50 protein-coding genes, 1 tRNA gene and 1 pseudogene (2 of these 52 only partly in view) are annotated in these 57239 nt (G+C 68.2%); 27 read left to right on the top strand and 25 right to left on the bottom strand.

What is annotated here, in order from left to right; all coding sequences use genetic code 11:
- The 9 genes from J7I98_RS16660 to J7I98_RS16700 form a co-directional block, all read right to left on the bottom strand.
- Positions 1-344: the start of a ketoacyl-ACP synthase III family protein gene (locus tag J7I98_RS16660; protein ID WP_214921494.1), read on the bottom strand. The gene continues 703 nt to the left of window position 1, outside the view; 344 of the gene's 1047 nt are visible here — the first part of the coding sequence; the start codon lies at positions 342-344; the stop codon falls past the left edge of the window.
- Between the two features lie 64 nt (positions 345-408).
- Positions 409-2100 carry a D-alanine--poly(phosphoribitol) ligase gene (locus J7I98_RS16665; RefSeq protein WP_214921495.1) on the bottom strand — a complete coding sequence of 564 codons (1692 nt, stop codon included), beginning with the start codon at positions 2098-2100 and terminating at the stop codon, positions 409-411.
- The gene (phzG, locus tag J7I98_RS16670; protein WP_214921496.1) at positions 2097-2741 is read right to left on the bottom strand and encodes a phenazine biosynthesis FMN-dependent oxidase PhzG; all 645 of its coding nucleotides are present in this window, start codon (positions 2739-2741) and stop codon (positions 2097-2099) included. Before phzG ends, J7I98_RS16665 begins: the two co-directional genes overlap by 4 nt.
- Positions 2742-2790: 49 nt before the next feature.
- Positions 2791-3654, bottom strand: coding sequence for a PhzF family phenazine biosynthesis protein (locus J7I98_RS16675; protein ID WP_285438040.1), 864 nt, complete (start codon positions 3652-3654; stop codon positions 2791-2793).
- Positions 3651-5570, bottom strand: coding sequence for an anthranilate synthase family protein (locus J7I98_RS16680; RefSeq protein ID WP_308377827.1), 1920 nt, complete (start codon positions 5568-5570; stop codon positions 3651-3653). The genes J7I98_RS16675 and J7I98_RS16680 overlap by 4 nt, the downstream gene beginning before the upstream one ends.
- Positions 5567-6190 carry an isochorismatase family protein gene (locus tag J7I98_RS16685; RefSeq protein WP_214921497.1) on the bottom strand — a complete coding sequence of 208 codons (624 nt, stop codon included), beginning with the start codon at positions 6188-6190 and terminating at the stop codon, positions 5567-5569. The genes J7I98_RS16680 and J7I98_RS16685 overlap by 4 nt, the downstream gene beginning before the upstream one ends.
- A gap of 46 nt (positions 6191-6236) precedes the next feature.
- Entirely contained in the window at positions 6237-7412 is a 1176-nt protein-coding gene (locus tag J7I98_RS16690) for a 3-deoxy-7-phosphoheptulonate synthase (protein WP_214921498.1), read from the bottom strand.
- A gap of 32 nt (positions 7413-7444) precedes the next feature.
- Positions 7445-7933, bottom strand: coding sequence for a PhzA/PhzB family protein (locus J7I98_RS16695; RefSeq protein ID WP_214921499.1), 489 nt, complete (start codon positions 7931-7933; stop codon positions 7445-7447).
- Between the two features lie 368 nt (positions 7934-8301).
- Positions 8302-8982 (bottom strand): response regulator transcription factor, encoded by a 681-nt coding sequence (locus J7I98_RS16700; protein ID WP_308377828.1) that lies wholly within the window; start codon positions 8980-8982, stop codon positions 8302-8304.
- Positions 8983-9351: 369 nt separating this feature from the next.
- Here J7I98_RS16700 and J7I98_RS16705 point away from each other — a divergent pair, with 369 nt between their 5' ends.
- Positions 9352-9930 carry a TetR/AcrR family transcriptional regulator gene (locus J7I98_RS16705; protein ID WP_214921501.1) on the top strand — a complete coding sequence of 193 codons (579 nt, stop codon included), beginning with the start codon at positions 9352-9354 and terminating at the stop codon, positions 9928-9930.
- Positions 9931-10077: 147 nt separating this feature from the next.
- On the opposite strand, the gene J7I98_RS16710 is transcribed toward J7I98_RS16705, so the two are convergent.
- The 4 genes from J7I98_RS16710 to J7I98_RS16725 all read right to left on the bottom strand — a co-directional run bounded on the left by J7I98_RS16710 (position 10078) and on the right by J7I98_RS16725 (position 14522).
- On the bottom strand, positions 10078-11694 hold the full coding sequence (locus tag J7I98_RS16710; protein ID WP_308377829.1) for a tryptophan 7-halogenase: 1617 nt from the start codon (positions 11692-11694) through the stop codon (positions 10078-10080).
- Positions 11695-11747: 53 nt separating this feature from the next.
- Positions 11748-13100, bottom strand: coding sequence for a cation:proton antiporter (locus J7I98_RS16715; protein ID WP_214921502.1), 1353 nt, complete (start codon positions 13098-13100; stop codon positions 11748-11750).
- Positions 13101-13197: 97 nt separating this feature from the next.
- The gene (locus J7I98_RS16720; RefSeq protein WP_214921503.1) at positions 13198-13716 is read right to left on the bottom strand and encodes a flavin reductase family protein; all 519 of its coding nucleotides are present in this window, start codon (positions 13714-13716) and stop codon (positions 13198-13200) included.
- A 329-nt stretch (positions 13717-14045) separates the two neighbouring features.
- Positions 14046-14522, bottom strand: a complete 477-nt coding sequence (locus J7I98_RS16725) for a hypothetical protein (RefSeq protein ID WP_214921504.1) — start codon at positions 14520-14522, stop codon at positions 14046-14048.
- A 41-nt stretch (positions 14523-14563) separates the two neighbouring features.
- On the opposite strand from J7I98_RS16725, the gene J7I98_RS16730 reads away from it, so the two are divergent.
- From J7I98_RS16730 to J7I98_RS16750, 6 genes and pseudogenes are all read left to right on the top strand, one after another.
- Positions 14564-21790: a non-ribosomal peptide synthetase gene (locus J7I98_RS16730; RefSeq protein ID WP_214921505.1), complete on the top strand. Its 7227-nt coding sequence runs from the start codon at positions 14564-14566 to the stop codon at positions 21788-21790.
- Position 21791: 1 nt separating this feature from the next.
- Complete coding sequence (locus tag J7I98_RS16735) at positions 21792-23003, top strand: FAD-dependent monooxygenase (protein ID WP_251020738.1); 1212 nt, start codon at positions 21792-21794, stop codon at positions 23001-23003.
- Between the two features lie 660 nt (positions 23004-23663).
- Positions 23664-24752: pseudogene (locus tag J7I98_RS16740) on the top strand (transposase); the annotation flags it as partial.
- A gap of 370 nt (positions 24753-25122) precedes the next feature.
- Positions 25123-26304 carry a hypothetical protein gene (locus J7I98_RS16745; RefSeq protein ID WP_214921507.1) on the top strand — a complete coding sequence of 394 codons (1182 nt, stop codon included), beginning with the start codon at positions 25123-25125 and terminating at the stop codon, positions 26302-26304.
- A gap of 303 nt (positions 26305-26607) precedes the next feature.
- Positions 26608-26739, top strand: a complete 132-nt coding sequence (locus J7I98_RS42235; RefSeq protein WP_285438042.1) for a hypothetical protein — start codon at positions 26608-26610, stop codon at positions 26737-26739.
- 290 nt (positions 26740-27029) lie between these two features.
- Positions 27030-27710, top strand: coding sequence for an HAD family hydrolase (locus J7I98_RS16750; RefSeq protein WP_214921508.1), 681 nt, complete (start codon positions 27030-27032; stop codon positions 27708-27710).
- Here the strand turns inward: J7I98_RS16750 and J7I98_RS16755 are convergent.
- The 4 genes from J7I98_RS16755 to J7I98_RS16770 form a co-directional block, all read right to left on the bottom strand.
- On the bottom strand, positions 27689-28531 hold the full coding sequence (locus tag J7I98_RS16755) for an NAD(P)-dependent oxidoreductase (RefSeq protein ID WP_214921509.1): 843 nt from the start codon (positions 28529-28531) through the stop codon (positions 27689-27691). The two genes, J7I98_RS16750 and J7I98_RS16755, sit on opposite strands and share 22 nt — an antisense overlap.
- Complete coding sequence (locus J7I98_RS16760; RefSeq protein ID WP_251020739.1) at positions 28528-28974, bottom strand: guanylate kinase; 447 nt, start codon at positions 28972-28974, stop codon at positions 28528-28530. The genes J7I98_RS16755 and J7I98_RS16760 overlap by 4 nt, the downstream gene beginning before the upstream one ends.
- 137 nt (positions 28975-29111) lie before the next feature.
- A complete protein-coding gene (locus tag J7I98_RS16765) occupies positions 29112-30122 on the bottom strand; it encodes an AAA family ATPase (RefSeq protein ID WP_214921511.1) in 1011 nt (336 codons plus the stop codon).
- A gap of 249 nt (positions 30123-30371) precedes the next feature.
- A complete protein-coding gene (locus J7I98_RS16770) occupies positions 30372-30722 on the bottom strand; it encodes a winged helix-turn-helix domain-containing protein (RefSeq protein ID WP_214921512.1) in 351 nt (116 codons plus the stop codon).
- Positions 30723-30974: 252 nt separating this feature from the next.
- Here J7I98_RS16770 and J7I98_RS16775 point away from each other — a divergent pair, with 252 nt between their 5' ends.
- From J7I98_RS16775 to J7I98_RS16840, 14 genes are all read left to right on the top strand, one after another.
- Complete coding sequence (locus J7I98_RS16775; RefSeq protein WP_214921513.1) at positions 30975-31268, top strand: hypothetical protein; 294 nt, start codon at positions 30975-30977, stop codon at positions 31266-31268.
- 23 nt (positions 31269-31291) lie between these two features.
- The gene (locus J7I98_RS16780; protein ID WP_251020740.1) at positions 31292-31594 is read left to right on the top strand and encodes a DUF6303 family protein; all 303 of its coding nucleotides are present in this window, start codon (positions 31292-31294) and stop codon (positions 31592-31594) included.
- A complete protein-coding gene (locus tag J7I98_RS16785; RefSeq protein WP_214921515.1) occupies positions 31591-32604 on the top strand; it encodes a DUF2637 domain-containing protein in 1014 nt (337 codons plus the stop codon). The genes J7I98_RS16780 and J7I98_RS16785 overlap by 4 nt, the downstream gene beginning before the upstream one ends.
- The gene (locus J7I98_RS16790; RefSeq protein ID WP_214921516.1) at positions 32601-33254 is read left to right on the top strand and encodes a GGDEF domain-containing protein; all 654 of its coding nucleotides are present in this window, start codon (positions 32601-32603) and stop codon (positions 33252-33254) included. Before J7I98_RS16785 ends, J7I98_RS16790 begins: the two co-directional genes overlap by 4 nt.
- A complete protein-coding gene (locus J7I98_RS16795) occupies positions 33254-33640 on the top strand; it encodes an RRQRL motif-containing zinc-binding protein (protein WP_214921517.1) in 387 nt (128 codons plus the stop codon). Before J7I98_RS16790 ends, J7I98_RS16795 begins: the two co-directional genes overlap by 1 nt.
- A gap of 95 nt (positions 33641-33735) precedes the next feature.
- Positions 33736-36000: a cell division protein FtsK gene (locus J7I98_RS16800; protein ID WP_214921518.1), complete on the top strand. Its 2265-nt coding sequence runs from the start codon at positions 33736-33738 to the stop codon at positions 35998-36000.
- A gap of 141 nt (positions 36001-36141) precedes the next feature.
- Positions 36142-36393 (top strand): hypothetical protein, encoded by a 252-nt coding sequence (locus tag J7I98_RS16805; RefSeq protein WP_214921519.1) that lies wholly within the window; start codon positions 36142-36144, stop codon positions 36391-36393.
- A 164-nt stretch (positions 36394-36557) separates the two neighbouring features.
- Positions 36558-36746: a hypothetical protein gene (locus tag J7I98_RS16810; protein WP_214921520.1), complete on the top strand. Its 189-nt coding sequence runs from the start codon at positions 36558-36560 to the stop codon at positions 36744-36746.
- Between the two features lie 10 nt (positions 36747-36756).
- Complete coding sequence (locus J7I98_RS16815; RefSeq protein WP_214921521.1) at positions 36757-37365, top strand: hypothetical protein; 609 nt, start codon at positions 36757-36759, stop codon at positions 37363-37365.
- Positions 37366-37368: 3 nt separating this feature from the next.
- Complete coding sequence (locus J7I98_RS16820) at positions 37369-37833, top strand: hypothetical protein (protein ID WP_214921522.1); 465 nt, start codon at positions 37369-37371, stop codon at positions 37831-37833.
- A gap of 91 nt (positions 37834-37924) precedes the next feature.
- Positions 37925-38809, top strand: a complete 885-nt coding sequence (locus tag J7I98_RS16825) for a bifunctional DNA primase/polymerase (protein ID WP_214921523.1) — start codon at positions 37925-37927, stop codon at positions 38807-38809.
- Entirely contained in the window at positions 38806-39969 is a 1164-nt protein-coding gene (locus J7I98_RS16830; protein WP_214921524.1) for an AAA family ATPase, read from the top strand. The genes J7I98_RS16825 and J7I98_RS16830 overlap by 4 nt, the downstream gene beginning before the upstream one ends.
- Positions 39962-40165, top strand: a complete 204-nt coding sequence (locus J7I98_RS16835) for an excisionase family DNA-binding protein (RefSeq protein ID WP_214921525.1) — start codon at positions 39962-39964, stop codon at positions 40163-40165. Before J7I98_RS16830 ends, J7I98_RS16835 begins: the two co-directional genes overlap by 8 nt.
- 32 nt (positions 40166-40197) lie before the next feature.
- A complete protein-coding gene (locus tag J7I98_RS16840; protein WP_214921526.1) occupies positions 40198-41346 on the top strand; it encodes a site-specific integrase in 1149 nt (382 codons plus the stop codon).
- Positions 41347-41409: 63 nt separating this feature from the next.
- On the opposite strand, the gene J7I98_RS16845 is transcribed toward J7I98_RS16840, so the two are convergent.
- Positions 41410-41483 (bottom strand) — tRNA-Gly (locus J7I98_RS16845).
- Between the two features lie 444 nt (positions 41484-41927).
- On the opposite strand from J7I98_RS16845, the gene dcd reads away from it, so the two are divergent.
- Together dcd and J7I98_RS16855 are read left to right on the top strand one after the other, a co-directional pair.
- Positions 41928-42503, top strand: a complete 576-nt coding sequence (dcd, locus tag J7I98_RS16850; RefSeq protein WP_214921527.1) for a dCTP deaminase — start codon at positions 41928-41930, stop codon at positions 42501-42503.
- A gap of 7 nt (positions 42504-42510) precedes the next feature.
- Positions 42511-43008, top strand: a complete 498-nt coding sequence (locus J7I98_RS16855; RefSeq protein ID WP_214921528.1) for a phosphoribosyltransferase — start codon at positions 42511-42513, stop codon at positions 43006-43008.
- Positions 43009-43106: 98 nt separating this feature from the next.
- Here J7I98_RS16855 and J7I98_RS16860 read toward each other — a convergent pair whose 3' ends face one another.
- From J7I98_RS16860 to J7I98_RS16885, 6 genes are all read right to left on the bottom strand, one after another.
- A complete protein-coding gene (locus J7I98_RS16860; RefSeq protein ID WP_308377830.1) occupies positions 43107-44021 on the bottom strand; it encodes a Yip1 family protein in 915 nt (304 codons plus the stop codon).
- 140 nt (positions 44022-44161) lie between these two features.
- Positions 44162-45577 carry an FG-GAP and VCBS repeat-containing protein gene (locus J7I98_RS16865; RefSeq protein ID WP_214921530.1) on the bottom strand — a complete coding sequence of 472 codons (1416 nt, stop codon included), beginning with the start codon at positions 45575-45577 and terminating at the stop codon, positions 44162-44164.
- 313 nt (positions 45578-45890) lie between these two features.
- The gene (locus tag J7I98_RS16870) at positions 45891-47354 is read right to left on the bottom strand and encodes an FG-GAP-like repeat-containing protein (protein ID WP_214921531.1); all 1464 of its coding nucleotides are present in this window, start codon (positions 47352-47354) and stop codon (positions 45891-45893) included.
- 165 nt (positions 47355-47519) lie between these two features.
- A complete protein-coding gene (locus tag J7I98_RS16875; RefSeq protein WP_308377831.1) occupies positions 47520-48629 on the bottom strand; it encodes a VCBS repeat-containing protein in 1110 nt (369 codons plus the stop codon).
- A gap of 168 nt (positions 48630-48797) precedes the next feature.
- The gene (locus tag J7I98_RS16880; protein WP_214921532.1) at positions 48798-51065 is read right to left on the bottom strand and encodes a (Fe-S)-binding protein; all 2268 of its coding nucleotides are present in this window, start codon (positions 51063-51065) and stop codon (positions 48798-48800) included.
- A 140-nt stretch (positions 51066-51205) separates the two neighbouring features.
- Positions 51206-51697 (bottom strand): sugar transferase, encoded by a 492-nt coding sequence (locus tag J7I98_RS16885; RefSeq protein ID WP_214921533.1) that lies wholly within the window; start codon positions 51695-51697, stop codon positions 51206-51208.
- A 215-nt stretch (positions 51698-51912) separates the two neighbouring features.
- Here J7I98_RS16885 and dnaK point away from each other — a divergent pair, with 215 nt between their 5' ends.
- Genes dnaK through J7I98_RS16905 form a run of 4 tightly spaced genes read left to right on the top strand, consistent with a single transcriptional unit; the run spans position 51913 to position 56157 of the window.
- A complete protein-coding gene (gene dnaK / locus J7I98_RS16890) occupies positions 51913-53766 on the top strand; it encodes a molecular chaperone DnaK (protein WP_214921534.1) in 1854 nt (617 codons plus the stop codon).
- Positions 53763-54449 carry a nucleotide exchange factor GrpE gene (gene grpE, locus J7I98_RS16895; RefSeq protein WP_214921535.1) on the top strand — a complete coding sequence of 229 codons (687 nt, stop codon included), beginning with the start codon at positions 53763-53765 and terminating at the stop codon, positions 54447-54449. Before dnaK ends, grpE begins: the two co-directional genes overlap by 4 nt.
- A gap of 54 nt (positions 54450-54503) precedes the next feature.
- Positions 54504-55709, top strand: coding sequence for a molecular chaperone DnaJ (gene dnaJ, locus J7I98_RS16900; protein WP_214921536.1), 1206 nt, complete (start codon positions 54504-54506; stop codon positions 55707-55709).
- A gap of 1 nt (position 55710) precedes the next feature.
- Entirely contained in the window at positions 55711-56157 is a 447-nt protein-coding gene (locus tag J7I98_RS16905) for a heat shock protein transcriptional repressor HspR (protein ID WP_214921537.1), read from the top strand.
- An 84-nt stretch (positions 56158-56241) separates the two neighbouring features.
- Here the strand turns inward: J7I98_RS16905 and J7I98_RS16910 are convergent, their stop codons facing one another.
- Positions 56242-57239 carry the 3' end of a fibronectin type III domain-containing protein gene (locus tag J7I98_RS16910; protein ID WP_214921538.1) on the bottom strand. The gene runs 1027 nt beyond the window's last position, so 998 of the gene's 2025 nt are visible here — the last part of the coding sequence; the start codon falls outside the window, past its right edge; its stop codon occupies positions 56242-56244.

The following is a 57239-nucleotide window of genomic DNA, read 5'->3' on the forward strand; positions in this document are numbered from 1 at the left end:
GACAGGCAGCCGTGCCGGATCTCGGTGGCGACGACGGGCTGGTTCAGCGTCCGGTGCAGCACGTAGTGCGGCGCCGACCAGCCTTCGGGGCCCTGGTAGTAGGCGCCGCTGTGCAGCAGGGCCGCGAAGTCCTCGGGCCGGTGGCCGGACCGTTCGACGGCCTTCGTGGCCGCGTCCACCGCCATGTCCACGGCGGCCAGTTCGGTTTCCACCGCGACGGCTGTGATGCCCGACTCCTTGGCAGCGGTGCTGTCGATCCAGCCCTGGCGCGCCGCTTCCCGCACGGGCACGGTCCTCGGCACGTACGTGCCGATTCCCGCGAGATAAATGTTGTCGACCTTCACCGGTGTCCCTTTCGACGGTGGCTGTTCCTGTTGCTCGTCCGCGAGCTGTCCGAGGCGGTGCCGGTCACAGCGGGAACGGCTCCAGCTCGCCGGAGATCACCTGATCGCGCAGTGTCTTGCGGTCGACCTTCCCGTTGGCGTTCAGCGGGAAGGTGTCCAGGGCGTGGAAGGTCAGCGGGATCATGTACGGGGGCAGGGACTCGCCCAGTCCCTTGTCCACCGCGTGCATGTCGATGTCGTCGCCGGAGACAATGGCGGCCAGCACCGCGGAGCCGTCCTCCTCGCCGGGCACGGCCAGCACCACGGCCTGCGCCACCCCTTCCTGCTGGAGGAGGTGCGCCTCCACCTCGCCCGTCTCGATGCGGTGGCCGAGGATCTTCACCTGGGTGTCGAGGCGGCCGATGTAGATGTACTCCCCGTCGGCGGTCCTGCGGCCGAGGTCGCCCGTGCGGTACCACCTGCGGGGCTCGCCGTCGTGCTTCGTGGTGTGGAAGGCGCGCGCGGTCTGCTCCGGTGCGTTCCAGTAGCCCGCGAACACCTGCGGTCCGTACAGGCAGAGTTCACCCGTCTCGCCGTCGGGCACCGGGGTGCCGTCCTCGGCCAGTACGGCGACCTCCATGCCCGGGTACGGTGCGCCGATCGGCACGATCCCGTTCACCGAACGCTCCGGCGAGGTCCGCGGGTCCCAGCGGTGCACCAGGCACGCGACGGTCGCCTCGGTCGGCCCGTAGAGGTTCTCCAGCACCGACCCGGAGGCCGCCTCCTGCCAGGCCCGGGCGGTCGGCGCGGGCAGCGCCTCGCCGCAGAACAGACTCCAGCGCAGGGACGGCAGACTGCCTGGTTCGAGCAGTCCCTTGCGCGCCTGGAGTGCGGCGACGGAGGGCACCGAGAGCCAGACCGTGATGCCGTGTTCGCGAATGAAGCCGAGCGGCGACAGAAGCTGGTGGGAGTCCATGGGCACCAGGCACGCCCCGCTGCGCCAGGCCATGAACGGGTCGAATATGGACAGGTCGAAGGTCTGGTCGGCCGTGTGCGTGAAGCGGTCGTCCTCCGTGAACCCGTACCGCTCGGCGTTGACGCGCAGGAACCAGGCCACGTTGGCGTGCGAGACCGGAACGCCCTTGGGGCGGCCGGTCGAGCCCGAGGTGAACAGCAGGTAGGCGGCGTCGTCGGGGTCCGGGAACACCGGCCCGGCCAGGGGGGTGCAGCCCTCGACGCCGCCACGGGTCATTACCGGTACGGCGGCGGGGATGCCCGGGGGCGCCTCGGCCGTCTCCGGCAGCAGGGCCGCAGGGGCGTCCGTCATCTCGCGCAGCAGCTCGGCGAGCTGTCCGGCCGAGCCGTGTTCGGCCAGGATCACGTCCAGACCCGCGCGCTCGGCGATGTCCTTGTTGCGGGCAACCGGGTACTTCTTGTTCAGCGGCACCGCTGTGGCGCCGGCGTAGAGGGCCGCCAGGAAACCGGCGTACGTGACGAGGCTGCGGTGGCCGAGGATCCCCACCCGCCTCGGCCGCTTACCGGCCTTGATGAGCGCGGCGGCCCAGACACGGGCCACCCCGTCCAGCTCCGCGTACGTCCAGGAGCGCCCGTCGAGGAGCAGGGCCGGGCGACCCGGGTGGCACTGCGCGGAGGAGTGGAAGCCGGCGTGGAGGAAGTGAGAGGCAGTGTCCTGCATGGTGTGCTCGCGTTCCGCTTCGATGGGGTTCTCGAAAGCCCCGTAGGGCTTCGAAAGGTCAGGTCCGGCGGCGGGTGTCACGGCTGGAGCCGGCTGATGTTCCAGCCGCCCTCGCAGCGGTCGTAGCGCAGCCGCTCGTGCAGGCGCTCGGTGCCGTTGGCCCAGAACTCCACGCTCTCGGGCCTGAGTCGGTAGGCAGTGAACGAGCCGGGACGCGGCAGCGGCCCGCTCCCGGCCAGCTGCCCGGCCCGCTCGCGGAGTTCCGCCACCTCGTCGAGGCCGTCCAGCGGCTCGCTCTGCCGGGACGCCGTCGTCATGGCGTGGGTGAACACCGCGCGGGCGGCCCACAGGGCATCGGCCTCGGTGTCGGGCAGCCGCTCGACCGGCCCGGCGACAGTGATCTGCTGACTGCTCTCCCGCCAGTACAGAACGCCGGATGCCCACGGGTTGGCAGCCAGCTCACGGCCCTTGCGGCTGCCTTGGTGGGTGACGAAGACGAGTCCCGCCCCGGTCACCCGGCTCACCACCAGGATCCGGGACGAGGAGCGGCCCCGGACGTCGGCTGTGGCGAGCGCCAACGCCCTTGGTTCGCGGACCTGTTGGCGCTCCGCTTCGTCGAGCCAGGCGCTCAGCAGCCCCATCGGCTCCGGGGGCGGGGCCGCGAACTCGGGAAAGGCGATCTCCACGGTCCCGGTGAGGGTTTCCGACCTGGTGCTGCTCATGATTTTCTCCGTGTGGCGGACGTGGGGCGGCGGCCGGGCGCTGCGGTGATCACAGATGCAGCGTCCCCTCGATCACGACGACGCCGTCACCGCCCACCTCGACCGAAGTGACCTGGTCCCCGACGCCCTCGACGAGCGCGCGCATCGGCGACGGCCGGCCCATCTCGACGCCCTGGGTGATCTCGATGCGCTGCCCGTAGTCGACGAGCCCGCGCCGGGCGAGGTGGATGGCGATGGGTCCGGCCGCCGAACCGGTGGCCGCGTCCTCGACGACGCCGTACGCGGGCGAGAACATCCGGTTGCGCCACCGCGTCCCCGACCCGGCGAAACAGTTGGCCGCCATGTCGGGGAACTGCGCGAGGGCACGGTGGTCGGGCGTGAGGGCGGAAAGCTCCTCGACGCTGCCCAGGCAGACGAGGACGTGGCGCGGGCCGTTGCGGTAGACCTCCACCGGCAGCGCGGGGTCCGGCACGCCCAGCGCGGCCAGCAGCTCGTCGGCCTGCTCGAACGGCTCCCAGTCCGGTACCGGCTGTCGCATCCAGGCAGCGGTCACCACGCCGTCCTTGCGCACCAGCTCGAAGGGAATGACGCCCATGGCGGTCTCCAGCTTCAGTTGGTCCGCCGGGGTGCGGTTGCCGAGCGCGATGGCGGTGCCCAGCAGCGGATGCCCCGCAAACGGGAGCTCGTTGACGGGCGTGAAGATCCTGATGTGCGCGTCGCTGCCCTGCTCGGGGCGCAGCACGAAGGTGGTCTCCGAGAGGTGCAGCTCGGCCGCGATGCGCTGCATCTGCTCGGCGGAGAGGTCGTCGCCCTCCAGGAATACGGCCACCGGGTTGCCGTGCAGCGGCCGGGTGGCGAAGGCGTCGACGACGACGTAGGAATGCATCTGCTTCTCCCGCTGGTCTCTGGTCATGGGCCGAGCAGGTCCGTCACGGCGGCGGCGACGATGCGCGGACCGTCCTGGGTGAGCACCGATTCGGCGTGGAACTGCATGGACGCGAAGCGCGGGCCGCGCAGTGCGTGCACCTCACCGGTGAGGGCGTCCCGGCTCACCTCCACGACGCCGATGCCCTCGACGTCGGCCTTGTCCTCGGCGCTCCGGGCGGCGAACGTGTTGTAGAAGCCGACCCGTTCACGGCGGCCGAAGAGGTCGATCTCCTTCTGGACGCCCTGGTTGGGGGCGTCCAGCCGGCGTACTGCGAAGCCCAGTCCCAGGCTGAGCACCTGATGGCTGAGGCAGACGGCGATGAACGGGCTGTCCCGGTCCAGCAGGGTGCGAACCGCCGCGTGCAGGTGCCGGATCTTGGGGTGGCTGCGGTCGCCCGGGTCGCCGGGGCCCGGCCCCATGACGACGAGGTCGTAGCCGTCGAAGGCGTACTCCTCGTCGAAGCGCCGTACCGTCACGTCCAGACCCATGGCCCGGAGCTGGTGGGCGATCATGGATGTGAAGGTGTCCTCGGCGTCGACGACCAGCACCTCGCGGCCGGCCAGACCTGGCAGCGGCTGCGTGCGGTCGCCGGTGTCCCGGAGCCAGAAGTCCGAGAGTGATTCGTTGCGCCGCTCCAGTGCGGCTCGTACGCCCGGGTGGCCGGCGAAGCGTTCGCTGCCGCCGGACTCGAGGGCGGCGACCAGCCCGGACACCTTGGCGTGGGTCTCGGCGGCCTCCGCGGCCGGGTCCGAGTGGCGTACCAGGGTGGCCCCGACGCCGATGCTCAGCCGGCCCGTGCTGTCGATGTCCGCGGTGCGGATGAGGATCGCGGAGTCCAGGGCGCGGCCGCCGTGCTCGTCGCGCCCGATGAGCGCGGCGATCCCGCTGTAGTAGCCGCGCCCGTTCGGCTCGTACGCGTCGATGACACGGCAGGCGCTCTCCAGCGGCGAGCCGGTCACTGTCGGCGCGAACATGGTCTCGCGCAGGATCTCGCGCACGTCGCGGGTGGTGTGCCCCTCGATGAAGTACTCGGTGTGCGCCAGGCGTGCCATCTCCTTGAGGTACGGGCCGATCACCCGCCCGCCCGACTCGCAGATCCGGGCCATCATCTTCAGTTCCTCGTCGACGACCATGTACAGCTCGTCGGTCTCCTTGGGGTCGGCGAGGAAGGCCATGACGTCCGGCAGGTTGGGGCCGGCCTGCGGGTAGCGGTACGTACCGCTGATGGGGTTCATCACGGCCCTGCCTTCGGCGAGGCTGATGTGCCGCTCGGGCGAGGCGCCGACGAAGGTGCGCTCGCCGGTGTGGATGAGGAACGTCCAGTACGCGCCCACCTCCCGCTCCAGCAGCCGCGCGAAGAAGGACAGCGCGCTGTCCGGTCCGTAGTCGGTGATGTCCGCGACGAAGGAGCGTTTGATGACGAAGTTCGCGCCCTCGCCGGTGCCGATCACGTCGTCGACGACCGTGCGGACGGTCTCCTGGTAGGCGTCGTCGGCGACGTCGAAGTGCTCGCCGCTCAGCACCGTCGGCACTTGCGGCAGGCGGGGCAGCACCTCGGCGAGGGGCAGCCGCTGCTGGCCGGTGACGCTCAGCGCGATCAGTGGGGCGCCGTCGTCGGGTACCGCGTACCCGCGCTCCCTGACCTGCCGGTACGGGACGACGACGAGAACTTCGTGGTGCGCGCCCGTGGGCCGCCCCGGCCCGTCGGGCAGGGGGATGCCGGCGAGCGTCTCGAGCGTCGACACGTCGCCGACGAGTACGTCGACGGTGTCCGCGCCCGCGGCCTCGGGCCGGTGCAGCAGGGCGAAGGGGCCCGGACGGTCCGCCAGTACGCGTCCGAGCAGGTCGCGGCCGAGCAGGTCGCCGGCCGCCGGCGGTGGAGTGGTCCGGCGCCCGGTCACGCGAACACCTCTTTCGCCGTGACGACGGCGGCGCAGCGTTCGGCCGCGTAGCTGATGGCCAGCCGGTGGTAGTGCTCGTTGAAGTCGGCGACGGCGTCGGCGACGAAGAACGGCTGGATGTCGTTGGTGAACGCCTCGACGGCGGTCATCAGGACTCCGACGTGCGCATAGACGCCGCACAGGATCAGCTGGTCGCGGCCCGCCTCGCGCATCCGTTCGAGGAGCGGGGAGTTGAAGAAGGCGCTGTAGCGCCACTTGGTCAGCGTCCAGTCGCCGTCGATGGGCGCCAGTTCGTCGACCACCGCGCGGTCGGCCGGCTCCGGGCGCATGCCGGGCCCCCAGAAGTCCTTCAGCAGACCGCGCTGTTCCGCGGTCATGCCGCCGGGCTGGGCGGTGTAGGCCACCGGGACCCCGGCGGCGGCGCAACGGTCGCGCAGCGCGGCGGCGTTGCTCACCAGTTGCTTGCGTACGTCCGCCGGGAAGGGGGTGAGGAAATAGCGCTGCATGTCGTGGACGAGCAGGACCGCGCGGTCCGGGTCCGGGGTCCACCGGGCGGTGTTGGGGGGCAGGTCGCCCGCGGTCGGAAGTGCGTAGGACTCGATGGGGGGTATGCCGGACATGGCTTCGCCTTCCTGTGCCTGCATCAGGGCTCGGACGCGCCCGGAATCACGCGGTCCAGGCGGAGACCACCGAAACGGCCTGCCGCGGGTTGAGCCTCGGGTCGCAGAACGTCGTGTACTTGTCGCCGACGTGGTCCAGATCGGCCTCGCAGGAGACGCACTCGGTGACGTCGTTGGGGGTGGTCTCCAGGTGCAGGCCGCCGCATACGCCGCCGGCGGCCCGCACGGCCTGCTGGAAGGCCACGACTTCGCGCGAGACGGTCTCCACGTGCCGGGTCTTGTTCCCGTCCGGTGCCGGGACGGTGTTGCCGTGCATCGGGTCGGTCAGCCAGATGACCGGGTGGCCCGCCGCGCGTACGGCTTCCACCAGCATGGGCAGCCGCTCCGCGACGCGGTCGGCGCCCATCCGGGCGATGAGGGTGAGCCGTCCCGGCTCCCGGTCGGGGTCGAGCCGCTCACACAGGGCCAGCAGCTCCGCGGGCTCCATCGAGGGGCCCACCTTGCAGGCCACCGGGTTGTCCACCTGGGCGAGCAGCGCCACATGGGCGCCGTCCAGTTGGCGGGTGCGCTCGCCGATCCAGGGCCAGTGCGTGGAGCCGAGGAACAGCTTGCCCCGCTCGTCGGTGCGCAGCATGGGGATCTCGTAGGCGAGCAGCAGTGCCTCGTGGCTGGTCCACACCAGCGGTCCGATGGGGTCCTGGCCCGCCGCCCGGCGGCGCCAGCCCAGATACTCCATGATGTCGCCGGCGGCCATGTAGCCGGTCAGGATGCGCAGCGGGTCGGGGCGCCTGGCCTCCGGATCCGGTTCGATCCCGTTCACCATGTGCCCGCGGAACGTGGGGATTTCGACGCCGCCCACGGTCTCCGTGGGGCTGGAGCGGGGCTTGGCGAACTGGCCCGCGATGCGCCCCACCCGGATGACGGGCTTGTGCGCCTTCATGCGCAGCGTACCGGCGAGCACGTCGAGGAGTGCCGCCTTGCGCGAGACGTCGTGGGGCGTGCACTCGCCCGGGTCCTCGGCGCAGTCACCGGCCTGCATCACCATGGCTTCGCCCGCGGCCACGCGGGCCAGGGAATCGTGCAGCACGCGCAGATCGGCCGCCTGAACGAGTGTGGGCCTGCCCGCAAGCGCCTCTCCCACGCGGTCCACCTGCGGCAAGTCGGTCCATTCGGGCTGCTGCAAAGCGTCGCAGCTGCGGATATCACGCAAGACTTCGTCCACAGGAGTCTCCAATGTGGCGGCGGGGCCGACGGTCAGGTGGGTATGCCTTCGCGCTTGATCTCCGGAACGGGAATGCTGAGCGCACGGAGCTGCTCGAAGGGATTCATGAACTCCCGGTTCTGCTTTACTTTCCCGTTCTCCAGCTCGAACGAGTGCAGGAAGTGGTTCTGGTAGTAGCCCTCGGGGTAACCGGCGAAGCGGATCTTGCCGCGGCCGTCGCACTCCACCCAGAAACGGTTCGGGTCCTGGGTCTCGAAGACCTGGATGTTGTACCACTCCCAGTCGGGAAAGCATTTCAGGGACCACACGGCATGCTCCGCGAGCCGGTCGCGGCCGTTGATGACGATCGGGGAGCCGGTGTCGGTGGTCCACAGGCCACCGCTGCCGTCCTCGGTGAACAGGGTGTGACGCTGGAGCCGGTCCTGGCCCTTGGTGGCCATGTACCGCTCCACCGTTGCCCGGTTGATCCGGCGCAGTTCGACTTCGTCGGTAAAACCCCGGGATTCCGCGGATTCCGGCATGCCTGGCCTCCAGAACGGTGAGATACGAAAGGGAATTGAGGCCCCGTGGAACGCGCCGGCCGGACGGATCCGGCGCGTGATCACACTGCGCCATGGCCACAAGTCTTGCCGGTCGGCACGGTTCGTACAAGAAATCGATCATCAGATCAAGGTCAGGATCTGTCATGCCGGGCGAAGTCTTTGCAGGGAACCCGATGTACGTTAAATCGAGGTCAATTGCCCGGTAAATCGGCCACAGATGCCGTGCGCGTACCCGGCGGGAATGCAAGCTTTGTCCGGCGGGCGGCCGGAGATGTCCACAGCGGTCGGTCGGCGCTCCTGCTCCGGGCGGGTCTCCTCGCCCGGATGCGAACCGGATCGGCGGAGGTTCAGGCACGCCCGAGCTGGAATCCGACTCCGCGCACCGTGATGATCCAGTCGCTGGCGCCGAGCTTGTTGCGCAGGCTGCTGACATGGGTGTCGATGGTCCGCCGCGACCAGACGTCCCCCCAGACCTGCTGCATGATCCGCTTGCGCGGGACGACAGTGTCGGGGTGCGACGCGAGGAGGTGGAGCAGGTCGAATTCCTTGCGGGTCACCTCGATCCGCCTGCCGTCGAGGCTGACCCGGCGCGCGGCCGCGTCGATGCTCAGCGCGCCGTGCGAGATGACCGGGGCGGCCGGAGACTGCACCTGGACGCGGCGCATGACAGCGTCCATCCGGGCCAGCAACTCCCGGAATCCGTAAGGCTTCACGAGATAGTCGTCCGCGCCGGCCTGGAGTCCGAGCACCCGGTCCAGCTCGGTTCCCCTGGAGGTGACGGCGATGACCGGGACGGATCCGGCGGAGCGCACCCGGCGGCAGACCTCGAGGCCGTCGAGGTCCGGCAGTTCGAGATCCAGCAGCACCAGGTCGACGCCTTCCAGGGCGCGCAGCGCGGCCATCCCCGAGTCCACCCGCTGGACGTCGTGACTGTGCCGCTGCAGACCCCGCACCAGGAGCTCCGCGTCCTCGGCGTCACTCTCCACCACGAGCACCCGCCAGGCGGCGGACGGCCGGTGTCCCCCCACGTCTCCCCCTTCGAACAGTCCACTCAGCAAGCTCAGGACCTGCGGGGAGCACACACGCATGAAGCCCCCGCATTACGCTCAGGTAGCGTAACAAACCGAGTCCGCTGTTTTCTAAGCCCGCTGTGACGGCAGTGGGCCCCCGGGCCGAAGTGGCCCGGGGTTGACTATCCGTCAAAAGTTCCACCAATGCATCCAATTGACGATTGAATCAGTCGACGCACCGGGCAACCCTGCCTCGAAGGCCTCTACATAAACAGACCGTAGTGCTGGTTTTAACGGCCTCCGTCGCAGTAGACTCACGGAAAGTGACCGTCAAGCAACGACTGGCTCACAGATCTCTGTCAGATGAGAAGAGACAGGTGCCGCCACATGCAGCTACGCGCCGAACAGACCCGCAAGGCCATCATCGCCGCGGCAGCCGGGATGATCGACATCAAAGGGCTCAAGGACTCAGGACTTGTCGAGATCAGCAATGCCGCAGGCGTGAGCAAGGGCGCCCTGTACTTCCACTTCTCCTGCAAGGAGGCCCTGGCCTCTGCGGTGCGCGTCGAGACCCATAAGCAGGTGCGGCGGGTGGCAGAGCGCCACCTGTGCGGCCCCGACCCCGACCTCGCCACGCTGGCCCGGTTCCTCACCGAGCTCTTTGCCGCACTGCGCGAGGACACGGCGCTGCGCGCGGGACTGCGTATGGAGTCCGAGGAGCGGCCCGCCAACTGCGACGGGCCGCTCCCCCTGCGCCAGGAGTGGCTGCACTACCTCCACCGCCACTTCGCCTTTCCGGGTGACGGTGTCGCACTGCCGAACCTCCTCGCCACTGTCACGGTGGGCCTGGAGGCACTCGGCCGCGAGAACCACTATTGGTGGACGGAGGAGACGGTGAACGGCATCTGGGAGCTGCTGCTGCGCCTCGTCCCGGAGACGCCGGAGGCGGGCTCCGCCGACAGTTGAGGGCACGGCGATGTGACCGGGCCTGTGCTGCCGGGTGCGGACCGGGGGTCAGACGTGGGAGCGACAAGCGCGGCTACGTCTTCCTCGGCACCGCACCGGCAGCAGCCCTCGCCATCTGCCTCCGAACGTGATCGGCCGGACCAGGTCCTAGCGGAAGAGGCCCTTGATGTGCTCGGGCGCCTCGGTCCTTCCCCATTCCAGGGTCCGCTGCATGAGCTCGGGCGTGGCCTCGAAGCAGCGGTTGTCCGGAGCGCCGAGCTCGAACGGCGCGGGCAGGGCACTGGTCTCCCGGACCCGGGCGAGGATCTCCTGAGCGGCCTGCCCGGACGACACCGTTCCTGCCTCGACCTGTTGGCAGAGTTCCCGGGTGAAGGTCAGGAGTTGGCTGATGTCCCGGCCGGCGGGGGCCGCGAGTCCCGGGGTCTCGGTCTTCTCCAGGTCGCGCAGCACCTGGTCGTCGCGGTTCTCCAGGAAGGCGCGGTAGGCCCGTTCCAGGGTCATCGTGGGCATGATGCTGGTCGCTTTCCACACCCGGGAGACCGCGTTCCACAGTTCGTAGTCGCGGAAGCCGACGAAGGAGCTGTAGACCAGGTCGTCATGGACGTCGTACAGACCCTGCTGGAGGCTGTCGATGTAGGCGAACCGCTCGGTCGACCAGTCACCGTCCCGGGACGCCTCGATCAGGCGCCAGGCCAGCGAGTTGACGACCTCGAACGTGTTGGTCAGGCCGCGTGAGTAGAGCGCATCGATGAATCCCGCCGCGTGCGCGGTCAGGCAGTAGCGCTCGCCGACCGTCCGCGTCGCGGAGTACTGCAACCGCCCGGTACCGACCCAGGGGCGGACCGCCCTGGCGCCGGTGAACTGCTCCGCAATCTGCGGGAACCGTGCCAGGAACGCGTCGAACTCCTCCTGCGGGGAGTGGTCGGGCTTGGGGAAGACCCGTTCGTCCAGCGTCAGCCCCACACTGCACAGCGTGCTGAGCGCGCCCTCGTGGTTGTCGAACGGGATCACCCAGAGCCAGCCGCCGTCGAACACGTGGTGCAGGGTGCCGTTGTGCCAGGGGCTGGGCTGCTTGTGCGCGGCGGCCGCCTCGGCGTCGTCGAAGGGCGTGACGCCGACCATGTGCGTGAACAGCGTGCGCGAGTGGTGCCGCGCCCGCGTCGGCTCCTCGCGCAGGCCGAACTTCTCCGCCACCGGCGAGCGGAAGCCGCTGCCGTCCACCAGGTACTCGGCGTGGAACTCCTCCCCCCGGTCCGACCGGAGCACGACCCCGTCCGCGCCGGTGTCGATGTCCTGGATCCGGGTGGCCAGACGCGCCTCCGCGCCATAGCTGACGGCGAGGTTGAACAGGTAGGCGTCGGTGTCCTGGCGGAACAGGTGGCTCTCGGTGCGCTGCCACTCGGGAATCACCAACTGGTTGACCTGCTCCGGGTCCTGGGGCTTGCCTTCCTGGTGGTACACGAAGCCGAAGTTCTGCTTGCGGCCGCTCATCGGGGAGATCTTGTCCTGGATGCCACGGAAGCTGGCGAGCGGGGTGATCTCGGGAACCTGGTAGCGCTCAGCGATGACCTTGGTCATGGTCGAGGTGTACGGGATGGTCGACTCGCCCACTGCGAAGCGCGGGTGGACGCCCGCGTCGATCACCAGGACTTTCACGCCGTTGCGGGCGAGCACCGCCGCCAGCGTCCCGCCTGCCATGCCCGCGCCGAGGATGGCGACGTCGTAGCGCTTGTCGTCCCGCAGTTCGTTGTCCGTCGTGTTCACAGTTCACCTTTCAGAGATGTACAGCCGGGAGGCGGAGCCCCGGGGTCGGTGTCCTACTGGTGGGCGACGGGGTCCTTGCCGCCGCTGGTGGTGGTGTCCTGCGGCAACAGGACCCGGAGTTTGCGCATCTCTTCCTCTGCGGTGTGCTCGACCCGGTTCATGGAGATACGCAGCAGGGGCGGCGCCATCAGAGAAGTGAGCACCGCGACGAGCACGACGATGGAGTACATCTCCGCGGTCAGCAGCCCGAGCCGGACCCCGATCATGGCGATGATCACTTCGATCACGCCCCGGGCGTTCATGCCGGCGCCCAGGGCCAGCGACTCCCACCGGCTCATCCGGGTGAACAGCCCTCCGACGAAGGCGCCGAGGAACTTCCCGAAGACCGCGATGCCGAACACCGCGAGGCCCCACAGTGCGATACGCGGGTCGGCGAGGGCGCTGAGATCCATCCGCAGTCCCGCGGTGGCGAAGAACAGCGGTGCGAGGACCGCCATCACCGTGGTGTTCAGCGGTGACAGCGCCGTCCTGTCGATGTCCTTGGACGACCCGATGAGGACGCCGCACAGGAAGGCCCCGAACACCGCCTCCAGTCCCAGCGCGTGCGTGCCGGCCGCCGACAGGACCATCAGGACGACCGCGGTCATGACGGGCAGGCCGGGGACGCTGGAGCGGGTGGCCGCGCGCATGGCCGTACGCACGACATACCGGCCGACGGTCAGCGTGCAGATCAGGAGCACCGCCATGTGGCCGAGCGCGAGTGTCACCTCGCCGGTGTGCAGACCGGTGGTGGCCATGGCCGCGATTAGTGAGACCAGCAGCCACCCGACCGCGTCGTCAATCGTGCCCGCCACCAGGATCATCTGACCCACGTTCCGGTGGATCAGCTTCATGTCCAGCAGCGTTCTGGCGATCACCGGGATCGCGCTGACACACATCGCGACCCCGACGAAAAGCGCGAAGACCGTGGCGTCGGCGCCCTCGGCGCGCAGTTCCCCGGGAAGCATGAAGCCCAGCCAGACGCCGAGCATCAGCGGCAGGATCAGACCCGCGGCGCTCACCACCGCGGCCCGCGAGCCCTGGCGGCGTACCAGCTTGAGGTCCAGGTGCATGCCGGTGAAACCGACCAGCAGGATGACGCCGAACTGGCCCAGCGAGTCCAGCAGATGCATCTGAGCCGCGTCCTGCGGGAACAGCCAGTGACTCAGGCCCGGGGCCACCTGGGTCAGCAGCGACGGCCCCAGGACCACCCCTGCCGCCAGCTCTCCCACGATGGACGGCATGCCGAGGCGCCGGGCCAGCTGCCCCAGCAGCATCGCCGCCGCCAGCAGCACGCCGACCTGCAGCAGCAGGATCATCAACGCGTGGTTCGGGATCGGAGCAACCGCAGCGGCCGCCGATGTCATGAGTAACTCCTCTGCCGCGTGCACCTCGCGGGTCGTCGATGGAAGCAAGGCGTCCGGCGGGTGCCGGCTCGCGGTTCCGGGTCCGGCACGGGCGCCGTCACACCGCTGCCTGGAGGGAGCCCATCTCGCCACGGAAGAAGACGAGTGGCTGCTGACTCTGCTCCGGCACACCCAGGTCGACCACCTCGCCGACGAAGACGGTGTGGTCACCGACCTCGGAGGTGTCGACCAGGCGGCAGGAGAGGAAGGCCAGGGCGTCATTGAGCACAGGGACCCCCGTCACCGAGGGGCGGTGCGCCACGTCCTGCACCGCGGCCGTGGCTCTACCGGCGAACGCCCAGGCCAGCGGCTCCTGTTGGGCGGCCAGGAAGTTCACCGCATACGCGCGTGAGTCCTCCACCACCGCGCGCAGCCGCGATTCGCTGTGCAGGCAGAACAGCACCAGCGGCGGATCGAGGGAGACCGAGGTGAAAGAGTTGACCGTGGTCCCGGCCGCCTGCTCGCCGCGTCCGCTGGTGATCACCGTCACGCCGGTCACGAAGTGGCCGCACGCGCGGCGGAGCAGTTTCGCGTCGACCGGCCCGGCCTGGTTCAGTTCCTGACTGTCTGACGGCATCGGAGTCACATGCACCTCTTGGGTCGGAGAAGGCGAATCACGCTTCGCTCGGCGGGAGTTACGCACAAGTCGATACGGGGAGTACGCGGGCTCGGCCACGGCCACGGCCGGCGCTCGGCGCGGCGTGACCGGTTTCACTCGGTTTCCGTTGCCGGGGAGGTACTGGGTTCAGCCGCGTGGTGGGCGCGCCTCGGGCCTGCTCGGCCGGGCCGGAGGGCGGGCGGAAGCGACATGCCGTGCGCCGGAGGCCGGTGACAGCACGCCGAACCCTGGGCTAAAGCTTCTTCGGTACCGGCGTCCGGTTCAACCCGCCCTATTTCAGGACCTGGTCAGATCTTCGCAGGCACTTTCAGACACACGTCAAATGAGCGATCACGTTCTGTGCGGTGTTCGCCCAGGGCCTCGCGGGCGCAGTCGGCGGAGCGCTTCGCAGCCCAGGTCGCCGGGCCGCGCTCCGAGACGATGTGCCGCGGCGAGTGACAGATAAGCAGCGAGAGTTCCGGGGTGGATTCGAAGCCTGTGAGTGCGGCGCTTTCCGCGGTGTAATCGGCGATGCCGTCCAGTGTCAGAGGGTGGTCCCACAGTGGGGAGTTTCCCGACCCTGGGCAGAAAAGGCGCTCGAGCGTCGGCGCGTAACTGTCCTGGATATCGTCATGGGTCAGCCCCAAGGGGCGTATTGACGATTCTCTCGCATCTTCATGACATTTATATGGCGCCTTCGTGACACTGCTCGAACAAGGATCGTTGTTGACTGGATCCATCGGTGGGGTCTTGGTTGAAGCAGTGATGAGGCCGAGTGCGTCCATCGATCGGACGGGCTCGCAGGCTTTCAGCAGGGAAGGTAATTGTGTCCGCTTTTCGCCGTTTTCCGCTCACTTCCTACCAGCGGGACATATGGATTTCGGAATCTAGCGGAGCGCCGGACCCGCAGTTCAATGTGGTAATGCGCGAGACGCTACGCAAGGACGTTCATGTTGACCTCCTGAAGGACTGCCTGGAACGCGTACTCAAACGCAATGATGCCTTTTCCTTGCGCTTCGACGAGCAGGACGGAATACCCCACCAGTGGGTCGAGGGCAGCGGTGACGACAGCACCGCGTGGGTGGCGGACATTGACTTGTCCGGCGCGCCCGATCCGGCTGCGGCCTGCGCCGAATGGCAGGAGCGCTCGTTGGCCCGCCCGTTCGAGCTACGCCGTTCAAGGATGTTTGTGGCAGTGATCCTTCGGGAGAGTGCCACCGTTGCCCACCTGCAACTGAAAGCCCATCACCTCATAGCCGACGCCTGGGCCCTGAACCTGGTCAGCCTCCAGGTGTGGGCAGAGTACGACCGCGCTCGGACCACTGGTGCGGACGTCGCCGACGCGTCCGACGACGTGGTCACTCTCTCCGCGCTCTCCCTTGTCGACGCGGACGCCGCCTACCGCGGATCCGCCTCGTACGAACGGGACCGTGCCTTCCACCGCTCAGCGCTGGAAGGCGTCGTGCCAGTCCTGTTCGCGCGGAACACCGTGCGCCTGGGTGACGGCACGCCGCGCCGTGCCTGCCACTCCTTCACCGTGGAAGCGGAGCTGGTCCGCCGGATCCGGCAGCAGGGCGGCTCCCCCTTCGCCTATCTGTCAGCAGCCGTCGTCACGTACTTCACCCGGGTCCACCGGACGGACGAGATGGTCCTCGGCGTCCCCTTCCTCAACCGGCAGGAGGGCGCCGAGCGAGAGATCGTCGGGCAGCGCGCGAACAGCCTCCCGTTACGAGTGGCGATGGAGCCGGGGGCGACACTGCACGAGCTGGCCGCAGGCGTCCGCGCGGGAACCGATGCCCTGCGCCCCCACGAGCGGCTCGCACTCGGTGATGTACTGAGCGATCTGCCGGTGAACGCCGGCGGCTCCCGCCAGCTCTTCGACATCACGCTCTCCTACATGCGCCACCCCCGCCCGGACGCCGGACGCAGCGCCCTCATGCTGGCCCCGGTGCACCTTCAGGACGCGCTGTCGGTCGTGGTCAACGCGTTCGGCGACGACGCGGACCTGCGCGTCGACCTCGACGGCGCCCGTGACGTCTTCGACGAGGACTTCCCGGTCGAGTCGGTCGCCGGGCACCTTCTCACACTGCTCAGGAACGGTGTCGACGAGCCGGACATCCCGGCGGCCGACCTGCCGGTGCTCACCGCGGGCGAGTACGAGGAGCTCGTTCGGCGCAGCCGCGGGCCCGTTGTCCCGTACGCCGACGCCAGGACCCTGCACGACCTCATCTCGGAGCAGGCGGCGCGCACCCCGGACCGCATCGCGATCAGACCTGCCGACGGCGCCGATCCCGTCACCTACGGAGAACTCGACGCCCTCTCGAACCAGGTCGCGCGAGGGCTTCGGGCCCAAGGCGTCGGCGCCGAGGACCGGGTCGCCGTGATGATGGAGCGAAGCCCGCTGATGCCGGCCGCGCTGCTCGGCGTGCTCAAGTCCGGCGGAGCGTACGTGCCGGTGGACCCGGGTTACCCGGCCGAGCGCATCGCCTTCCTCCTTGAGGACAGCCGTGCCAAGGTCGTGCTCGTCGACGCGGACACTCCGGAGCCGGCAGTCGAGAGCGGCGTGCGCGTCCTGCGCGTCGACGAGCTGGCGCACGGCTCGCCCGCGCCGCTCGTCCCGGTCGCCGACGCCCGCAGTCTGGCCTACGTCATCTACACCTCGGGCTCTACCGGCAGGCCCAAGGGCGCCATGATCGAGCATCACTCCGTGATCAACCGGCTCGCCTGGATGCAGAACCGCTACGCCGTCGGTGCGGACGACGTGCTGCTGCAGAAGACGCCGATCTCGTTCGACGTCTCCGTGTGGGAGCTGTTCTGGTGGGCAGTCGAGGGCGCGAGCCTGGCGCTCCTGCCCGTGGGCGGCCAGAAGGACCCCCGCTCGATTCTGCGCACCATCGCGGAAGAGCACGTCACCACCATGCACTTCGTCCCCTCGATGCTCGGCCCGTTCCTGGATCTGCTGGAGGACAGGCCCGAGCTGCGCACCGATGCGACATCGCTGCGCCAGGTCTTCTGCAGCGGCGAGGCACTGCCTGCCGCGCGCGTCGAACAGTTCAACCGGATTTTCGGGGGCGGCGAGAGGCCGCCGAAGCTCGTGAACCTGTACGGACCCACCGAGGCGACCGTCGACGTGTCGTACTACGACTGCCCGTCCGACCCGGAGCAGGCGGTCGGCCGGGTGCCGATCGGCCGCCCGATCGACAACATCCAGCTGTACGTGGTGGACACGCACGGCGGTCTCCAGCCGGTCGGCGTACCGGGCGAGCTGTGCATCGGCGGCGTCGGGGTCGCCCGGGGTTACCTGGAGCACCCGGAGCTGACCCGGGAGAAGTTCGTCGAGGACCCGTTCACGGACGGGGGCCGACTGTACCGAACGGGCGACCTGGCACGGTGGCTGGCAGACGGCACCATCGAGTATCTCGGCCGGATCGACGGGCAGGTGAAGATCCGCGGCAACCGCGTGGAGCTGGGCGAGGTGCAGAACCGGCTCGCCTCGGTGTCCGGGGTGCGCGACGCGGTGGTCGTCGATCACCACTCCGCGGCCCGTGGCACCTATCTCGTGGCGTACTACGTCGCCGACACGGAGCTCGACTCTTCGTGGCTGTTCGCCGAACTGGCGGCGGTACTGCCCGAGTTCATGATCCCGGCACACCTCGTGCGGATCGACCGCGTCCCTCTCACGCCGAACGGCAAGGCGGACCGCCGGGCCCTGCCCGCACCGGTGCCCGTGAGCGGAACGGCCCCGGCCGGAGCCCTTCCGCGCAATGGCACGGAGGAGGGACTCGCCGGCATCTGGGCCCGTGTCCTCGAACTCGATCATGTAGGCATCCACGACGACTACTTCGCCCTGGGCGGCGACTCCATCACGATGTTGCGCGTCCGGGCGCTGGCCGAGAAGCAGGGCATCCACTTCGCGCTCAACGACCTGATGCGCCATCCCACGGTGGCGGAGCTGGCCGAGCGCGCGAAGACCGGCGTGGCCGGCGGTACGCGGCAGCTGGAGCCCTTCGAGCTGGTCTCCGGCGTGGACCGGGCCCGGCTGGAGGGCCGTGAAGACGCCTATCCGCTCACCCGCCTCCAGCTCGGCCTGATCTACCACAGCCGCGCCCAGGAGGACTCAGCGGTCTACCACGACGTCTTCCAGTACACCTTCACCCTCGACTGGGATGAAGAAAGGTTTCGGCAGGCTTTCACGCGGCTCGTGGCTCGCCACCCCGTGCTGCGCTCCTCCTTCGACCTCGGCAGCTACTCCGAGCCGTTGCAGATCGTGGACCGTAAGACGGAGGGCGGGCTCGACATCGTCGATCTGCGTGATCGCGACGAGGAGCCCGTACGCGACGAGATCCGCGGCCACATCGACGCATGCCGCTACAAGCGTTACGACTTCGAACAGGCGCCGCTCTACCTCTTCCGCGTACATGTCTGCGCGGAGACCGTCGAGCTGGTGCTCAGCTTCCACCACGCGATCCTGGACGGCGGCAGCGTCGCCAACCTCGTACGGGAGCTGCTCCAGGACTATCTGCACAGCCTGGGGATGGATATCGAGGCGGTACCGGTGCAGGCGCTTCCCTCGCCCGCCCACCACGTGCTCACCGAGCGGCACGCGCTGGAGTCCGCCGGGAGCAAGGAGTTCTGGTCCGAGTACCTCAAGGACAGCCCGCTGCTGCGGCTGGAGGCATTCCGGCAGCTCGAGGCACCGGGTACCGACGAAATGATCAGCCGCATCGTGGACCTGCCCGACGAGCTCACCGCCGAGGCACGGGGCTTCGCACGTGAGCGCGGGCTACCGATGAAATCCGTGCTGTTCGCGGCGCACGCCCTCGCCCTGAGCCTGTACTCCGGGACGCGGGACGTCGTCACGGGCCTGGTCACCCACGGCCGTCCCGAGCACGAGGGCGCCGAGCGGATCGCCGGCCTGTTCCTCAACACCATGCCGGTACGGCTCGACATTGCCCGGGGCACCTGGGCCGACGTGATCGAGGAGGTGTTCCGGCAGGAGCAGACGACGTACGCCCACCGGCGTTATCCGCTCAGCTCGATCCAGGAGGACCTCGGCGTCACCGTCCTCGAAACCGCCTTCAATTACGTTCACTTCCGTCAGCTGACCGCTGTGTTCGAGCTGCCGGGTGTGAAGATGCGGGACTTCCGGACCTGGGAGGAGACCAACTTCCAGCTGCTGGTCAACGCCATGACCAGCCCGACGGACGACCGCATCCGGCTGCGGATGGACTGCCACGGCCGCACGTTCACCACGGCTCAGGCGGACCTGTACGCGGACGGCTTCACCACGATCCTGCGGCACATGATCCAGCATCCCGACGAGACGGCCGACTTCGGCCTGCTGCACCGGGGCGCTCCCCGGTCGGCCGCCATTCCGGCCGTCGCCGGGACCGCCGACCCCATCGAGCCCCTGGACGTCGTACGCGCCGTGGAGGCGCAGACGCGCCGCACCCCGGACGCCACCGCCGTGGTCTGCGGCGGTGCGAGCCGGACGTACGCGCAACTCGGCGAGGCTTCCGACCGGGTGGCCCAGACGCTGCTCTCCCTCGGCTCGCGGCCCGGCGACCGCATCGGCATCGCCATGGAGCGGTCGTTGGACGCGATCACGGTGGTCCTGGGAGTGATGAAGGCGGGAGCCGCGACCGTACCGCTGGACACCAGCTATCCGGTCGAGCGGCTCATCGACATGGTGGAACAGGCCCGGCCCTTCAAGATCATCAGCAGTTCCGGCGGGATGGGCCGGCTGGGCGACGCGTCCCTTCTGATCACCGCCGAGGAGGTCCTCACCGGCAATGCGCCGGGTGCCGGCAGTGGCGACCATGTCGCCCGGCTGCCGAGGATCGAGCCCGAGGACGCCGCCTACATCCTCTTCACCTCCGGCTCCACCGGGCGGCCCAAGGGCGTCGCGCAGCCACACCGGACCCTGAGCCGGCTGATTGCCTGGCAGAACAGCATCCCCAGTGGTGTGACGGGTGGCATCACCGCGCAGTACGCGCCGATGAGCTTCGACGTCTCGTTCCAGGAGATTTTCTCCACGCTCTGCGGCGGCGGCACGCTGCGCGTCCTGTCCGAGGAGGAGCGCCGCGACATGCCCGTGCTGCTTCGCCTGCTGGAGGGCGAGGGCATCGAGCGCCTGTGCCTCCCCTACGTCGCGCTTCAGCAGCTGGCCGAAGCCGCGGACGCGCTGGATCTGGTACCCAGCCATCTCAAGGCGCTGCTCTCCTCCGGTGAGCAACTTCGCGTCACGGACGAGATTCGCCGACTGTGCGAGCGGGTGCCCGGCATCATTCTGGAGAACCAGTACGGGCCGACCGAATCGCACGTCGTCACCAGCTTCACCATGGAGGGCGACCCGGCCGCGTTCCCCTCGCTGCCGCCGATCGGCACCGCGATCGACGGTTCACAGGCTTACGTTCTGGATTCCCGGATGCGACCGGTTGCTGCCGGCGTGAAGGGAGAGATCTGTCTGGCGGGTTCCTGTCTCGCCGACGGGTACATCGGCCGGCCGGAGCTCACCGACGAGCGCTTCGTCCCGCATCCCTTCGGGGCCCCGGGCGAGCGGCTCTACCGTACCGGCGACCTCGGCTTCACTCTTCCCGGCGGCGACATCGTCTGCCTGGGGCGGGCCGACTCGCAGGTCAAGGTCCGCGGCCACCGCGTTGAGCCGTCCGAGGTGGAGCTGGCCATCACTCGCTTCATCGCCGGTCACTCCGACCTGTCCGAGGCGGCGGTGGTCGCCCGTACGCGCAAGGGCAACGACTCCTTCCTCGCCGCTTTCCTGGTGGGGGACCCGGACCTGTCAGGCGTCGACCTGCTCGACAAACAGTTGCGCACCGTACTGCCCGACTACATGGTGCCGTCGCACTACGAGGTGGTCGCCGCCCTGCCCCTGACCCCGAGTGGCAAGCGGGACGACGCGGTGCTGCGGCGGATTCAGCTCACCGTGAGGGAGACGTACGACAGTACGGCCCCGCGCGACGAGTACGAGCAGACACTGGCCGAGATCATCAGCGAACAGCTCCAGTTGCCCGCCCTGGGAGTTCACGAGAACTTCTTCGACCTGGGTGGCACCTCGCTCACTGCGATGCGTCTGGTCGTCGTCATCGAGCAGCGTTACGGCATCAACGTGCCGCTGTCGGAGTTCGTCGCCGCGCCGACGGTCGCCGCCCTCGCCGACAGGCTGCGCTCCGGCGGTGCGACTGCGGACTTCGACCCGCTCGTCCCCATCCGGCCCAACGGGGCCAAGCGGCCGATGTTCTTCGTGCATCCCATGGGTGGGAACGTCCTCTGCTACGTGCGCTTCGCCAAGTACCTGCCGGACGACCAGCCGTTCTACGCGCTCCAGGCGGCCGGGGTCGATTCGGGCACGGAACCGCTGCGCAGCGTCGAGGAGATCGCCGCCGGCTACATCGAGTCCATCCGGCGGGTGCAGTCGACCGGACCGTATGTGATCGGTGGGTGGTCCTTCGGCGGGTTCGTGGCCTTCGAGATCGCCCGGCAGTTGCGGGCGGCCGGCGAGGAGCTCCAGCGCCTCGTATTGCTCGACACGACGGCCCTCAACCCGGGGCGCCGTCGGACCACCGACGACGACGCGCTGCTGGGCTGGTTCTTCTGGGAGCTGCTGTGGCTGCAGCGTGGCGGTGACTCACCGCTGGAGTTGATTCCCTCCGAACTCACGAGGCTGGAGGACAAGTTCGACTTCATCGCCCAGCTCGCCATCGACGAGGGGGTGCTGCCGATGGGCAGCACGGGTGCCGTCGTACAGCGTCTGTTCCACGTGTACGAGGCCAACTGGCGCGCGGCATTCGACTACCGGCCGGAGACCGTCGAGCAGGACATGGTCCTCATACGCGCCGCGGAACCGCTGCCGGATGTCCTCAACTCGATGCACACGGCGATCGAGAGCATGCACGAGGACCCCTCCAACGGATGGCGTGAGCGGACGAGTGGCGGGTTGGACGTCGTCGTGGTCCCCGGCGACCACTTGACGATCATGGAGGAGCCGTATGTCGGCCACATGGTCAAGACCATTACCGAACTGATCGGGCAGTGAGATGACGCAGCAGACAAAGAACGCAGCGCACATGGGCCGCACACAGCCGGCGACGAAGAAGGCGATCGTGATCGGCGCGGGGATCGGCGGGCTGACCGCCGCCGTCGCCCTGCGCAAGGCCGGCCTCGACGTGGAGGTCTACGAGCGGGCGACTGAGCTTCGGGCCGCGGGTTCGGGGCTGTCCGTGATGAGCAACGCCGTCAAGGCACTTCAGTCGCTGTACCTCGGAATCGACTTGGAGAAGCGCGGAAGCGTGCTGGAGTCGTACCACGTCAGAACCACCACTGGACGCCTCATACGGGAGTTCCCGTTCCCCGAGATCACCGCGAAGCTGGGCGTGCCAAGCGTGCTGATCACCCGGTCCGATCTCCAGCAGGCGCTGCTCGACGCCGCGTCGGGCATTCCGATCACCCTCGGCGCCCAGGCCAAGAGCTATGAGAGCGAGGACACCTCCGACGGGGTACGGGTCCGCTTCGCGGACGGAAGGGAGGCGCAAGGGGACGTGCTCATCGGCGCGGACGGATTCAACTCGGTGGTCCGCCGACAACTGGTCGGGCCCGAGGAGTCGATGGACAGCGGATACATCTGCTGGCTTGCCGTACTCCCCTTCTCCCACCCACAGTTCGCGCCGGGATCCGTCACGCACTACTGGGGCAGCGGACAGCGCTTCGGCATGGTGGACATGGGGGACGACCGCCTCTACTGGTGGGGTACCAAGAACATGCCCACCGAGGAGTCCCACAACTGGAAGGGCGGCAAGGCAGACGTCCAACGGGCCTACGCCGGGTGGGCCGATGTCGTTCAGGAGGCCATTCGGGCCACTCCCGAAAAGGACATTCTTGCCGTGCCCTCCCGGGACCGGGTTTTCCTGGAGCACTGGGGTTCAGGCCCTGTGACGCTGCTCGGTGACGCCGCGCACCCCATGCTCACCAGTCTCGGGCAGGGGTCGTGCATGGCCATCGAGGACGCCGTCGTGCTGGGCCGTCATCTGGCCGGGGCCGGCAACGTGGTGGCGGGCCTGCGCCGTTACGAGGACGAGCGCCGGGAGCGCACCCGCGCCCTGGTCGCGGGTTCGCGCGCCATCAGCTCCGTCGAGCAGTCGGAGGACCCCATCCGGCGCCCGCTCCGTGACGCCTACTTCAGGTTCCTGCCCCGGCACAGGCTGGTCCGCATGCTGGAGGATGCGCTCACCTTTCCCCATGCGACCGTCTGAGCCCGCACGTCAGGCGAGCCATGCCGCCGCCAGGGCATGTTCCCGAAGTCCCTGCTTTGTGGGTGCGGCTCAGCCCGACTTCAGTGGGTGGTGACACAGCTCACGCGAATTCCGTCTCGCGATTCGAGCCGCCTCGTCGCGCGCCACCACCGGACTGACGCATCGCGTCTCCTGAGCAGGCTGTTTTCGCGAGATGGGCCCGCGGAGGGCGCGTCGACCATTAACAGGTCTAGACAACACAATGGCCCAGGTCGGGGATCATGTCCCTGGCCTGGGCCTTTTCTTTGGAGCGGGTGACGAGAATCGAACTCGCGCTCTGAGCTTGGGAATCCTGAGAAGGATGTTGCGGCATTGTGCCCTGACCTGCACCGACGATGACCAGCGTGCGTCAGGAACGCTGCGGGTTCTCACCGCTGTTGACCGCAGGTATCCGCCTTAGGTGGTGCGGAGGTGGTGCGGAGTGGTGCGGTGCCTGCAATGAGGAAGGCGCCGGAGGCGCCTGCGACTACCGAGGGTCGGCAAGCCGACCGGCTGTGACGCGCGGGGATCGGTCTCGGGCCAGCAGTTAGCCTCGCCGTTTCATTTTGGTGTGGGGCTGGGTTCTGTGCGGTAACGCGAAAGTGCCTTCTGAGCTGGGACGATGAACCTTATCGAGGGGTTCTGTCGGTCCAAGCGGAAGACACTTTCTGCGTGCAGGGTATCGGTTCGCGTCCCAGGGTCTATGTCTCCGCTGACGGCGCGGGGGTGGTTGGTCACGCCGGGGCACGGCTGCTGGCTGATCTCGCCGATGCCACTGGGCTGACCAGCGCGTACTCCATCGCGTTGGGACCACTTCGGCCACGCGGTACTGGCCACGACCCGGGCCGGCTCGCCACCGACCTCGCGGTGATGCTCGCTGACGGCGGCGAGGCCATCACGGATCTGGCCGTGCTGCGGGACCAGGGCGAGGTGTTCGGTCAGGTCGCCTCGACACCGACGGCCTGGCGGCTGCTGGCCGACGTCGACGAAGGCGTACTGGACCGTCTTCGGTCGGCCCGCGCTCAGGCACGGGAAGTGGCATGGCTGCAGGCCGCCGAAACCCGCTCCGGCATACCGGCGGTCAAGGCCGGCGGACGGGAACTGCCCGGCCTGGTCCTGGACATCGACGCGACCCTGATCACCTGCCATTCCGAGAAGGACCAGGCCGCACCCACCTACAAGGGTGGCTTCGGCTTCCACCCTCTGGTGTGTTTCCTGGCCAACACCGGCGAGGGCATGTCCGGGCGGCTCCGGCCCGGGCACGCCGGCGCCAACACCGCCGCGGATCACATCTCGGTACTGGACAACGCTCTCGCGCAGATCCCCGACGCCCATCGGCACGGCACGGACATCCTGGTCCGCGCCGACAGCGCCGGATCCGCGAAAGCCTTCCTCGCCCACGTCCGAGACGTTCGGACACGAGGAATCCACACCTTCTTCTGGGTCGGATACGCGGTCATCGAGCCGGTCCGCCGCGCGATCCGGGCCCTGCCCGAACAGGTCTGGCATCACGCCCTGGACCAGGACGGGACGCTGCGTGTCGGCGCCGCGGTCGCCGAGCTGACCGGCACGGTCGACCTTGCCGACTATCCGGAAGGCACCCGCATCATCGTGCGCCGCGAGCGACCGCACCCCGGCGCCCAACTGTCCCTGTTCGACCAGGACGAGGGCCTGCGACACCAGGTCTTCCTCACCGACACACCGTTCACCGACGGAGGCTCCGCTCAGTTCCGCCGATTGGGTGCTGAAATCACCCTTCACGAAGTTCACCCGAAGAGGCTCCGACTGCGATTTTCAAAGAAAGGATTCCTCGCTCGCCCCACGCGTGATGAAAGAATTCTGCAATCCTGCCCCGACGCAACATGCGTCGTGGGCGTCTCATCCTTGTCCGCTAGCCCACACGGGGCACATCCATTTGATGTCCCAGGTTTCTTCGTTAACGTCTGTCGTGCATCCGGCCGATCCGGCTGTGCTGAGCCTCCAGGGGTGACGCGCCCACCGATTTCGCGCAGCGAATTATTTTCAGCCTGCCGGTGAAATATTCCTCGCGCGCCTGCGTACGAAAACCGTAAGAGTTCTCGTAGGACCGGAGAGTGGTACGATGTCTGATTTCCAGGTTCGCCCCGGAAAGACCTACCGGATCAAGAATTATCACACTGGTCAGTACATCACCCCGCAGCAATGGGAGATCGGCAAGCGGGAGCGAGCACAGGCGGCTATGTGGAGCAAGTCCGACAATCCGCGGCAGGCGTGGCATATTTTCGGGCTCGACGCCAACAAGAAGATGATCGTCAATGCCACCGGAGGGGAGATCCTCTCTCCGTACACCCGCGCCGTTGACCATAAAGTGGTCGGCACGCCGGTGTGGTACTACAACGCCACGTACATGAACCAGCAAAGCTGGTTCATGCGCCCAGTGGGTGACGGGTGCTTCCACATCGCGAATGTCCTGTCCGGGGGGCTGATGGCTCCTGATTCATACGATCCGGGCAATACGGAGGGAAACAAGGGATGGGCGGGGCTCGGTCAGTATTTTCAGGCAGCGCCTGAAGACAAGCTCTACTGGTGGTATCTGGAGGAAGCGCATGACGTCCCGTACGTGCAGCCGTATCGACGCGACAACGACGTACTGACTCCGACCCCCAAGATGACGAGCCGAAACGATCCAGGAGATACTAAGAAGGAGCTGATCTCCCGGACGCTGGTTCCGTTCCTGATGATCGACGAGTTCCATGACGGTTCGAGGGACTATGAACAGACGGCCTTCTACCGTCGGGCCGGCGCCACGCCTTACTACGCGATTGAGCGATTCGGCTACTGGAAGCGCTTCAACTATGAGGCGTATGACAGTCCGAAACAGTTCGAGAAGAACGTGGACCTCAAGTACGGAGTAGTGTCGGAGAACACCAAGAAGGTCGAGTCCACCACTGGAATCGAGGTCAAGCTCGACCTCGGATGTGCGTTCAAGGGTGTCTCCGCCTCAATCAGCACAACACTGAAGTACGAGTTGCATGTCAGCGAGTCCTCCTCCACCAAGACGGAATCGTCCAAGACCGAGACAACCAAGGTGATTTATCCTGCCGGCAAGGGATTCGCGGGAACCACATGGGTCCGCGCCGACGAGTACGTACTCAGTCGCGTCGAGCCCTCCGGCCAGACGGCGGAGATCACCCGTTGGGAGACGGTGAACAAGGCCATCCAGGCAGTGTCCTCCTGGCCTCCCTCCAAGGAGTCCGCCCCGCCCGCCCCCGCCGGAGCGAAGGACCGAGCACTGGGCGAGTAGTCCTCGAACCCCTGCAGGTCAGCGCCCGCACCACGCGCCCTGACCTGCGGGTCTGGACCGCCGTCACCACCCAGGCCGGAGGCTGCCGGGTGACGACACCGGTTACCTTCTGCAGGTAATGCGTGGAATGCAGGAATCCGCCATTCCTGCAATCGTTGAGCACATCGAGGGGCAGCCTGACATCCACAGCTGACGTCAACCACGGCGCACGGCGGCAGCACTGGCGTGGCCTGTGGCCCGGTCCGGGGCGAGCAGAGTGGAAGGCGGCTCTGCGCGTCCCGGACCGGCCCTAACACACTCGGGGTGAAGGTCGACGACATCGTGGCCGTCCTGGACCAGCTCGACAAGGCGCTCGCCGACGATCATGTGACCGGCTGCCCGGAAGGGCATGCCGCGCCTGCGACCTTCAAGGGTCGGCAAGCCGACCGGCTGTAACACTCATGTATGAGTGTTACAGCCGCTTGTACCGGACAGCCCGGACAGCTTCGCTTTGACCTGTCCGGGACGTTTACGCAGGTCACGGGCCTAACCGGACAGTCGGACAGGTGGGACACATCTCGTGGCAGTCGTCATCCGAGGTCACCAGCCGTCCGGGCCCGTGCCTTCAGGCAGCAACTGGTCGACCCTCGTAGCCGACACAACTCAAGGCACCCCCCCCACGAACCCAAGCTGTGGCCAGGACACGTCTCGTAGGCGTCCTGCTGCCTTCGCGTATCGTGCGCCGGGTGCAGCTGCTCGCTCTCTTCGACCTCGACAACACCCTGATTGACCGGCAATGCGGCTTGGAGGAATGGGCCCGCGACTTCAGCGTGACTCGCGCGCTGCTTCCTCACGCGGAACGCCTAATTGGTGACGCACTCCGTGAGAGGGCGTATCCCGCGGACTTCGAGCGGCTCAGGGACTGTCTGGGTCTCGCTGACTCGGTTGACTCCCTATGGAGCGAGTACGTTGCGGGCATGGCGGCCCGGGCGCGCTGTCGCGCGGGGCTGCACAGCGACCTCCGCAGGATGCGGGCGGCAGGCTGGACGCTCGGGGTCATCACGAACGGGGCCACGGACATCCAACGGGCGAAGGTGGAAAACGCGGGGTTGTCCGCCCTGGTCGATGGTGTGTGCGTCTCCGAGGAAGTGGGAGTGAGGAAGCCGTCCGTGGCGCTCTTCCAAGCCGCCGCCGCCCGCTGCGGCGCCACTCTCGCCGAGGGCGGGTGGATGGTGGGGGACAACGTCGAGACTGATATCGAGGGTGGCCGCTCTGCGGGGCTGCGGACGGTATGGATTGCGGCTGGACGGCAGTGGCCAGCAGATGTCCGCAGCCCCGACCTGATGGCGGAGGATGCCTCAGCCGCGATCGGTTCGCTCACGGAATGGGGCACGTATTCTGAGCCTCAGTCCTGTGGCAGCTTGTGAAGCTGTGCGAGCGCCTCGCTCAATTCGAGCGGCTCATCTCTGGAGTCCACCCACCGTTCCATGACTGAGGCTGCGGCTTCCGCTAGTTCGGTCGGCAGGCTTGCCTCATCGAGTGCGTCCGCAACCTCTCGCATCTCGGGAGCCCACCGCCACGCCCGCGCAGCCACCTTGGGGATATACGCGGTCTCAGCGAGGTAACTGGTCGTACGGCCCGTTGCGATGTCGAGGAGTTCGTCTTGCAACCCGTGATCGCTGGCGAGGGCGTAGGCGATGGCTGCGAGTGCTCGACTGGTCTTCTGGTAGCTGCTGTAGGCCAGCTTGAGCGCGGATGCCTTACCGATTCCTCCCGCCAGCAGGTGAGGCTCTACGGCCGTATCTTCGAAGAGGTGGGCGACCGCAACCAGAGCACTTTCTGGGCCGGACAAGTACAGCCGCGGGGTCTTCGATTCCGAGGGTGGAGAACCGATGACTGAGCCGTCCACCACGGCCGCACCGGTTGGCAGCATGATGGCGCTGATTCGCGCCATGCGCGCAGGTGAGATCGCGTTCCCATCGACGTAGACCCCTGAGAAGGATTCCGCAGCAACGGCTGCCGCAACCTCCTCCGCGTTGGCCGGCGGGCAGAGGCTGAGGATGACTTCGCACCGCTGAGACATCTCTGAAAGGTCGGTCGCTGCCGCCAGGCCGTACCGCCGTGCTCTTTTCTTGCTCGCCCCGCTGCGTCCTTCTGGGCACCAAAGGACCGTTGCCCCTGTGCGCTTGGCTTGAGCGGCGACGGCTGCACCCATGCTGCCCGGGTGCAGGATGCCGAGTGTCGTCATGCGACCAGCTTTCGGATCTCGCGTACCTTCGCATCCGCTCCCGTCGTGACGGCTTCGTTGATGGCCTGGGCTGCCTTCGCGGGGGAGAGATGCTGCGTATCGATGACGAGAGTCCACGGTTCGCCCGCATGGTTCAAGAGGTCCTGCCGCGTCTCGTGCCAGACCTTGATCCGCGCGTCTACGTCCCTGTCTCCGCGCCCCTTGCAGCGCTCCTCTGTGACGTCCTGAGGGCACCAGAGGAGTACCTTCACCCACCGAATCGGGAAGTTTCCGACAGCACTCGCGCCAGCAACCTGGCCCATGTGAAGTACGGGAATCTGGCCTCTCTCCACAATGCCGGAGACCCCGTGCCGGTCGATGGCGTACTCAGCGTCGTACCTAGCATTGCGGTACAGAAGCTCTCCCGCCCGCGAGAGTTCTTCGATGTGCTCAGTGGTGGTCATCCGGTATCCAGTAGTCCGACCCGGCCCAGCCTTGAGCCGTTCGAAAAGGATGAACTCTGGGCGGAGACGCGCCAGTTCCGAGGTTACCGTGTCTTTTCCGGAGCCGGGAGGCCCGTACAGGATCACGCCAGAAGGCGTCACAGGTCCCCTCCACTCAGTACGTCCTTCGCCTCATCGACCATGGCCACGGCAGCGCCGAGCCGGTTGTCTACGACAAAGTGAGGACCCTGGGGGCGTAGCTCCAGATTTAGCGTGGAGAGGTACTCATCCCATGCATCCATCTTGTAAGCATCACGGGCAGCGCCACGGAATTCGATGTACTCGCGCATCGACTCCGGATCGCACTCGACCCATATCGTCGCGACCGAGACGCGCTTTGAACGGCACCGATTATGGAAGCGCTGCATCCATTCGGCTTGAGAGAATTCGGAGATGAATGGAGCGTCGAGGATTGTGGAGGTCCCGCAATCTACGTTGTCCCATGCCGCTTCCATAAGGCACCGGTATTCGAACGGGCGGACCTTTTCGCGGTAGAGCGCTGAGCTCCTGTCGTGCGCCTCGCCTCCGAGTGCGACCAAGAGCTGATCCACCAACGGGCGCGTGAGCGAGTCCTTGTCGAGGATGGGCCAGCCAGTCAGGCCCCCCAGGAACTTGGCGAACTCGGACTTGCCCGACCCGGCGAACCCGCCGACCAGTACGACGGAAGGCCCCTCGACGTTCCCGCCTGATGTCCGACGACGCCATGCGTCAACGACGCGATCACGCAGAGCGTCTCCGTCTACGTCGTTTGTACCTGCGCGGATGCTGCTCAGAGCTTGCCGTACAGCTTCCGACTGGTCGGGAAGACTTCGGTCCATGGCCGCGGGGGCGGATTCCACTTGGGCATCCTCTCCGGGCAGTGCTCGGCGGAAGCCTAGTTGTGCTTCGTTGCGGCGGTAGAGGCGGCAGTAGGCCCGGCGGTAATGCGGGCCGGGATACACCCTGCCGTTCTCGTGGCCCCAGATCGTCTGGAAGTTCGCAGCGATATTGAAGCCATGCCGTTCCGCGATCTCGCGCAACTTCTCCCCGGTGTCTTCCAGGGTCAGCCCGACCTTTTCCCGCTGCACGCGCAGGAGTTCAGGTTTCCAATCCGGGTGCTTCCGAGCCATCTGCCCCTCCTAGATAGCTACTCGGAGCCGCGACTGTAGCGGCCTGAGTAGGCCAATGGAAATTCGTGATAGCGCATGTATAAGCGGATGTGTAAATCTGCTGAGACTTAGTCAGGTAACGGAACGTGATACCGGTTTTCTCGCCGTGACGGTGGACTAGCACCACGCCCCTTCGAGGAGGTGCTCATGCGTCACAGCAAGGCCGGGACAATCCGGCGTCAGCAAACCCAGCCCTGCCCCTGTAGAGCCTCAGTTGGCTTCCAACTCGGCTACGCGGTGCTGAAGTTCCCGTACCTCGCTCCGAAGCTTCGCGACTTCGTCTTTCAGCTCCGCCACGACTCCCTCGGGGTCGGCGAGCTTCGCGACATCTGCGGAGTCCGGAGTCAGGAACGCGCCCTTGCCCTGGTGGCTCACCGCAAGGCCGTCGGCCTTGAGCTGGCGGATGGCGTCACGCGCCACGGTGGCCGTGGCGCCGTACGTCTCCTGGAGCTGCGCCAACGAGGGCAGCTTGCCAGTCTCGGCGAACTCGCCGGCAGCGATCCTTCGCCGGAGTCCATCGGCCACCTGCTGGTAGGCGGGCTTGCCGGTCCACTCGACCATCTGTACCCCAAGTCTCTTCTCGGTCTCTGCCTCATAGTGCCCAAGCGACAGAGAGAGAACCAGCGTCCCCCCGCGCTTGTTCCGCGAGGGGGTTGACTCAGCTCTGCCTCAGAGAGCACTCTGAGGCAGAGCTGAGGGCAAGGTTCCTTCCGGAATCTCGCTCCCGCAAGACCCTGCCGCGGCGGCGGGACTCCCCAGCAAGGTCGCCCGCCGCCCGGCTTCTCCCTGCCCATTCGATTTCAGGAGAGCACCATGCGTACTTACATCGGCGGCCATCAGGTCGTCAGTGACACTGACTTCGTCGAACTCGCACTTGGGACTCCGATTGAGCTGTGGCTCGGGGTTGAGGGCGAGAGCGAGATGGAGCGGGCGGCCCGCCTCGCGGCGGCCCGCGACATCCTCGCCGACAACCCTGATCTTCCCGACCGGGTCAGCCAGGTCGCGGCCGAGGCGATCGAGGCGTTCGCCCCAGAGCTGTTCAACGTCATCCCGCTGGTGCGGCCGGCGGTTCGCCGGACGCGCTCCCGGAAGGGCGCGGCGGCATGAGCGGGAAGGTGCTGCGTGCGCAAATGAGTGTGCGCTGCTGCGGGACGACGGTGCCGGAGCGGACCGCCGGACCGTGCTGGCAGCTCTTCGTGGTCATCACCGGATTAGTGAGTGAGTGGCCGGTCTTCACCTGGCCGACCTCGCCGGAGGTCCCGACGGTGGAGGAGCGGGCGGAGGCGCTGGCCTCGCTCGCCTTCGTGCTCGTTGAGGGCACTGCGTGGGAGTGGTCCGAGGACACCGGTCCGGAGTACCACCCGCACCCGGTGAAGGTGACGCTGATCGCTGCGGCCACTCGAATCGAGCGGCTGGACGGTGGTTCGCGATGACGACCACGACCATGCCGGAGCGGCCGGCGGTTCCGCCGCTGACCCGCCCGGAGATGGGCCTCGCCGGTACCGGCGCGATCGCGGCGGCAGGTGTCGGTGCGCTGGGGTTGATTTCGTCTTTCGATGCCGTGTCTGCTGCTGCGCTGCGGTGGGGGTTCGGTGAGCCGTGGATGCTGCCGGTCGGTATCGACGTGGCCATCCCGGTATTCACCGTGGCCAACCTGCTGCTGATCCGAATGGACATGGGCCTGGCGTGGGTGCGGTTCGTGCCCTGGGTTCTCACCTTGATCACCTGCGGTCTGAACGTCGCCGCTGGCCATGGGGTGTGGGCGAAGGTCGCGCACGGCACAATGCCGCTGCTGTGGGTGGTGTTCTCCGAGATCGGCGCCCACATCTACGCCGTACGGATCGGGGCCGTAACCGGACGGCGGATGGACAAGATCCGCGCCTCGCGGTGGCTGCTGGCCTTCCCCTCCACGTTCTCGCTGTGGCGGCGGATGACGCTGTGGGAGATCACCTCCTACGCCGACGCGCTCGCCAGGGAGAAGGAACGACAGCTCGCCCGCGCCGACCTGCGCGAGACCTACGGCCGGCGGTGGCGATCGAAGACCCCACGCCGCGAGCGCGTACTACTTCGGCTCGGTGAACTCGCTCCCGGGGACGCCGTGGAGGAGCCCGAGCCGGAGCCCGAGCCGGAGCCGGACGCCCCGGAGCCGCCGAAGACGGCGGAGCCGAAGGAGCGGACGTCGCGCAAGCGCCCGGCTCGCTCCAAGGCGAAGGCCGCGAAGGCACCGCGCACGACGGCCGAACTGCTGGCCCAGGCCCGCGAGGTCACTGCCGACTGGACCGATGACGCGATCAACGCTGAGGCAATCCGGACCGCGCTGCACTGCTCGGCAGCGAACTCCCGGCTGCTGCGGGATGCGCTGCTGACCGAGCGTTCCGAGGGCCGACGCCTGCGCTCCATCGACGCTGCCGACAGCGACGAGGCCGAGGGGGCGGCGGCATGAGCACCCTCGTAGCGGCCATCGCCACTGCGGCTCCGATGGCGGCCGGATGGTCGGCGCACACGCTGTGGCTCCGCCGTCGGCTGCACGTCGCACGCCGTGACCCGCTGACCGGCTTACGGACACGGGACGGCTTCACCCGCCGCGCCACGGTTCTCCTGAAGGACCCGCGGGCGGTGGTGGTTCTGGCTGACGTCGACCGCTTCAAGCAGATCAACGACACCCACGGCCACGCCGCAGGCGACGCGCTGCTGAAGGCGACCGCGGACCGGCTGGCTCACTACGTCGGCAAGGCCGGCGTCTCCGGACGGCTCGGAGGCGATGAGTTCGCCGCAGTCGTCATCGACGACCACGGCACCGCCGCCGACCTCCTCGCCGTCCTTCACGGCGTGCTCGCCCGCTCTGCGGACGGACTGGACCCGGCGGTGCACACCACGGTGTCGCTCGGCTGGGTCCGTGCCGCAGACCACCCCGGAGAGGACCTGTCCGGGCTGCTGCGGCGAGCCGATGAAGCGATGTATGCGGCCAAGCAGGGCCGGGCGGGTGTCCGCCGGGCTGGGCTCGGCAAGCTCTTCGCCACGGTCAAGGGTCGCCGCTCGGGCCGCCGCGGCTCTCGCACCGACGACGCTCCCGCGAGGGGAGTGGCGGCCTGATGTCTCCGACGTTCGGCAAGTGCTACGACCCCAGTGGGGCGAAGTACGGGATACCGACCTTCCCTTGGAGGTTCGCCCCGAGCGGCTATGCGACCCGCCGTCAGCTTCGCATCCGGGGCTTACGGCCCGGCGGTCAGCCGGTCACCGCCCAGGTGATGCGCCGCTCCCGTCGGCGCCGCGGCGGGGTGGCGGTCGCCTACCTCTACCGCATCGACCTCGCGAAGCCCGTGCGGCCGATGACCCCGGCTAAGCGGGCCGCGCTCGACAAGGCGATGGCCGCCCGCCGCACCTGCCCGTCCTGCTGCACGGACGCCGGTTACTGCATCCCGATCTCCCTCGGCATGTGCGTGACCTGCGCCTACCCCGAAGAACAGCGCGCCGCCTGAACTGCACAGCAACCGCCAAATGGGGCCCGGACGGTAGGCCGTCCAAAGCGCCGTCCGGACCCCTTCCAACCCCAGTTGTCCGGGAAGGACTGTCAGTGAATCACGACGACGAAAACGAACTGTTCAACCGACTCGAAGCCGACATGGCCACCACACCAGCACCCGACTTGGGCGCCGATGTAGTCGACCTCGACAAGGCGCGGTCGGCCCGCACCGAGTCGGCCGACTCCACCGGAGCCGAGTCGGGCACCGGGTCGGCCGACCCGACCCCGCACGGTACGGGTGACGGGTCGGGCACCACGGAGCGGACCCGGTTTGGTGGCGGGTCGGGTGCGGTGATGGTCGATGGTCCGGCCCCGGCGGGTCCCGGATTCATGGACCGGCTCAAGGGCGCCAAGCGCCGCCCGGTCGTGCCGATGTGGCTGAAGTCCACGACGGAACTCAAGTCCGCCACCGGCTGGGCGGCCGGGCACTACGGCCACAAGGCCGGATACCACGCCCTGCGCTCCCCGGTGTACGTCGCGCGCCTCGCGCTGCTGTCGCCGCTCGGGGCCGCGAAATTCGTCGGCGGCACGATGCGCTGGGTCGCCGACCGCGAGGGCGAACCGGTCCGACTCGCCGCCGTCCGGCGCGAGGACGCAGCCGAGTACCTCAAGCTCTCCCGCCAGCGCGACGGTCGGGTGAGGCTGCGCACCTTGGTGGTGGCGCTCGCGTCGCTCATCGGCTTGGGTGCGGCCTTGGCTCTGTACGTTTTGGCCCCGGGCTGGCTTCAGATGGTGTCGGTCGGCGCTCTGCTGCTCGCCCTCGGGCACGCGGGCCGGCCCGAGGATGCGCCGGTCATCACCCGCGCTGTGGACCTGCCGCAGGTGCAGCGCCTGACGTCCGACATCGTGGCCCGGGCGTTCGCCGCCCTCGGTATCGCGGAGATCAACAAGCAGGCGGCCAAGGGCAAGCCCGGCATCGAGTTCAAGGCCCCGATCCAGCGCGACGGCAAAGGCTGGCGCGCCGACCTCGATCTCCCGTACGGCGTGACGGTCTCCGACGTGCTCGACCGCCGCGAACGCCTCGCGTCGGGCCTGCGCAAGTCGCTGGGCTGTGTGTGGCCCGAGCCCGTTCCCGGGGAGCACCCGGGGCGCGTGATGCTGTGGGTCGGTGATCAGGACATGGCCCGGGCGCCGCAGCCGTCGTGGCCGCTGCTGAAGGCAGGGACCAGCTCGCTGTTCAAGCCCGTTCCGTACGGCACCGATCCGCGCGGTCGGCAGGTGGGTTTCGACCTGATGTACGCGAACTTCCTAACCGGCGCCATGCCGGGTCGTGGCAAGACGTTCGCGCTGCGCATCCTGCTGCTGGCTGCGGCGATGGACCCGACCGCTGAGCTGCACACCTGGGAGTTCAAGGGCACCGGAGACTTCTCCGCCTTCGCCCCCATCTCCCACTCCTACGGCTCCGGCCCCGGCGATGACGCCACGGTCGAAGGCTGCGTGGACGCGCTGACGTACGTCTACGGCGAACTCGACCGCCGCGCCAGGGTCATCAACGGGTTGCCCAAGGACATCTGTCCGGAGAACAAGGTCACCCCCGCTCTGGCCAAGAAGAAGTCGCTGGGCCTGCACCCGCTGGTGATGTCCATCGACGAGTGCCAGGAAGTGTTCACGCACGAGAAGTTCGGCAAGAAGGCCGCCGAACTGGCCACCGCCATCATCAAGCGGGGCCGCGCCCTGGGCGTGATCCTGCTGCTGGGCACCCAGCGCCCGGACGCCGACTCGCTGCCCAAGGCGATCAGCGCCAACGTCGGCATCCGGTTCTGTCTCCAGGTCATGGGCCAGCCTGAGAACGACATGGTGCTCGGTACCTCGATGTACAGGAACGGTATCCGCGCTACCTCGTTCACCGCCGAAGATCTGGGCATCGGCTACCTGGTGGGTGCGGGCCCGAACCCGCAGATCGTCCGCTCCTACTACATCGACAACGCCAACGCCGAAGTGATCTGCCAGCAGGCCAAGGCCGCCCGCGCGGCGGCCGGCACCCTGCCCAACCCGGACGCTCCGAAGAAAGAGAAGGTCGCAGACACCCTGCTGGCAGACATCCTCGCGGTCATCCCCGCCGATGAAGCGAAGGTGTGGAACGAGACGGTCGTCGAACGTCTCGCGGAGCTGCGGCCCGAGCGCTACGGCGACTGGGCCCGCATGAGCGGTGAGGAACAGACCGCGCACCTGACCGCAGCGCTGAAGCCCTACGGCATTGCCGCCGGGCAGGTGGGGCGCCGCATCGGCGGCAAGTTCGTCAACAAGCGCGGAATCAAGCGCGACGACATCACCACCGTGGTAGCGGAGCGTAATCGAAATCGGGACGCGAGCTGACCGTCCGGGGCTGCTATCGATAGCACGCTCGCCCGCTATCGATAGCAGCCCCGATAGCGGCCCATCTGGGCCCTGATCAGGTCGCTAGCGCATAGCGGCCCACCTGCGGAAACCCCTGAAACCCGCCTGTGGAGGCCCTTCATGCCCCCTGCCCTGCTCGCTATCACGCTCTTCCTGCTCGTCACGTTCTGTTACGCGTCCTTGTGTGTGGCCAGCCCGTTCGGCAACTGCCGCAAGTGCAAGGGCTTCGGCTACGCGCTCAAGAAAGACCGTCGGGGGCGACTCAAGCCTGGCAAGACCTGCCGCCGCTGCCGGGGCGACCGCAAGCGCATACGCGTCGGCCGCCACCTGTTCAACGTCGCGATGCGCATCCACCGCGACGGCACCCGCTGACCCCGCAAACAGAAACGACCGGCGACCGCCCGTCATAAGACGGACCCCACTCCGAGCAGGAGCTAGGTGGGCGCGGTCGCCGGTCAAATCCCCAAGCTTGCGAGCACCTGGGGACCTGCGGATCTTAACCAGCCTTCCTCGCCACCCGAAAGCGAGATTCCACCGTGGCCATCACCGTCTCCCTCGTCGCCCTGTTCGGACTCGTCCTGTTCTTTCTGCTCCGCTCCAAGTCCCTCGGCTACGGCTCCGCGTTCGTCGCCATGATGTTCGGCTTCTACCTCGCCTCCACCGGCGCCTCCGAGCCGATGAACGAACTCACCACCGCCGTTGTCGACGCCATCAGCAACCTCTAGGAGGCTGGTCATGAACGAACCCCTCGTCGCCCGCCACTGGGTCGCGATCGCCGCGCCCAAAGCAGCCCCGGCGCTCGCCACGTCCACCGTGCTGATCCTCGGCAGGATCTGGAACGCCAACGGCGCCGAACACTCCGTGGGCAACGCCGCGTTGATGGTCGTGCTCGCGGCCGGAGCCGCAACGGCTGGCGCTTTCGCGTCGGCCGGTCGCGCCGGTGACCCCGTCACCGCCGGAACCGCCTTCGCCGCCTCCGGAGGGCTCGCCCTCGCAGGCGTCGCCGGATACGCGGATGGCCTGCCGCTGCCGCTGCTGCTCTGGGTGCTGGTCACCGCCACCGCGTACGGCATCGCGGCCCGCTACTGGCGCACCGACCGCCGAGACGCCGTGGCCTACAACCGGCAGACCACCGTCCGGCGCGAGGAACACGGCCACATCGAACGCGTCGAAGCCCTGCGCGCCGGGGCACAGATCGAGGTCGCCCGCACCGGCGCCGCCTACGCCGAACAGCTCGCCAGCGCCCTCATTGCCCGCGCCGCCCTGCCCGGCTTCGACCCCGCCGCACTCACCCGCGCCGGACTGCCCGAACTCCCCGCCGTCGAGATCACCAAGGAGATCTGAGACATGTTCGAGATCCGTGTTGTCTGCGAACCGGCTGATGCTGAGCGCATCACCACCGAGTTGAACGGCAAGTTCCACACCGGCACCGTGCGGCGCTACCCCTCACGCTTCACCGACATGGTCCGCCTGTACATCACCGCCGACCACTGGCCGCACTCGCAGATCTGGCCGACGCCCGAAGAGGCGTACGCCACAGCCCCGAGCATCATCAGCGAGATCGGATGGACCGCCCGCGCTGCCACCGACAAGCCGTTCGGCCAGGAGATCGGGCGGGAGTTCTGGCTCCGCAAGGCCGCCGTCCTAGACCGCATCGCCCTCGCCGACGAAGACGCCGGTATCCACGGCGACGCGACCGAGGTGGCCGTCAAGGCTGCCCAGCGACTCATGGACACGGACGACGCCCCGGTCATCTGCGAGCCGCGCCACTACATCCGCCAGCAGTACGCCCGGTGGGCCAAGAACCAGTAGCAACGCCGCGGCGGCGGGACTCCCCAGCAAAGGTCGCCCGCCGCCGCGGTTCTCCCTGACCCGTCCGAAGACAGAACAGGAGACCTCCAGAATGCCTCAACTTGAACGCCGCGCGCTCCACCAGGCCGCGCAGGATGCCGCCGCCCGCGGCTGGCATGTCTTCCCGCTGATCCCCGGTGACAAGCCGCCCGCCATCCGCGACTGGCAGGAGCGGGCCACCACCGACCCCGAACGCATCGCCCGGTGCTGGGCTCATGCGCCGTACAACATCGGCATTGCCACCGGCCCGTCCGGTCTGGTCGTCATCGACTTGGACACCCCCAAGGACGCGGACGACACCCCGGTCGGGGAATGGGCGCTGCCCGGCATCACCGATGGCATGGATGTATTGGCGCTGATCTGCGAGCGTCACGGCGAGCCGCTTCCGAACCAGACGTACACCGTGCGTACCCGTGCGGGCGGAACGCATCTGTACTTCACCGCACCGGACGGCAGCGAGGTACGCAACACCATCGGCAAGCACGGGTGGAAGGTCGACACCCGAGCCGTCGGCGGGTACGTGGTTGCGGCGGGCAGCATCGTCGGCGGCCGGTCGTACGAGGTCATCCGCGACGATGCGCCGGCGCTTTTGCCGGAGTGGCTGACGGAGCTGCTGCGACCGGCGCCGCTGCCCCCGCAGAAGCCAGTGACCGTGGCGCTCGCCTCCGATCGGCGCGGCAAGTGGCTCCGCGCCGCTGTCAACGGGGAGTTGGAGCGCGTCACGTCCTCGGGCGAGGACCAGCACAACAACGCGCTCTACCTCGCTTCTGTCGCCCTGGGCCAGCTCGTCGCTGGGGGAGAGCTGAGCGAGTCCGAGGTGACCGCGTGGCTCACTGCCGCCGGGCTTCAGGTCGGACAGCCCGTCCGTGAGGCACTGCGCACGATCGCCTCTGGCCTGAAGGCCGGGGCCAAGCGTCCCAGGACGGTCGCAGCATGAGCGCCAACCCGATCCCTCCGCTGCACCTGTACTCCGTCCCCAGCGACGCACCGGCCGCGGCCGTGGCGCCGCCGAAGCGGGAACGGCCCCGGACCTCATGGACCGCCGATCAGCTCATGGACGCCCAGTTCCCCGAGCCGAAGTGGGCCGTGCCCGGCATCCTCGCGGAAGGCGTCAGCCTGCTCGCGGGACCGCCCAAGGTTGGCAAGTCCTGGCTTTCCCTGGGGCTGGCCCTGGCGGTCGCGGCCGGTGGGCAGGCGTTCGACTCCGTGCCGGTCAAGGGCGGGCCGGTCCTCTACCTCGCGCTGGAGGACACCCCGCGCCGTCTTCAGACCCGTATGGGCAAGCTGCTGGGAGGCGAGCGCGCGCCAGCCGGTCTGACGCTGGTGACCGAATGTCCGCCCTTCCCCCAGGGCGGGGTTGAGGCCATCGCCGGGTGGCTGGACCGCAATCCCGATGCCCGCATGGTCGTCATCGACGTGTTCGCCAAGATGCGCGGCGCCTCCCCGCAGGGGGCATCGGCGTACGACGCGGACTACGTCGCGGTCGGTTACGCGAAGCGGCTCGCGGACCACTACGGCATCGCTGTCGTCCTGGTCCACCACGTCCGCAAGATGGCCTCCGAGGACTTCCTGGCCGAAGTCTCCGGAACCAACGGCATCGCAGGCGCCGCCGACGCCACCCTCGTACTCAAGCGAGCCCGCGGCCAGGCTGACGGCATCCTGCACGTGACCGGGCGCGACGTGGACGAAGCCGAGTACGCGCTGTCGTTCCAAGCCGCCTCCGGAGCCTGGCACTTGTTGGACGGGCCCGTGTCCGACCACACCGTTGGCGACACTCGCGCCGCGATCCTGCGGCACGTTCGCGCCAATCCTGGGGCCAAGCCCAAGGACATCGCGGACGCCCTCCCACAGACCGACGCGGACACCGTTCGCCGTACCTGCTCCCGCATGGCCGCGGACGGACAGCTCACCAAGGACGGAGGCGGCCGGTACTACCCGGACACCGAGACCCGGACACAGGGGGTACCGGAGGTGTCCCAGCTGTCCGACTGTCCGGTTGACCCATCTGACCTGCAAGAACTACCCGGACAGCAGAAGTGGGAGCTGTCCCACCTGTCCGACTCCGCACCTGCAATCGGAGGCGAGCGCCTTGCTTGAACGTCATTTGTCCGTCCCCGAAGCAGCGGTATTCCTCGGGGGAGAACGCTACGTACGACGCCTCATTGCCGAACGACGCATCACCTTCGTCAAGGACAAGCGCCGCGTCCTCATTCCAGAGAGCGTCGTGGCTGAGTACCTGGCAGCGCGTACCGTCCCCGCGCTCAGTCAGACGCGGCGCAGGAGGGCCGCCTAGTGTCCAAGCGGGGACCAAAGCCAGGTAAGAACATGCGGCGGTTCGGAGCGGTACGCCGGTACCGCTCTGGTCGCTGGACGGCTTCCTATCTGGATCTGGCTGGCCAGCGGAGGCGAGCCCCAGAGACGTTCGAGACCCAGGCCGACGCGGAAGTCTGGCTCTCGCAGGTCGAGGCGGATCTCACCCGTGGGCACTGGCGCGACCCGGACGCCGGCGCCGTCAACTTCAAGGTGTACGCCTTGAAGTGGGTGGATGAGCGTGGGGTCATGCCGACCACGGATGAGCTGTACAGGCGCCTGCTGCGGCTCCACATCCTCCCGGCTTTCGAGTCGTACGACCTGGATCAGATCACCCCGCCGCGGGTGCGTGAGTGGAGAGCCGAGCGACTCGCCACCACGGGCTCCACCACGGTGGCCAAGTCGTACCGGCTGCTGAAAGCCATCCTGGAGACCGCGGCCGACGACGAACTGATCCGCCGGAATCCATGCCGGATCAGGGGTGCAGGGAAGGAGTCTGCGGCGGAGCGCGAGATCGCCACTGTGGAGCAGGTGGACGCCCTTGCCAAAGCGGTCGGCATCCGTTGGCGCCTGATGGTCTACCTCGGGGCGTACGGCCCGATGCGCCCGGAGGAGCAAGCCGAATTGAGGCGCAAGGACGTGGATTTGGACTCCATGACGATTCGGGTCAGGAAGGCCGCCCCGGAGCTGAACACCGGAAAGCGTGCTGAGGGCAACACGAAGTCGGAGGCGGGCAAGCGGTACATCGTCCTGCCGGACTTCCTGCACACGGACCTGCGCCGGCACCTCGACTGGTACGCGGAGAAGGGTCCGGACGGTCTCCTCTTCGTGGGCGAGAAGGGCGCACCCTTCCGACGCACTTCGTTCGGTCGGAAGTGGCGGAAGGCTCGCGCGAAGGTGGGAGTGCCGGACGGCTTCCGGTTCTACGATCTTCGTCACACCGGGCACACTCTGTCGACGCGGTCCGGCGCCACGCTCAAGGACACGATGGTTCGGGCCGGACAGTCGTCCGAAAGGGCGGCGCTCATCTATCAGCACTCGGACCGAGAGCGTCAGAAAGAGGTCGCGAGCGGGCTGGACAAGATGGTCCGCGCCGCCCGGAAGGAGACCTCTGACCAGCCCGAAGAGGGGGCAGGTGGTGCACAGGTGGTGCGCGACGCCTGAATCGGTCTAGACAACACAATGGCCCAGGTCGGGGATCATGTCCCTGGCCTGGGCCTTTTTCTTTGGAGCGGGTGACGAGAATCGAACTCGCGCTCTGAGCTTGGGAAGCTCATGTTCTACCATTAAACTACACCCGCGTGAGGGGCCGTTGGTTCGGCACCGCATCGTCGCACACTGTACCCCATGTCCCGCTCTTCGTGCATTTGCCGAGGCGTTTTCGTGGTGGGGTTCGGGCGTACCTTTGGGGGCGGAGTGCCGCCTGGAGTGGCGTCCCGTTCATCCCCTAATGTGGCTTTCTCGTCCACGCTTGGGGAAGGGACTTGATGGACTTGATGGAGCCCACCGTCGTCCGTTGTGCCGAGGGGCACGTGTTCAGCACCACATCGTTCCCGCTGCAGCAGCTCGGGGCCGGCCGTATCGGGCCGGGGCGGCTCATCCGGTGTCCGCGGTGTGCGCGGCTCAGGCATGCGGTGCCCGTGGTGCTGGAGCAGCAGCGTTAGTGAGCGGTTGAGACGTCCGTGAGGGAGCGCGTGGGGCCGTCCGATTGGGGCGGGCCCGCGCGCTCTGCGTATCCTCGGGGCGTGCTTCTCTCAGACAAGGACATCCGGGCCGAGATCGACGCCGGACGCGTGCGCATTGATCCGTACGACGAATCTATGGTGCAGCCCTCGAGCATCGACGTGCGGCTGGACCGCTACTTCCGGGTGTTCGAGAACCACCGCTACCCGCATATTGATCCGGCCGTCGAGCAGGCCGATCTGACGCGGCTGGTCGAGCCGGACGGGGACGAGGCGTTCATCCTGCACCCCGGTGAGTTCGTTCTCGCTTCTACGTACGAGACGATCACTCTGCCGGACAATCTTGCGTCCCGGCTGGAGGGGAAGAGCTCGCTCGGGCGGCTCGGGCTCGTTACCCATTCGACTGCCGGTTTTATTGACCCCGGGTTCTCCGGGCATGTCACGCTTGAGCTGTCCAATCTCGCTACGCTGCCGATCAAGCTGTGGCCGGGAATGAAGATCGGGCAGCTGTGCATGTTCCAGCTGAGCTCGCCCACCGAGTTCCCGTACGGTTCCGAGCGGTACGGGTCGCGCTATCAGGGGCAGCGCGGGCCGACGGCCTCGCGCTCCTTCCTCAATTTTCATCGGACGCAGGTGTGATGCGGGTATGAGTGACGTACGAGAGAACCTGACCTACGACGGGTTCGGTAAAGCGGTTCGCGAGCTCGCGCAGACCATTGCCGACGACGGGTACGAGCCCGACATCGTGCTCAGCATCGCCCGCGGTGGCGTTTTCGTGGCGGGTGGGCTTGCTTATGCGCTGGATGTGAAGAATATCCATCTCGTGAATGTCGAGTTCTATACCGGGGTCGGCACGACCCTGGAGATGCCGGTCATGCTGGCGCCCGTGCCCGACGCGATCGACTTCAGCAATAAAAAGGTACTGATCACGGACGACGTCGCCGACACCGGCAAGACGCTCAAGCTCGTGCACGATTTCTGCCTCGATCATGTCGCCGAGGTTCGCAGTGCCGTTGTTTATGAGAAGTCGCACTCGTTGGTGAAGTGCGAGTACGTCTGGAAGCGCACCGACGAGTGGATCAACTTCCCGTGGAGTGTGGAGAAGCCGGTCGTGCGTCGTGCTGGGCAAGTCCTCGATGCGTAAGCGTTGAGTTTGGATTTGAGTTTGAGTTTGGATGTCAGAAGGCCCCGGTGCGGGTTCGCACCGGGGCCCTTTGTGTGTTGAGTTGTTGAGTCGGTGGGTTAGATCGTGCCCAGCTTGATCAAGGACAGCAGGGCGATCAGCTGGATCGCCGACGAGCCCAGTGCCTTCGGCCACGGCAGGTCGTGCGACTTGCTCACCATCGAGGTGAAGAGCGCCGCCGCTCCCAGCCAGGTGACCCAGCCCAGCACCTGGACCAGGGAGTTCTCGCCGCCCAGGAAGAGCGCGAAGACCAGACGCGGGGCGTCCGTCAGCGACATGATCAGCATGGAGAGGCCGACGGTCGGCTGCCAGGAGCCGTTGCCGCCCAGTTGGCGCGCGAGGGTGTGCGTCACGCCGCCCAGGATCAGGCCGCAGACGATCATCGCGATGCCGGTGGTCAGGACGTACGGGATGGCGTTGGAGAGCGTCGCGTTGATCGCTTCGTCGCGCGCCTTGTCGAAGCCGAAGATCGCGAGCAGTCCGTAGAGGAATGTCACGATCAGGGCCGGGCCCCACACCGCGTAGTCGCGCATCTGCCAGAACGTCGGGCCCGGGCGCAGCACGATGCCGCTCAGCAGCTGCTTCCAGTGCAGCCGCGGGCCGGCGGGCTGGGCGGGGGCGTTGCCGACGGGGTATGTGGTGCCGTCGCCGTACGGGTCCTCGCCGATGCTGAATGCCTGCGTGTGGCCCGGGTTGTTGTTGCTGTTGGCGTACGGGTCACCACCCCCTTGGCCGCCGTACGGGGGCTGCGGGCCATGCTGTCCCTGGCCCTGCCCATGCCCCTGGTACGGGTCGCCGAAGTACTCGGGCTCGCCGTGCTGCCCGCCGTACTGCGGCGCCTGCGGCCACTGCTGCTGGCCGTACGGGGGCTGAGGCGATGCCTGTTGCCCGTACGGCTGTTGCTGCGGGTGCCGCTGCGGTTGTTGTTGCGGGGTGCGGTTGTCCCGGCCGCGTCCGATCCTGAATCCAGCCACGTAATCGAACGTACCTGGTCCGCATGGGCCGAGTGCCGGGCCTGCCCCAACAGGCCCGGCTTTGCGGCCGAGCTGTGACATCCCTTAGGGGGTCCCTGACGGGTTGTCCCCAGGAGGGCTGTTGCGTGCGGTGCCTGCCGTCAGTTGGCCAGTGCCGCGCCGAACGAGGCGCTTCCCGCCAGGCCCGCGTCGCGCGCGGTGAGCGACACCGAGCGGGTGGTCGTGGTGCCGGTGGTGCTGCCGGGGAGCACGGTCACGGAGCCGTAGGAGTTCTCCAGCGGGGCGCCCACGGTGAGCTCGGCGCGGCCGTCCTTGTTCAGGTCCCTGAGGCGTACCGAGCTGCCGAAGCTGTCGTACGACTCGGCGCCGCCGGGGACGCCGGCGGTGTCCTGGGTGAAGGTCTTGGCGCCGGTGGTGGTCAGGCCGGTCGCCGAGCCGTAGAGGACGGTGACCGAACCGGCGTTCCGCTTCGTGCCGAGGGCCTCGCCCGGGGCGCCCACCACGACGTCCGCGTAGCCGTCGCCGTTGGCATCGCCGACCGCGATCGTCGCTCCGAACCCGTCGCCGTCCTCGCCGCCGCCGGGTACGCCCGCCGTGTCCTGGTGGACGATCGTGGGCTTCTGGGCCGGGTCGGGGCCCGTGGGGCCGCCGTACCAGACGGTGATGCGGCCGCCCTTGGCGGTGTTCGGGCCCGAGACGTCGCCGAGGACCAGGTCGCCGTAGCCGTCCTTGTTGATGTCGCCGGTCGCGCCCGCGTCGCCGTCCGTGTTGCTCATCGTCGTGATGCTGTTCTGGGTGCCGGTCCAGCGGTGGTAGCGGATCCAGCCGCCCAGGTCGTTGTCCGTGTTGAACGGGTAGAGGCGCTCGGCGGCCCCGTCGCCGCTGAGGTCACCGGCGATGGCGGTGTACGTCGAACCCTCCGCCTCGGCGCGCTGGCCGACCGGGACCCCGGCCTTGGTGAAGGGGCCGTAGTACGTGCGCGTGTGGTCCTGGCCGGTCGCCGTCACGTCCTGGTGGCCGTCGCCGTTGAAGTCGCCGGTCGCCGTGCCGCTGCCGAAGTACGCGTTGTCGGGGACGTACGAGGGCACGGGCAGGTTCGCGCTGCCGGTGCCGGTGATGCCGGTGCTGCTGCCCCAGAGGACGGTGAGGCTGCCCCGGAACGGCTTGTCGGCGGTGCCCTCCCAGACGGCTGCGACGACCAGGTCGGCGTAGCCGTCCTCGTTGAGGTCGGCGGAGGAGAGGCTGTTGCCGAAGCGGTCCATGCTCTCGGCGGTGCCGGGGACGCCGGAGGAGTTCTGGGTGATGACCGTGCGCCTGGCGGTGGAGGTTATGCCGGAGGAGGAGCCGTACAGGACGACTACGGCGCCGGCGTTGTCGGCCGAGCCGACGTGGTGGCCGTCTGCGCTGATGGCCAGGTCGCGGTAGCCGTCGCCGTTGAAGTCGTCGGAGAGCTTGGCGGGGGCGGCGGAGGCGGTGGCCGCGGGGAGCGTGAGAGGCGTCAGGGCCGCGGCCAGGAGGGTGGCGGCGAGGGCTGCGGCGCGGGGGTGCTTGCGCATGGGCGGGTCCTTGTGGAGTGGCGCGGGTGGGTGGTGCGGGGGTGCGGGATCGGCTGGTGCCGGTGGGAGTGTGTGCGGGACTGGCTGGTGCCGTTGGGGGTGTGTGCGGGACTGGCTGGTGCCGGTGGGGGCGCGAGGGGGCGTGCCGCTCCGGGGGCGGCATTCGGGACGCATGTTCTTGCTGCCGGGCGGGGGCTGCGTTCGCGAGGCCAGTGATCAGCGCACACATCACGCTCTGCGTCCCGGACACCGCCCCCTCCGCGACCCGCCCCCTCGCGCCGGTGGGTGGTGGCCACGCACCGGCGCGCGTTCGTCAGCCCGAGATGTTCAGGCCCAGCACCGGTGAGCCCGTTGTCGACAGGCCTGTGGCCGTCAGGCCCAGGCCCCTGCCGTACGTCGAGATCTTCGTGCCGTCGGAACGGAATGCCACCACGTAACCGTTACCGGCGTTCTCCCAGGGCACGCCGACCGTCAGGTCCGCCTTGCCGTCGCCGGTCGTGTCGGAGAGGAAGACCTCGCCGCCGAAGCCGTCGAGCTTCTCGCCGGTGCCGGGGACGCCGGGGGTTTCCTGCTCGATCGCCTGCGCGCCCGTGTCGGAGAAGCCGGTCGGGGTGCCGTAGACGACCGTCACCATGCCGGTGTCGGCCACGCCCGCGAGGTCCTCGTTGGGGGCGCCGATGGCCAGGTCCTGGAGACCGTCGCCGTTGATGTCGCCCAGGGAGAGTTCCCCGCCGAACAGGTCGCCCCTCTCGGAGCCGCCGGGGACGCCGGGGCTGTCCTGGGTGATGGTGTCCTGGCCGCCGGTCGGGCCGCTCGCCGTGCCGTAGACGACGTGGACGGCGCCGCCCACGGAGACGCCCGGCTTCTCGTCCCAGGTGTTGCCGATGACGATGTCGCCGTAGCCGTCGCCGTTGGTGTCGCCAATGTCGGTGATGATGCCCGCAGGGAGCTTCTTGGCGCCCGTCGTGGTGATGCCGGAAGTGCTGCCCGGGAGGTAGTAGTTGGCGTTGTACGCGTACTCGCCGGTGCTGTCGCCCTCGTAGCCGTCGACGACCAGGTCGGTGCGGCCGTCGTTGTTCACGTTGCCGGCGGTGATGTTGAAGATGTCGGGGCCCTCGGCTGCGAGCACCGGTGCGGTGATCGTGTAACGGCCGCCCGTGCCGCCCGACTTGGTGAATCCGCCGCGGAAGAAGTCGATCTTGGTGTTGTCCGCCTTGGCGGCGAGGTCGGGCTTGCCGTCGCCGTTGAAGTCGCCTGCGGCCACGGCAGAACCGAAGCGGTCGTGCGAAGTGCTCGACGGGTCCGGGATGCTGATGCCGCCGGTCAGGCCGGTGGCGCCGCCGAATACGACCGTGAGGGAGCCGCCGTCGACGTCGGAGCCGACATCCTCCAGGTACGCGCCGATGGCAAGGTCCGCGTAACCGTCGCTGTTGAAGTCCGCGGTGGCGGTGTGGCCGCCGAAGCGGTCGTTCTTCTCGGCGCCGCCCGGGATGCCCGGCGTCTCCTGGCTGATTGTCTGGATCTTCTGGGCGCCCGCGCCGTCCGGGGAACCGTAGAGGATCGTTACGGCGCCGGCGCCGCTCTGGCCGTTGATGGTGGCGCCGGAGGCGGAGACCGCCAGGTCGCGGTAGCCGTCGCCGTTGAAGTCGCCCTGCAGCCCGGACGGGGCAGCGAGGGCGGTGCCCGCTCCGGCGATCAGCAGGCCGCCGGTCAGCAGACCGCCGGTGAGGGCGGCCGCCGTGGCGGTGGCGAGGGTGGTACGGAGGCTTCTGTGCATGCGGAGTTCTCCTGCTGCATGCCGGGACGCATGGTGCGCGTCCGAGTCAATGGGGTGCGAATCGCACGTGTTTGCCGGGAGTTGATCTCTGGTACACGTGTGATCGGCGCACAGGAGACTGCTGATGGGGTCGAAGGGTTGTACGGGTCAGCGGTGTATTTGGTGTCAGCGGTGGGCGGTGGAGAAGAGCGCCGTGGAGAAGGCGGCGCCCTTCTTGCCGGTCCCCCAGTGGACGGCCACCAGATCGGTCGTCTCGCCCCGGTGCGTACGCACCACCGTGTCCGGCCGCTTGTCGCCGTCGAAGTCGGCGTACCGGAGTACGTCGGTGACCGCCGTACCCTCGCCCGCCGTGAGTTCGCCCGCAGGCAGCGCCTTCACGGCCTTGTAGGCGTACGTGCCGCCCGCGCGCCCGGGGCCTGCCGGGCCGCCGAGCAGCAGCTTTCCGCGGGCGGCCGCGCCGGGCTCGCGCGCGCGGGTGGCGGAGACGAAGTCGTCGTAACCGTCGCCGTTGACGTCCGCCTTCGGCTCGGGGGAGGAGAGGACCGGGCCGACGCCCGGCACTGCCCCGCCGGCCGCGCGCGGGGCTCCCGTGCGGGTGAACGGGCCGCGCAGGTAGCTGAACCGGCCGCCGCTGGCGGTCACCGCGAGGTCCTGGCTGCCGTCGCCGTCGAAGTCGCCGCAGACGGGGTGGTCGGGCCATTCGTTGCCGAAGCGGGCCGCTTCGGGGATGCGGAGCTTGACCGCCTTGCCGGTGAGGCCGTCCGGGCTGCCGAAGAGGATCTGGAGCGGTACGGGCGGCCTGCCCGTGCCGTTGAACGGCGGATCGGTGGTGACCACCAGGTCGGCGAAGCCGTCCTGGTCGAGGTCGCAGGCCGCCTCGGCGTCGAAGGCGGCCGGGAGGGTGCCCTCCGTGGTGGCGGCGTTGCGGGTGGGGGTGAGGAGCCGGCGTACGGCCGGGTCGGGGCCGCGCCCGGATCCGTACACGACACCGATGCCCGCGTCGTCGCCCAGCCGGTCCTCCGGGCCCTTGACCAGGTCGTTGAGCACGAGGTCGCGGTGGCCGTCACCGTTGAAGTCGTACGGGACGCGGCTGCCCCTGCCGTGCGGTACGGGGCGCGTGGGCGGGGCGTCGGCCTTGTTCGCGAGGGCGGCGGTGGAGGGCTTGCCGCCTCCCTTCGCGCCGTCTCCCGATGCGGAGGGTCTGTCGGCGGAGGCGCTGCAGCCCGCCAGGAATACCGCGCAGCCCACTGCTGCCGCTGCGATTCCTCTTCGCACGACCCACCTCGTCCGTATCGCATGTTGTCAGTTGCAACATGATGCTCTCGTTTGACCGTTGCGTTAAGGCAACGGACCGATCCCGATCACCGCATACGAGAAGCGGCCGGCCCTGCCCCCGAGGCAGGTCCGGCCGCTTCTTCGTTCACGTACGTCTACGCACGTCGGCTACTTCACCGGCTCCGGCTCCGGCGCGTCCTCGGTCTCCGCCTCACCGGCAGGCTCCGCAGGCGTACGCACCGAGTCGAGCAGCAGCTGCGCCACGTCCACGACCTGGAGCGATTCCTTCGCCTGGCCGTCGTTCTTCTTGCCGTTCACGGAGTCCGTGAGCATCACGAGGCAGAAGGGGCAGGCGGTGGAGACGATGTCCGGGTTGAGCGACAGGGCCTCGTCGACGCGCTCGGTGTTGATGCGCTTGCCGATCCGCTCCTCCATCCACATCCGCGCACCACCGGCGCCACAGCAGAAGCCGCGCTCCTTGTGACGGTGCATCTCCTGCTGGCGCAGGCCCGGGACGGCGGACATGATCTCGCGCGGCGGCGTGTAGACCTTGTTGTGACGGCCCAGGTAGCAGGGGTCGTGGTACGTGATCAGACCCTCGACCGGCGTCACCGGGATCAGCTTGCCCTCGTCGATGAGGTGCTGGAGCAGCTGCGTGTGGTGGATGACCTCGAACTCGCCGCCCAGCTGCGGGTATTCGTTCGCGATCGTGTTGAAGCAGTGCGGGCAGGTCGCGACGATCTTCTTCGACGACTTCGGCTTCTTCGTCGACTCGTCTTCGTCGTCCTCGCCGAACGCCATGTTCAGCATCGCCACGTTCTCCTGGCCGAGCTGCTGGAACAGCGGCTCGTTGCCCAGGCGGCGGGCCGAGTCACCCGTGCACTTCTCGTCGCCGCCCATGATCGCGAACTTGACGCCCGCCATGTGCAGCAACTCCGCGAAGGCCTTGGTGGTCTTCTTCGCCCGGTCTTCGAGCGCACCCGCGCAGCCGACCCAGTAGAGGTACTCGACCTCGGTCAGGTCGTCGATGGTCTTGCCGACGATCGGGACCTCGAAGTCGACCTCCTTGGTCCACTCCACCCGCTGCTTCTTGGCGAGACCCCAGGGGTTGCCCTTCTTCTCCAGGTTCTTGAGCATCGTCCCGGCCTCGGACGGGAACGCGCTCTCGATCATCACCTGGTAGCGGCGCATGTCGACGATGTGGTCGATGTGCTCGATGTCGACCGGGCACTGCTCGACGCACGCACCGCAGGTGGTGCACGACCACAGCACGTCCGGGTCGATGACGCCGTTCTCTTCGAGCGTCCCGATCAGCGGGCGCTCGGCCTCGGCGAGTGCCGAAGCGGGGACGTCCTTGAGCTGCTCCTCGGTGGCCTTCTCGTTGCCCTCCATGTCCTTGCCGCCGCCCGCGAGCAGGTACGGCGCCTTGGCGTGCGCGTGGTCGCGCAGGGACATGATCAGGAGCTTCGGGGAGAGGGGCTTGCCGGTGTTCCAGGCGGGGCACTGCGACTGGCAGCGGCCGCACTCCGTACACGTGGAGAAGTCGAGGATGCCCTTCCAGGAGAACTGCTCGACCTGCGAGACACCGAAGACGTCGTCCTCGCCCGGGTCCTCGAAGTTGATCTCCTTGCCGCCGCTGGTCATCGGCTGGAGCGCACCGAGCGCGACTCCGCCGTCCGACTCGCGCTTGAACCAGATGTTCGGGAAGCCGAGGAAGCGGTGCCAGGCCACACCCATGTTGGTGTTGAGCGAGACCGTGATCATCCAGGTGAAGGACGTGACGATCTTGAGCGCCGCGAAGAAGTACGTGAGGTACTGGAGCGTGCTCAGGCTCAGCCCGTCGAGGGCGGCGATCAGCGGGTACGAGGCGAGGAAGCCGGGCTCCCAGCTGTCGACGCCGTGCAGGGCGCCCTCCAGAGCGCGCAGCGTCATGATGCAGATGCCGACGATGAGGATGACGGCCTCGACGAAGTACGCCTGGCCCGTCTTGGAGCCCGTGAAGCGGGATTTACGGTCGGCCTTGCCGGGCCTGCTCAGCTGCCGGATGACGATCAGGGTCAGGATGCCGAGGACCGTCATCAGGCCGAGGAACTCGGTGAAGATCTCGTACGGCAGCCAGTCGCCGATGATCGGGATCAGCCAGTCGGCCTGGAAGAGCTGGCCGAAGGCGTTGACGATCGTGAGCAGCAGCGAGAAGAACCCCACCGCCACGAACCAGTGGGCCACGCCGACGATGCCCCAGCGGTTCATGCGGGTGTGGCCGAGGAACTCCTTGACCAGGGTCACGGTGCGTTGCGTGGGGTCGCCGGTCCGGGAGCCCGCGGGTACGGGCTGGCCGAGGCGCACGAAGGCGTAGATCTGCGCGATGGCGCGGCCGAACAGCGCGACGGCCACCACCGTGATGACCAGCGACACGATGATCGCGGCGAGTTGCATTTGGGGGCTCCTCGGGCCTGCGAGGGTGGGAATCCAGTGGGCTTACTAAGCGGTAACTTATGTAGTTCGTGCTGAGCGTACCCACTTATGCGGCCGCACTGTAGCCGCGCCTGCGGTGATCTGCGTCGCTGAGGCGACCCTCAGCCCCGGGCGGCGAAGACCGCGGGCACGGTGCGGACCAGAATCAGCAGGTCGAGGCCGAGCCAGTGCTGGTCGACGTAGTGCAGATCCAGGACGCCCATCTCCTCCCACGGTAGGTCGGAGCGCCTCCCAATCTGCCACAGACCGGTCAGACCGGGCCGTACGAGCTGCCGCGCCGCCGTGGACTCCGGATGGCCCGGCGGCAGCGCGCAGGGGCCCACCAGGGACATCTCGCCGCGCAGTACGTGGATCAGCCGCGGGAGTACGTCCAGACGCCACCGCCGCAGCAGCCGGCCGGTCGTCGTCCCTGGCGCGGTGCGGAGCGTCAGCATCTGGAAGGGGCGTCCCGCGAGGCCCGCCCTGGTCGTCCGTGCGAGAACCGGGCCCGGCGAGGTTACGGCGACGGCCGTTGCGGCCAGGAGCATCAGGGGGGCGGCGATCAGCAGCAGGATCGGGCCGGCCGTCAGGTCGAGGATCCGCTTGGCGAACATGTGGCGTACCTTTTCATGGCATTCGTCATGAAACCCGCTCTGTTGATCAGCGGCGTGCCGCCCCTGTGGCGCCCCCTCCGGCTACCGCTGCACAGCTGTCGCTGCACATAAGGGCCGCACAAGAGTTGAGCCCCCTCGACTCAGGTCTGTTGACGACTTCGGATCCGTCGTGCATCCTTGAGTCTGTTCCACTCAAGTCAGCTGGAGGAATTGAAATGGCACGTGCGGTCGGCATCGACCTGGGCACTACTAACTCCGTCGTCAGCGTTCTGGAGGGCGGCGAGCCCACCGTCATCACCAACGCCGAAGGCGCCAGGACCACGCCGTCCGTCGTCGCCTTCGCGAAGAACGGTGAGGTGCTGGTCGGCGAGGTTGCCAAGCGTCAGGCGGTCACCAACGTCGACAGGACCATCCGGTCGGTCAAGCGCCACATGGGCACCGACTGGAGCATCGAGCTCGACGGGAAGAACTTCAACCCGCAGCAGATGAGCGCCTTCATCCTGCAGAAGCTCAAGCGCGACGCTGAGGCCTACCTGGGCGAGAAGGTGGCCGACGCGGTCATCACCGTCCCGGCGTACTTCAACGACTCCGAGCGCCAGGCGACGAAGGAGGCCGGCGAGATCGCGGGCCTCAACGTCCTGCGCATCGTCAACGAGCCGACCGCCGCCGCGCTGGCGTACGGCCTCGACAAGGACGACCAGACCATCCTCGTCTTCGACCTCGGTGGCGGCACGTTCGACGTCTCGCTGCTGGAGATCGGCGACGGCGTCGTCGAGGTGAAGGCCACCAACGGTGACAACCACCTCGGTGGTGACGACTGGGACCAGCGCGTCGTCGACTACCTCGTGAAGCAGTTCCACTCCGGTCACGGCGTGGACCTCTCCAAGGACAAGATGGCGCTCCAGCGCCTGCGCGAGGCGGCCGAGAAGGCCAAGATCGAGCTGTCCTCCTCCACCGAGACCTCGATCAACCTGCCGTACATCACGGCGTCGGCCGAGGGCCCGCTGCACCTGGACGAGAAGCTCACGCGCTCGCAGTTCCAGCAGCTGACCGCGGACCTGCTGGAGCGGTGCAAGACGCCGTTCCACAACGTCATCAAGGACGCGGGCATCCAGCTCTCCGAGATCGACCACGTCGTTCTCGTCGGTGGCTCGACCCGTATGCCGGCCGTCGCCGAGCTCGTCAAGGAGCTCACGGGCGGTCAGGACGCCAACAAGGGTGTGAACCCGGACGAGGTCGTCGCCATCGGCGCCTCGCTGCAGGCCGGTGTCCTCAAGGGCGAGGTCAAGGACGTTCTGCTCCTCGACGTCACGCCGCTGTCGCTTGGTATCGAGACCAAGGGCGGCATCATGACGAAGCTCATCGAGCGCAACACGACGATCCCGACCAAGCGCTCCGAGATCTTCACGACGGCCGAGGACAACCAGCCGTCCGTCCAGATCCAGGTCTACCAGGGCGAGCGCGAGATCGCGGCGTACAACAAGAAGCTCGGCATGTTCGAGCTGACCGGTCTGCCGCCGGCCCCGCGTGGTGTCCCGCAGATCGAGGTCGCCTTCGACATCGACGCCAACGGCATCATGCACGTCGCTGCCAAGGACCTCGGCACCGGCAAGGAGCAGAAGATGACCGTCACCGGTGGCTCCTCGCTGCCGAAGGACGAGGTCAACCGGATGCGCGAAGAGGCCGAGAAGTACGCGGACGAGGACCACAAGCGCCGCGAGGCCGCCGAGACCCGCAACCAGGCCGAGCAGCTCGTCTACCAGACGGAGAAGTTCCTCAAGGACAACGAGGACAAGGTTCCGGGTGACGTGAAGACCGAGGTCGAGACGTCCATCACCGAGCTGAAGGAAAAGCTCAAGGGTGAGGACACGGCCGAGATCCGCACGGCGACGGAGAAGGTCGCGGCCGTCTCGCAGAAGCTGGGCCAGGCCATGTACGCGGACGCCCAGGCCTCGCAGGCCGCGGGCGACGCCGGCGCCGGCGAGCAGGCCAAGGCGGAGGACGATGTCGTCGACGCCGAGATCGTCGACGACGAGAAGGACGCCGGACGTCAGGGAGGCGCCGCATGACGGAGGAGACTCCGGGCTTCGAGGAGAAGCCCGACGTCCCTTCAGGCGCCAGCACAGAAGACGCCGAGCCGCAGGCTGCCACGCCTGACCAGGCAGGGGCCGACTCCCTCAAGGAGTCGGGCCCGGCGGCCGCCGGCGGGGACGTGGACGTAAAGGAAGCGGCTCTGACCGCGCAGCTGGATCAGGTCCGTATGGCGCTCAATGAGCGCACCACGGATCTCCAGAGGCTGCAGGCGGAGTACCAGAACTACCGCCGCCGCGTGGAGCGGGACCGGGTCACGGTCAAGGAGATCGCCGTCGCGAACCTCCTGACCGAGCTCCTCCCGACCCTCGACGACATCGGCCGGGCGCGTGAACACGGCGAGCTGCTCGGCGGGTTCAAGTCGGTGGCCGAGTCGCTGGAGACGGTCGCCGCCAAGATGGGTCTGCAGCAGTTCGGCAAGGAGGGCGAGCCCTTCGACCCGACGATCCACGAAGCCCTGATGCACTCGTACGCACCGGACGTCGAAGAGACCACGTGCGTGGCGATCCTGCAGCCGGGCTACCGGATCGGCGAGCGGACCATCCGGCCCGCCCGCGTCGCGGTCGCCGAGCCCCAGCCCGGTGCCACGCCGCCCGCCAAGGCGGACGAGGCGTCGGCCCCGGCATCGGACGAGGAGAGCGGTGGCCCGGACGAGGGCTGACGTCGGCGGAAAACGCAGTAACGAGAGCGGGAACGGGAAGGAGGGACGTCGGGGATGAGCACCAAGGACTTCGTCGAGAAGGACTACTACAAGGTTCTCGGCGTCCCGAAGGACGCCACCGAGGCCGAGATCAAGAAGGCGTACCGGAAGCTCGCACGCGAGTTCCACCCGGACGCCAACAAGGGTGACGCCAGGGCCGAAGAGCGCTTCAAGGAGATCTCCGAGGCGAACGACGTCCTCGGCGACACCAAGCGGCGCAAGGAGTACGACGAAGCGCGTGCTCTCTTCGGCAACGGCGCCCTCTTTGACAGGCAGGGTCGGCCCGGTCCCGGTGCGGGCGGCGGCTCCTTCAACTTCGACCTGGGCGACCTCTTCGGAGGCGCCCAGGGCGGGGGAGCCCAGACCGGCGCCGGTGGCTTCGGCGGTGGCCTCGGGGACGTGTTCGGGGGCCTCTTCAACCGGGGCGGCGGCCCGGGCACACGTACGGGAACACAGCCGCGCCGTGGCCAGGACATCGAGTCCGAGGTGACGCTCAGCTTCACCGAGGCGGTCGACGGGGCCACGGTCCCGCTGCGCATGTCCAGCCAGGCACCCTGCAAGGCCTGTTCGGGTACGGGCGACAAGAACGGCACACCTCGCGTGTGCCCGACCTGCGTCGGTACGGGGCAGGTGTCGCGCGGCGGCGGTGGCGGCTTCTCGCTCACCGACCCGTGCGTCGACTGCCGGGGCCGCGGGCTGATCGCCCAGGACCCCTGCGACGTGTGCAAGGGCAGCGGCCGGGCCAAGTCGTCGCGCACCATGCAGGTCCGTATCCCGCCGGGCGTCTCCGACAGCCAGCGGATCCGGCTGCGCGGCAAGGGATCTCCCGGCGAACGGGGCGGCCCTGCGGGCGACCTGTACGTCGTGGTCCACGTGGACGCCCATCCGGTCTTCGGCCGCAAGGGCGACAACCTCACCGTCACTGTGCCCGTCACCTTCGTGGAGGCGGCACTCGGCGGCGAGGTGAAGGTGCCCACCCTCGGCGGGCCCCCCGTCACCCTCAAACTGCCGGCCGGTACGCCCAACGGCCGGACGATGCGCGCCCGCGGCAAGGGCGCGGTCCGCAAGGACGGCACCCGCGGCGACCTTCTGGTCACCGTGGAGGTCGAGGTGCCCAAGGGCCTTGACGCCAAGGCCCGTGAGGCGCTGGAGTCCTACCGTGACGCGACCGCGGGGGAGGACCCGCGAGCGGAGCTGTTCCAGGCCGCGAAGGGAGCATGAGATGGACCCGCGCATGCGACGTAATCCATACCAGCTGACCGACGAGACACCGGTGTACGTCATCTCGGTCGCGGCACAGCTCTCCGGCCTGCACCCGCAGACCCTGCGGCAGTACGACCGCCTCGGCCTGGTCTCCCCCGACCGCACGGCCGGGCGCGGGCGCCGCTACTCGGCCCGCGACATCGAACTGCTCCGACAGGTGCAGCAGTTGTCGCAGGACGAGGGCATCAACCTGGCCGGCATCAAGCGCATCATCGAACTGGAGAACCAGGTCGCGGCGCTGCAGTCACGGGTCGCGGAACTCTCCACGGCGGTGGAGGGTGCGGCGGTCGCGCTCCAGCAGCGCGAGGCGCAGGTGCACGCGTCGTACCGGCGGGACCTTGTCCGGTACGAGGACGTGCAGCAGGCGAGCGCGCTGGTGGTGTGGCGGCCCAAGCGCGACGGCTGAGGGGTCGTAAGGACATACGAAGGGGCCGGGAGGTGTGAACCTCCCGGCCCCTTCGCCGTTTTCGCCGTTTGCCAGGGCCTGCGGTCAGGCCGCGGGCCGCAGTGAGGCCCAGTCCGTGGCGGGAACGGACTCCGTGCCGTCGGCGTGGACGGCCGTCACGCGGTAGAAGTACGTGCTGCCCGCCGGTGCGGCCGTGTCCGTGAAGGCGCGGGCGTCGGCCGGCAGCGGTGAGCCGGTGAGCTCGGTGTACGTACCGGATGCGCGGTCCCAGCGGTGGACCCGGAAGCCGGTGATGTCGCCGCACCCGGTGGTGCACGTCCAGGAGAGCGCCGCTCCCGGGCCCGGGTCGGCCGCGGTGGCGGTCAGGTCGAGCGGGGAGCCGTCCGGGGTCTCGACGGTGAGGGCCAGGTCGGTCTCGGTCGCCGTGACATGGCCGCCCGGGACGGTGTGGTGGTCGAGCTTGTTGCCGTACTTGTCGACCGCGACGACGAAGAAGGCCCAGGTGTCGCCGTCCGGGCGGCCCTGGTACAGGAACTCCGAGGTGTCCGGACCGAGGTACTCGGTGTTGGCCACCATGATCACGGTGTCCTCCCCGTCCTCGATCAGCTCACCGCGGTAGAGCTCGTAGCGCAGCAGGTCGGGCTCGGGGCTGTCGTTCCAGTCCACCTTGATGCCGTACTCGGTGGCGGTCGCGGTGAGTCCGGTGACGGCGGCGGGCGGGATCGAGTCGCCGGGGCGGGTGTATGTCACCTCGTTGGAGGGCGCCGACTGCACGCCGTCCATGTTCACCTGCGTGACGACGTAGTGGTACGTCACGCCGCGCTGCAGGTTGCCGTACTCGGTGCAGCTGGTCGCCGAGTAGTTCCCGCTGCAGGAGGTGATGGGCGTGCCCGAGGTGGAGACGGGCGAGGTGGTGGAGCGGTACACCCGGATGCCCGTGCCGCTGCCGGCGGGCCTGGTCCAGGCGAGCTTCACGCTGTAGTCGCCCACGGGCGTGGCGGTCAGCCCGGTCGGCGCACCCGGCACTCGGTGGTCGCCGCGCGTGATGCCCACGGTCGACATGGCGGACACGTTGCCGTATC

The organism is Streptomyces sp. ISL-98 (genome assembly GCF_018614055.1).
In the GTDB taxonomy this organism is placed as follows: Bacteria; Actinomycetota; Actinomycetes; order Streptomycetales; family Streptomycetaceae; genus Streptomyces; species Streptomyces spiramyceticus.

What these genes read in the sequence shown, in the direction of transcription:
- phzG (WP_214921496.1), bottom strand. Translation starts at nt 2,741, where the DNA reads ATGAGCAGCACCAGGTCGGAAACCCTCACCGGGACCGTGGAGATCGCC.
- J7I98_RS16675 (WP_285438040.1), bottom strand. Translation starts at nt 3,654, where the DNA reads ATGACCAGAGACCAGCGGGAGAAGCAGATGCATTCCTACGTCGTCGTC.
- J7I98_RS16685 (WP_214921497.1), bottom strand. Translation starts at nt 6,190, where the DNA reads ATGTCCGGCATACCCCCCATCGAGTCCTACGCACTTCCGACCGCGGGC.
- J7I98_RS16695 (WP_214921499.1), bottom strand. Translation starts at nt 7,933, where the DNA reads ATGCCGGAATCCGCGGAATCCCGGGGTTTTACCGACGAAGTCGAACTG.
- J7I98_RS16705 (WP_214921501.1), top strand. Translation starts at nt 9,352, where the DNA reads ATGCAGCTACGCGCCGAACAGACCCGCAAGGCCATCATCGCCGCGGCA.
- J7I98_RS16715 (WP_214921502.1), bottom strand. Translation starts at nt 13,100, where the DNA reads ATGACATCGGCGGCCGCTGCGGTTGCTCCGATCCCGAACCACGCGTTG.
- J7I98_RS16720 (WP_214921503.1), bottom strand. Translation starts at nt 13,716, where the DNA reads ATGCCGTCAGACAGTCAGGAACTGAACCAGGCCGGGCCGGTCGACGCG.
- J7I98_RS16725 (WP_214921504.1), bottom strand. Translation starts at nt 14,522, where the DNA reads ATGGACGCACTCGGCCTCATCACTGCTTCAACCAAGACCCCACCGATG.
- J7I98_RS16735 (WP_251020738.1), top strand. Translation starts at nt 21,792, where the DNA reads ATGACGCAGCAGACAAAGAACGCAGCGCACATGGGCCGCACACAGCCG.
- J7I98_RS16745 (WP_214921507.1), top strand. Translation starts at nt 25,123, where the DNA reads ATGTCTGATTTCCAGGTTCGCCCCGGAAAGACCTACCGGATCAAGAAT.
- J7I98_RS16755 (WP_214921509.1), bottom strand. Translation starts at nt 28,531, where the DNA reads ATGACGACACTCGGCATCCTGCACCCGGGCAGCATGGGTGCAGCCGTC.
- J7I98_RS16760 (WP_251020739.1), bottom strand. Translation starts at nt 28,974, where the DNA reads ATGACCACCACTGAGCACATCGAAGAACTCTCGCGGGCGGGAGAGCTT.
- J7I98_RS16765 (WP_214921511.1), bottom strand. Translation starts at nt 30,122, where the DNA reads ATGGCTCGGAAGCACCCGGATTGGAAACCTGAACTCCTGCGCGTGCAG.
- J7I98_RS16770 (WP_214921512.1), bottom strand. Translation starts at nt 30,722, where the DNA reads ATGGTCGAGTGGACCGGCAAGCCCGCCTACCAGCAGGTGGCCGATGGA.
- J7I98_RS16775 (WP_214921513.1), top strand. Translation starts at nt 30,975, where the DNA reads ATGCGTACTTACATCGGCGGCCATCAGGTCGTCAGTGACACTGACTTC.
- J7I98_RS16780 (WP_251020740.1), top strand. Translation starts at nt 31,292, where the DNA reads ATGAGTGTGCGCTGCTGCGGGACGACGGTGCCGGAGCGGACCGCCGGA.
- J7I98_RS16785 (WP_214921515.1), top strand. Translation starts at nt 31,591, where the DNA reads ATGACGACCACGACCATGCCGGAGCGGCCGGCGGTTCCGCCGCTGACC.
- J7I98_RS16790 (WP_214921516.1), top strand. Translation starts at nt 32,601, where the DNA reads ATGAGCACCCTCGTAGCGGCCATCGCCACTGCGGCTCCGATGGCGGCC.
- J7I98_RS16795 (WP_214921517.1), top strand. Translation starts at nt 33,254, where the DNA reads ATGTCTCCGACGTTCGGCAAGTGCTACGACCCCAGTGGGGCGAAGTAC.
- J7I98_RS16805 (WP_214921519.1), top strand. Translation starts at nt 36,142, where the DNA reads ATGCCCCCTGCCCTGCTCGCTATCACGCTCTTCCTGCTCGTCACGTTC.
- J7I98_RS16815 (WP_214921521.1), top strand. Translation starts at nt 36,757, where the DNA reads ATGAACGAACCCCTCGTCGCCCGCCACTGGGTCGCGATCGCCGCGCCC.
- J7I98_RS16820 (WP_214921522.1), top strand. Translation starts at nt 37,369, where the DNA reads ATGTTCGAGATCCGTGTTGTCTGCGAACCGGCTGATGCTGAGCGCATC.
- J7I98_RS16825 (WP_214921523.1), top strand. Translation starts at nt 37,925, where the DNA reads ATGCCTCAACTTGAACGCCGCGCGCTCCACCAGGCCGCGCAGGATGCC.
- J7I98_RS16830 (WP_214921524.1), top strand. Translation starts at nt 38,806, where the DNA reads ATGAGCGCCAACCCGATCCCTCCGCTGCACCTGTACTCCGTCCCCAGC.
- J7I98_RS16840 (WP_214921526.1), top strand. Translation starts at nt 40,198, where the DNA reads ATGCGGCGGTTCGGAGCGGTACGCCGGTACCGCTCTGGTCGCTGGACG.
- J7I98_RS16855 (WP_214921528.1), top strand. Translation starts at nt 42,511, where the DNA reads ATGAGTGACGTACGAGAGAACCTGACCTACGACGGGTTCGGTAAAGCG.
- J7I98_RS16865 (WP_214921530.1), bottom strand. Translation starts at nt 45,577, where the DNA reads ATGCGCAAGCACCCCCGCGCCGCAGCCCTCGCCGCCACCCTCCTGGCC.
- J7I98_RS16870 (WP_214921531.1), bottom strand. Translation starts at nt 47,354, where the DNA reads ATGCACAGAAGCCTCCGTACCACCCTCGCCACCGCCACGGCGGCCGCC.
- J7I98_RS16880 (WP_214921532.1), bottom strand. Translation starts at nt 51,065, where the DNA reads ATGCAACTCGCCGCGATCATCGTGTCGCTGGTCATCACGGTGGTGGCC.
- J7I98_RS16885 (WP_214921533.1), bottom strand. Translation starts at nt 51,697, where the DNA reads ATGTTCGCCAAGCGGATCCTCGACCTGACGGCCGGCCCGATCCTGCTG.
- dnaK (WP_214921534.1), top strand. Translation starts at nt 51,913, where the DNA reads ATGGCACGTGCGGTCGGCATCGACCTGGGCACTACTAACTCCGTCGTC.
- grpE (WP_214921535.1), top strand. Translation starts at nt 53,763, where the DNA reads ATGACGGAGGAGACTCCGGGCTTCGAGGAGAAGCCCGACGTCCCTTCA.
- dnaJ (WP_214921536.1), top strand. Translation starts at nt 54,504, where the DNA reads ATGAGCACCAAGGACTTCGTCGAGAAGGACTACTACAAGGTTCTCGGC.
- J7I98_RS16905 (WP_214921537.1), top strand. Translation starts at nt 55,711, where the DNA reads ATGGACCCGCGCATGCGACGTAATCCATACCAGCTGACCGACGAGACA.